This window comes from Microbulbifer maximicatervae (SeqCode), from assembly GCF_052467305.1.
The window spans coordinates 694,557-752,227 of record NZ_CP174306.1 but is presented as its reverse complement, the minus strand read 5'-3'; the positions used below and the strand labels follow the sequence as shown (position 1 = coordinate 752,227).

The 57,671-nt window shown below is 48.9% G+C and carries 53 protein-coding genes and 1 other RNA gene (2 of these 54 cut by a window edge); 23 read left to right on the top strand and 31 right to left on the bottom strand.

Annotated features, from left to right (window positions below; genetic code table 11):
• A protein-coding gene (locus ACJJI4_RS03340) for an SGNH/GDSL hydrolase family protein (RefSeq protein ID WP_444927044.1) crosses the window boundary here: on the bottom strand, nucleotides 1–696 show its 5' portion. It extends 72 nt beyond the left edge of the window; 696 of the gene's 768 nt are visible here — the first part of the coding sequence; its start codon is at nucleotides 694–696; the stop codon falls past the left edge of the window.
• A 381-nt stretch (nucleotides 697–1,077) separates the two neighbouring features.
• Nucleotides 1,078–1,371, bottom strand: a complete 294-nt coding sequence (locus ACJJI4_RS03335) for a hypothetical protein (RefSeq protein ID WP_444927043.1) — start codon at nucleotides 1,369–1,371, stop codon at nucleotides 1,078–1,080.
• Between the two features lie 383 nt (nucleotides 1,372–1,754).
• On the opposite strand from ACJJI4_RS03335, the gene ACJJI4_RS03330 reads away from it, so the two are divergent.
• Nucleotides 1,755–2,270 carry a nuclear transport factor 2 family protein gene (locus ACJJI4_RS03330; RefSeq protein WP_444916403.1) on the top strand — a complete coding sequence of 172 codons (516 nt, stop codon included), beginning with the start codon at nucleotides 1,755–1,757 and terminating at the stop codon, nucleotides 2,268–2,270.
• Between the two features lie 26 nt (nucleotides 2,271–2,296).
• On the opposite strand, the gene ACJJI4_RS03325 is transcribed toward ACJJI4_RS03330, so the two are convergent.
• The 3 genes from ACJJI4_RS03325 to ACJJI4_RS03315 form a co-directional block, all read right to left on the bottom strand.
• Nucleotides 2,297–2,908: a CoA pyrophosphatase gene (locus tag ACJJI4_RS03325; RefSeq protein ID WP_444906063.1), complete on the bottom strand. Its 612-nt coding sequence runs from the start codon at nucleotides 2,906–2,908 to the stop codon at nucleotides 2,297–2,299.
• Between the two features lie 134 nt (nucleotides 2,909–3,042).
• Nucleotides 3,043–6,216 carry an efflux RND transporter permease subunit gene (locus ACJJI4_RS03320; RefSeq protein WP_444927042.1) on the bottom strand — a complete coding sequence of 1,058 codons (3,174 nt, stop codon included), beginning with the start codon at nucleotides 6,214–6,216 and terminating at the stop codon, nucleotides 3,043–3,045.
• Between the two features lie 12 nt (nucleotides 6,217–6,228).
• Complete coding sequence (locus ACJJI4_RS03315; protein ID WP_444927041.1) at nucleotides 6,229–7,551, bottom strand: efflux RND transporter periplasmic adaptor subunit; 1,323 nt, start codon at nucleotides 7,549–7,551, stop codon at nucleotides 6,229–6,231.
• Nucleotides 7,552–7,620: 69 nt separating this feature from the next.
• Between ACJJI4_RS03315 and ACJJI4_RS03310 the strand changes: the two genes are divergently transcribed.
• Nucleotides 7,621–8,160, top strand: a complete 540-nt coding sequence (locus ACJJI4_RS03310; protein WP_413664813.1) for an NUDIX hydrolase — start codon at nucleotides 7,621–7,623, stop codon at nucleotides 8,158–8,160.
• Nucleotides 8,161–8,208: 48 nt separating this feature from the next.
• Nucleotides 8,209–8,748, top strand: a complete 540-nt coding sequence (locus ACJJI4_RS03305; RefSeq protein WP_444915833.1) for a DUF4124 domain-containing protein — start codon at nucleotides 8,209–8,211, stop codon at nucleotides 8,746–8,748.
• Here ACJJI4_RS03305 and ACJJI4_RS03300 read toward each other — a convergent pair.
• The 5 genes from ACJJI4_RS03300 to nhaA all read right to left on the bottom strand — a co-directional run bounded on the left by ACJJI4_RS03300 (nucleotide 8,745) and on the right by nhaA (nucleotide 13,402).
• Nucleotides 8,745–9,092: a YqfO family protein gene (locus tag ACJJI4_RS03300; RefSeq protein WP_444927040.1), complete on the bottom strand. Its 348-nt coding sequence runs from the start codon at nucleotides 9,090–9,092 to the stop codon at nucleotides 8,745–8,747. The two genes, ACJJI4_RS03305 and ACJJI4_RS03300, sit on opposite strands and share 4 nt — an antisense overlap.
• Before the next feature lie 71 nt (nucleotides 9,093–9,163).
• On the bottom strand, nucleotides 9,164–10,018 hold the full coding sequence (gene trxA, locus ACJJI4_RS03295; RefSeq protein WP_282931700.1) for a thioredoxin: 855 nt from the start codon (nucleotides 10,016–10,018) through the stop codon (nucleotides 9,164–9,166).
• A 45-nt stretch (nucleotides 10,019–10,063) separates the two neighbouring features.
• Complete coding sequence (locus ACJJI4_RS03290) at nucleotides 10,064–10,444, bottom strand: MmcQ/YjbR family DNA-binding protein (protein WP_282931699.1); 381 nt, start codon at nucleotides 10,442–10,444, stop codon at nucleotides 10,064–10,066.
• A gap of 2 nt (nucleotides 10,445–10,446) precedes the next feature.
• Nucleotides 10,447–11,823 (bottom strand): hypothetical protein, encoded by a 1,377-nt coding sequence (locus ACJJI4_RS03285; protein ID WP_444927039.1) that lies wholly within the window; start codon nucleotides 11,821–11,823, stop codon nucleotides 10,447–10,449.
• Between the two features lie 103 nt (nucleotides 11,824–11,926).
• Nucleotides 11,927–13,402, bottom strand: a complete 1,476-nt coding sequence (gene nhaA, locus ACJJI4_RS03280) for a Na+/H+ antiporter NhaA (RefSeq protein ID WP_444927038.1) — start codon at nucleotides 13,400–13,402, stop codon at nucleotides 11,927–11,929.
• Nucleotides 13,403–13,528: 126 nt separating this feature from the next.
• Here nhaA and ACJJI4_RS03275 point away from each other — a divergent pair, with 126 nt between their 5' ends.
• Nucleotides 13,529–14,290, top strand: coding sequence for a TlyA family RNA methyltransferase (locus ACJJI4_RS03275; protein ID WP_444927037.1), 762 nt, complete (start codon nucleotides 13,529–13,531; stop codon nucleotides 14,288–14,290).
• Between the two features lie 150 nt (nucleotides 14,291–14,440).
• On the opposite strand, the gene ACJJI4_RS03270 is transcribed toward ACJJI4_RS03275, so the two are convergent.
• Both ACJJI4_RS03270 and ACJJI4_RS03265 read right to left on the bottom strand, forming a co-directional pair.
• A complete protein-coding gene (locus ACJJI4_RS03270; RefSeq protein WP_444927036.1) occupies nucleotides 14,441–15,007 on the bottom strand; it encodes a substrate binding domain-containing protein in 567 nt (188 codons plus the stop codon).
• A gap of 6 nt (nucleotides 15,008–15,013) precedes the next feature.
• Nucleotides 15,014–15,343, bottom strand: a complete 330-nt coding sequence (locus tag ACJJI4_RS03265) for a LysR family transcriptional regulator (RefSeq protein WP_444927035.1) — start codon at nucleotides 15,341–15,343, stop codon at nucleotides 15,014–15,016.
• Between the two features lie 136 nt (nucleotides 15,344–15,479).
• On the opposite strand from ACJJI4_RS03265, the gene ACJJI4_RS03260 reads away from it, so the two are divergent.
• Nucleotides 15,480–16,169: a pirin family protein gene (locus tag ACJJI4_RS03260; RefSeq protein WP_444927034.1), complete on the top strand. Its 690-nt coding sequence runs from the start codon at nucleotides 15,480–15,482 to the stop codon at nucleotides 16,167–16,169.
• Nucleotides 16,170–16,739: 570 nt separating this feature from the next.
• On the opposite strand, the gene ACJJI4_RS03255 is transcribed toward ACJJI4_RS03260, so the two are convergent.
• Nucleotides 16,740–18,431: a DUF885 domain-containing protein gene (locus tag ACJJI4_RS03255; protein ID WP_444927033.1), complete on the bottom strand. Its 1,692-nt coding sequence runs from the start codon at nucleotides 18,429–18,431 to the stop codon at nucleotides 16,740–16,742.
• 257 nt (nucleotides 18,432–18,688) lie between these two features.
• Here ACJJI4_RS03255 and ACJJI4_RS03250 point away from each other — a divergent pair, with 257 nt between their 5' ends.
• The 3 genes from ACJJI4_RS03250 (at nucleotide 18,689) to ACJJI4_RS03240 (ending at nucleotide 20,876) form a co-directional block, all read left to right on the top strand.
• Nucleotides 18,689–18,880: a hypothetical protein gene (locus tag ACJJI4_RS03250; RefSeq protein ID WP_444927032.1), complete on the top strand. Its 192-nt coding sequence runs from the start codon at nucleotides 18,689–18,691 to the stop codon at nucleotides 18,878–18,880.
• A gap of 833 nt (nucleotides 18,881–19,713) precedes the next feature.
• Nucleotides 19,714–20,022, top strand: coding sequence for a transposase (locus ACJJI4_RS03245; protein WP_444927031.1), 309 nt, complete (start codon nucleotides 19,714–19,716; stop codon nucleotides 20,020–20,022).
• A 101-nt stretch (nucleotides 20,023–20,123) separates the two neighbouring features.
• A complete protein-coding gene (locus tag ACJJI4_RS03240; RefSeq protein WP_444927030.1) occupies nucleotides 20,124–20,876 on the top strand; it encodes an IS3 family transposase in 753 nt (250 codons plus the stop codon).
• 568 nt (nucleotides 20,877–21,444) lie between these two features.
• On the opposite strand, the gene ACJJI4_RS03235 is transcribed toward ACJJI4_RS03240, so the two are convergent.
• From ACJJI4_RS03235 to ACJJI4_RS03215, 5 genes are all read right to left on the bottom strand, one after another.
• Nucleotides 21,445–21,669 carry a hypothetical protein gene (locus tag ACJJI4_RS03235; RefSeq protein ID WP_444927029.1) on the bottom strand — a complete coding sequence of 75 codons (225 nt, stop codon included), beginning with the start codon at nucleotides 21,667–21,669 and terminating at the stop codon, nucleotides 21,445–21,447.
• A 207-nt stretch (nucleotides 21,670–21,876) separates the two neighbouring features.
• Nucleotides 21,877–22,617, bottom strand: a complete 741-nt coding sequence (locus ACJJI4_RS03230; protein WP_444927028.1) for an NUDIX domain-containing protein — start codon at nucleotides 22,615–22,617, stop codon at nucleotides 21,877–21,879.
• 120 nt (nucleotides 22,618–22,737) lie between these two features.
• Nucleotides 22,738–22,929, bottom strand: a complete 192-nt coding sequence (locus ACJJI4_RS03225) for a GNAT family N-acetyltransferase (protein WP_444927027.1) — start codon at nucleotides 22,927–22,929, stop codon at nucleotides 22,738–22,740.
• A 287-nt stretch (nucleotides 22,930–23,216) separates the two neighbouring features.
• The gene (locus ACJJI4_RS03220) at nucleotides 23,217–23,690 is read right to left on the bottom strand and encodes an OsmC family protein (protein WP_444927026.1); all 474 of its coding nucleotides are present in this window, start codon (nucleotides 23,688–23,690) and stop codon (nucleotides 23,217–23,219) included.
• A gap of 155 nt (nucleotides 23,691–23,845) precedes the next feature.
• Complete coding sequence (locus ACJJI4_RS03215) at nucleotides 23,846–24,190, bottom strand: 4a-hydroxytetrahydrobiopterin dehydratase (RefSeq protein ID WP_444894652.1); 345 nt, start codon at nucleotides 24,188–24,190, stop codon at nucleotides 23,846–23,848.
• A 208-nt stretch (nucleotides 24,191–24,398) separates the two neighbouring features.
• Between ACJJI4_RS03215 and ACJJI4_RS03210 the strand changes: the two genes are divergently transcribed.
• On the top strand, nucleotides 24,399–26,222 hold the full coding sequence (locus ACJJI4_RS03210) for a DUF885 domain-containing protein (RefSeq protein WP_444927025.1): 1,824 nt from the start codon (nucleotides 24,399–24,401) through the stop codon (nucleotides 26,220–26,222).
• 42 nt (nucleotides 26,223–26,264) lie between these two features.
• Here ACJJI4_RS03210 and ACJJI4_RS03205 read toward each other — a convergent pair whose 3' ends face one another.
• Together ACJJI4_RS03205 and ACJJI4_RS03200 are read right to left on the bottom strand one after the other, a co-directional pair.
• Nucleotides 26,265–27,773 carry a fumarate hydratase gene (locus ACJJI4_RS03205; protein ID WP_413664798.1) on the bottom strand — a complete coding sequence of 503 codons (1,509 nt, stop codon included), beginning with the start codon at nucleotides 27,771–27,773 and terminating at the stop codon, nucleotides 26,265–26,267.
• A gap of 152 nt (nucleotides 27,774–27,925) precedes the next feature.
• Nucleotides 27,926–28,684, bottom strand: coding sequence for a coiled-coil domain-containing protein (locus tag ACJJI4_RS03200; protein ID WP_282931689.1), 759 nt, complete (start codon nucleotides 28,682–28,684; stop codon nucleotides 27,926–27,928).
• 332 nt (nucleotides 28,685–29,016) lie between these two features.
• Between ACJJI4_RS03200 and sodB the strand changes: the two genes are divergently transcribed.
• The 3 genes from sodB to ACJJI4_RS03185 all read left to right on the top strand — a co-directional run bounded on the left by sodB (nucleotide 29,017) and on the right by ACJJI4_RS03185 (nucleotide 34,029).
• On the top strand, nucleotides 29,017–29,598 hold the full coding sequence (sodB, locus tag ACJJI4_RS03195) for a superoxide dismutase [Fe] (protein WP_108732228.1): 582 nt from the start codon (nucleotides 29,017–29,019) through the stop codon (nucleotides 29,596–29,598).
• A 235-nt stretch (nucleotides 29,599–29,833) separates the two neighbouring features.
• Nucleotides 29,834–31,711, top strand: coding sequence for a DUF885 domain-containing protein (locus tag ACJJI4_RS03190; protein WP_444927024.1), 1,878 nt, complete (start codon nucleotides 29,834–29,836; stop codon nucleotides 31,709–31,711).
• Between the two features lie 431 nt (nucleotides 31,712–32,142).
• On the top strand, nucleotides 32,143–34,029 hold the full coding sequence (locus ACJJI4_RS03185; protein ID WP_444927023.1) for a DUF885 domain-containing protein: 1,887 nt from the start codon (nucleotides 32,143–32,145) through the stop codon (nucleotides 34,027–34,029).
• A gap of 117 nt (nucleotides 34,030–34,146) precedes the next feature.
• On the opposite strand, the gene ACJJI4_RS03180 is transcribed toward ACJJI4_RS03185, so the two are convergent.
• The 5 genes from ACJJI4_RS03180 to ACJJI4_RS03160 form a co-directional block, all read right to left on the bottom strand.
• A complete protein-coding gene (locus tag ACJJI4_RS03180) occupies nucleotides 34,147–34,542 on the bottom strand; it encodes a cupin domain-containing protein (protein WP_444927022.1) in 396 nt (131 codons plus the stop codon).
• A gap of 272 nt (nucleotides 34,543–34,814) precedes the next feature.
• Nucleotides 34,815–36,632: a DUF885 domain-containing protein gene (locus ACJJI4_RS03175; RefSeq protein WP_444927021.1), complete on the bottom strand. Its 1,818-nt coding sequence runs from the start codon at nucleotides 36,630–36,632 to the stop codon at nucleotides 34,815–34,817.
• 127 nt (nucleotides 36,633–36,759) lie between these two features.
• Nucleotides 36,760–37,692 (bottom strand): universal stress protein, encoded by a 933-nt coding sequence (locus ACJJI4_RS03170; protein WP_444927020.1) that lies wholly within the window; start codon nucleotides 37,690–37,692, stop codon nucleotides 36,760–36,762.
• Nucleotides 37,693–37,967: 275 nt separating this feature from the next.
• A complete protein-coding gene (gene hda / locus ACJJI4_RS03165; protein WP_282931683.1) occupies nucleotides 37,968–38,681 on the bottom strand; it encodes a DnaA regulatory inactivator Hda in 714 nt (237 codons plus the stop codon).
• A gap of 1 nt (nucleotide 38,682) precedes the next feature.
• Nucleotides 38,683–39,780, bottom strand: a complete 1,098-nt coding sequence (locus tag ACJJI4_RS03160) for a DUF2066 domain-containing protein (protein WP_444927019.1) — start codon at nucleotides 39,778–39,780, stop codon at nucleotides 38,683–38,685.
• A gap of 277 nt (nucleotides 39,781–40,057) precedes the next feature.
• Between ACJJI4_RS03160 and purM the strand changes: the two genes are divergently transcribed.
• The 6 genes from purM to ACJJI4_RS03130 all read left to right on the top strand — a co-directional run bounded on the left by purM (nucleotide 40,058) and on the right by ACJJI4_RS03130 (nucleotide 46,816).
• Nucleotides 40,058–41,119, top strand: coding sequence for a phosphoribosylformylglycinamidine cyclo-ligase (gene purM / locus ACJJI4_RS03155; protein WP_444927018.1), 1,062 nt, complete (start codon nucleotides 40,058–40,060; stop codon nucleotides 41,117–41,119).
• The gene (gene purN / locus ACJJI4_RS03150; RefSeq protein WP_444927017.1) at nucleotides 41,119–41,763 is read left to right on the top strand and encodes a phosphoribosylglycinamide formyltransferase; all 645 of its coding nucleotides are present in this window, start codon (nucleotides 41,119–41,121) and stop codon (nucleotides 41,761–41,763) included. Before purM ends, purN begins: the two co-directional genes overlap by 1 nt.
• Before the next feature lie 101 nt (nucleotides 41,764–41,864).
• Nucleotides 41,865–42,569 carry a DUF3108 domain-containing protein gene (locus ACJJI4_RS03145; protein WP_282931679.1) on the top strand — a complete coding sequence of 235 codons (705 nt, stop codon included), beginning with the start codon at nucleotides 41,865–41,867 and terminating at the stop codon, nucleotides 42,567–42,569.
• Nucleotides 42,570–42,813: 244 nt separating this feature from the next.
• Nucleotides 42,814–44,217 carry an OmpP1/FadL family transporter gene (locus ACJJI4_RS03140; RefSeq protein ID WP_444927016.1) on the top strand — a complete coding sequence of 468 codons (1,404 nt, stop codon included), beginning with the start codon at nucleotides 42,814–42,816 and terminating at the stop codon, nucleotides 44,215–44,217.
• A 506-nt stretch (nucleotides 44,218–44,723) separates the two neighbouring features.
• Nucleotides 44,724–45,497, top strand: a complete 774-nt coding sequence (locus ACJJI4_RS03135; protein ID WP_444927015.1) for a type IV pili methyl-accepting chemotaxis transducer N-terminal domain-containing protein — start codon at nucleotides 44,724–44,726, stop codon at nucleotides 45,495–45,497.
• A gap of 2 nt (nucleotides 45,498–45,499) precedes the next feature.
• Entirely contained in the window at nucleotides 45,500–46,816 is a 1,317-nt protein-coding gene (locus tag ACJJI4_RS03130) for a YlbE family protein (protein WP_444927014.1), read from the top strand.
• 106 nt (nucleotides 46,817–46,922) lie between these two features.
• Here ACJJI4_RS03130 and ACJJI4_RS03125 read toward each other — a convergent pair whose 3' ends face one another.
• Together ACJJI4_RS03125 and ffs are read right to left on the bottom strand one after the other, a co-directional pair.
• Complete coding sequence (locus ACJJI4_RS03125) at nucleotides 46,923–48,782, bottom strand: M2 family metallopeptidase (RefSeq protein ID WP_444927013.1); 1,860 nt, start codon at nucleotides 48,780–48,782, stop codon at nucleotides 46,923–46,925.
• Nucleotides 48,783–49,033: 251 nt separating this feature from the next.
• An RNA gene (gene ffs / locus ACJJI4_RS03120) (signal recognition particle sRNA small type) lies at nucleotides 49,034–49,131 on the bottom strand.
• A gap of 134 nt (nucleotides 49,132–49,265) precedes the next feature.
• Here ffs and ACJJI4_RS03115 point away from each other — a divergent pair.
• The 3 genes from ACJJI4_RS03115 (at nucleotide 49,266) to ACJJI4_RS03105 (ending at nucleotide 52,500) form a co-directional block, all read left to right on the top strand.
• Nucleotides 49,266–50,126 (top strand): 6-carboxytetrahydropterin synthase, encoded by an 861-nt coding sequence (locus tag ACJJI4_RS03115; RefSeq protein WP_444927012.1) that lies wholly within the window; start codon nucleotides 49,266–49,268, stop codon nucleotides 50,124–50,126.
• A 54-nt stretch (nucleotides 50,127–50,180) separates the two neighbouring features.
• The gene (locus ACJJI4_RS03110) at nucleotides 50,181–50,897 is read left to right on the top strand and encodes a 16S rRNA (uracil(1498)-N(3))-methyltransferase (RefSeq protein WP_444894666.1); all 717 of its coding nucleotides are present in this window, start codon (nucleotides 50,181–50,183) and stop codon (nucleotides 50,895–50,897) included.
• 247 nt (nucleotides 50,898–51,144) lie between these two features.
• Entirely contained in the window at nucleotides 51,145–52,500 is a 1,356-nt protein-coding gene (locus ACJJI4_RS03105; protein ID WP_444927011.1) for a substrate-binding domain-containing protein, read from the top strand.
• A 292-nt stretch (nucleotides 52,501–52,792) separates the two neighbouring features.
• Here ACJJI4_RS03105 and ald read toward each other — a convergent pair whose 3' ends face one another.
• Complete coding sequence (ald, locus tag ACJJI4_RS03100; RefSeq protein WP_413664782.1) at nucleotides 52,793–53,938, bottom strand: alanine dehydrogenase; 1,146 nt, start codon at nucleotides 53,936–53,938, stop codon at nucleotides 52,793–52,795.
• A 195-nt stretch (nucleotides 53,939–54,133) separates the two neighbouring features.
• On the opposite strand from ald, the gene ACJJI4_RS03095 reads away from it, so the two are divergent.
• On the top strand, nucleotides 54,134–54,619 hold the full coding sequence (locus ACJJI4_RS03095; protein WP_108732211.1) for an Lrp/AsnC ligand binding domain-containing protein: 486 nt from the start codon (nucleotides 54,134–54,136) through the stop codon (nucleotides 54,617–54,619).
• A gap of 50 nt (nucleotides 54,620–54,669) precedes the next feature.
• Here the strand turns inward: ACJJI4_RS03095 and ACJJI4_RS03090 are convergent, their stop codons facing one another.
• From ACJJI4_RS03090 to putP, 3 genes are all read right to left on the bottom strand, one after another.
• Entirely contained in the window at nucleotides 54,670–55,134 is a 465-nt protein-coding gene (locus ACJJI4_RS03090) for an Mpo1 family 2-hydroxy fatty acid dioxygenase (RefSeq protein ID WP_108732210.1), read from the bottom strand.
• Between the two features lie 107 nt (nucleotides 55,135–55,241).
• On the bottom strand, nucleotides 55,242–55,754 hold the full coding sequence (locus ACJJI4_RS03085) for an O-acetyl-ADP-ribose deacetylase (RefSeq protein WP_444906091.1): 513 nt from the start codon (nucleotides 55,752–55,754) through the stop codon (nucleotides 55,242–55,244).
• Between the two features lie 152 nt (nucleotides 55,755–55,906).
• Nucleotides 55,907–57,373, bottom strand: coding sequence for a sodium/proline symporter PutP (putP, locus tag ACJJI4_RS03080; protein WP_282931667.1), 1,467 nt, complete (start codon nucleotides 57,371–57,373; stop codon nucleotides 55,907–55,909).
• Nucleotides 57,374–57,487: 114 nt separating this feature from the next.
• On the opposite strand from putP, the gene ACJJI4_RS03075 reads away from it, so the two are divergent.
• A protein-coding gene (locus ACJJI4_RS03075) for a hypothetical protein (RefSeq protein ID WP_282931666.1) crosses the window boundary here: on the top strand, nucleotides 57,488–57,671 show its start. It continues 518 nt past the right edge of the window; only the first 184 of its 702 coding nucleotides appear in the window; the start codon lies at nucleotides 57,488–57,490; its stop codon lies off the right edge, out of view.

The following is a 57,671-nucleotide window of genomic DNA, read 5'->3' as shown; positions in this document are numbered from 1 at the left end:
GTTTTCAAAGTCACCCTCAACCTTCAGGGAATCTCCACTAAAATAACGAGTAAATAGAAGGGACGCTAGCAAAATTCCCGCAGTATTTGGATGGCTGCCATCACTTGCATACAAGTTAATAGCGCCCGTTGATGAGCTTATCTGCTCCCATATTGTGCCGACAGGCACTATTGTTGCTTCACAAATATCAGCCATCTCCTGATACCCCTCTATGAGGCGCTTCTGCATTTCACTTCTGGTATCATTTGGTAGGTTTCTAATATCACCTTTTTTCCGTCCCCAGGTTAGGTACAGAACTGGTTTGGCCCCTGCCTCATAAATTTCATCACATAGCTTTTCTACGTAGGGAACAATCTGCTTCTGGCGCTGCTGCACAGAAAAAGATGGAAGTTGACTCTGCTCCTGGAGCACAATGAAATCCCAATCTCTTTGACGTATAGCAGATAAGGTATTTTCTGAGCTGGCATGTTTTTGCAAAGTCCACCCACCAGGTGCTATAGCCTTAAAGTGGAAATCCACCCCATTCATTCTAGAAATTTCTTGAATATTTACAGGGAGGGGGACAGTATAACTATTACCAATAAAGAGAACTTTTACTTGCTTCTTATAATTACGTTCAGCTTGGCAAGCAGCCAGAGAAATTAGAGCTAAGGAAATAAAGAAAAATAATGGTTTTCCAAACTTCATTACATTCATATCTTTATATCCTTACAATTAAACATTTATATATGCAACATCAAACTACTATTGCAAACACGTTCAATTATAACACTATCTCCAAATAGAGATTCACCTATAGCCACAAAAGCAACAAGCACGTATAGGGAGCAATGCCGAACTTATAATAAACTCAATTACTACAGGAGCTAATAAGGAAAACAACTCAAGGCTTTATCCAACAATCTCACACCAAAGTGGCTAGAGCAGCAAAAGCCGGTAATTTTTAAGGCCTAATTTCTTGCCTCATCCCTAATACAGGATCAATCTCCACATCCTCAAGCACCCTCGTATCTTTTGGAGCTTGAATAGTGGAGATTTCTGTAATTTTTAATGATTTATCAGTGAATTCAACAGAAATCACTTACAGCGGAAATACTTAAACGTAGAATCCTGGGTATAACGCACCAGTACCTTTCCGCCGGATGTCAGAGAGTACACCTCCTCTGACTTCCAAGCTTCTCCTTCACCCTGCATATTGAAAACCAGATGAAGATTGCCATCACTCTGGCTAGCTGACATTAACTCGCCTGAAGACTCACTAAATTGAATGCCATTGTCCGCCAGAGTCATTGAGTCGACCGCTGAAGAAGTATTACAGGACTCCTCGGTTCCAGCCCATTGGCCCTGGTACTTAGGGGGTACAGTAGACATTGCACAAGCCTGGATTAATCCGATTCCCAGAAACACACAGAAAAAAGAAAGAGATCTCATTCAAGTAATCCAATAGCATTTATAATAAGAGGGATTAAGAATATAAGAACTCTAAACTATATCCAGTACTTCCGTCTAAAATAAGCCCTGTCATTGGCTAAAATCGTGAAGCAGTCATCAAACAACAAAGACTTAAGGCAAGCAACATTGCTCCGTTTTACACACAAACGCCTTCCCATTCCGAAAATTCTTTCTAACTTATTCATAGGATTTGGGGTTAGATAACAAGTTTTGATTAATACACCTTGGTGAATCCCCCCAAAAACCATCACTAGAAACTATCCTCTTCAATAGCTACTGGCGATAAAGGTCAAGGTGAAGAAATGGATGAGATTCAACAGCTAAAAGATCGACTAGCGATTAGTGATCTACTCGCCCGTTATACATTAACTATCGACAGTAATGATGCCCGAGGCTGGGCTTCATTATTTACACCCAATGGCCGATTTGAGCACGGCAATATTATGATTCGAGGAAGAGAAAAACTGGAGCGCTACGCAGCGGTTCACAGCAAGTTGGGAAGCCGGCATATTACAAGCTCCCCCCTACATTTTATTTCTGAAGATGGGCAATCCGCCTCAGGAAAAGCAACGACCGTAGAAATCATAGCAACACGATCCGGCTATCGCATTTCTGCTGTTGGAGAGTACCGGGACAAACTCGTTAAGGTCGATGACAACTGGTTAATCGAATGTCGACGAGGAGAAGAAGTTAAACTTCCTGAAGCCCCTGATTTCCCAATCCTCAGCGCCGATCCCGATGCCGGAAAAATAATGAAAATATTAATCGATGCTTGGGATGACTTAGGTGAGCCGATACCTGAGCCTCCCCAAAAATAAAAACAAATCCTATTTAGTAAGCCAAGCTAATTGAGTGCACGCAGCGGCACATCATCGCGGCGCCCTATTGATGCCCCTAATATTTTTACTAAAAATTCGGTTAGTACCCCTGCAGTAAAGCCCCAGATTTCATAGTTTTCATACATATACGCCGGAAGATATATTTCCTGGTTATCAATAATAATACGATCAGTGCGAATACGCGGGTCTGCAAGAAAGAAAGACAGGGGGACTCGAAATACCGCATCCAATTCTCCTGGGTTTGGGAATAATTGGATATCCGGTGAAATTATCCCAACCCAAGGGGTCACATGCACTTGCCAGCGAGTGGTCCGCGGCCAAAGGGGGCCGAGTACGCGCACGTCATCCATAGGTAAGCTGACTTCTTCTTCAGCTTCACGCAAGGCGGTAAATTGAAGCGATGGGTCTGTGGCATCCCAGCGCCCACCAGGGAGAGAAACTTCACCGGAATGTGTGGAGAGATTTGCAGAGCGCTTAGTTAGAATTACTTGAGGGTCCGGCTCTTCTGTCAGGGCAATCAGTACTGCGGCATGGCCTTGCAGGTCAGGTCCTGCCGGAACCCTTGCTTCCAAGTCCTCAATTTGCCCTACGATTTTCTGTTCAATAATCTCTAGCATAAATCTGTGCCCTGCCCCGATCGCTGCGGGGGCTCCATAACATTCATCATACCGTTTTTCAGCGGTAACACTGAGCGATATGCCACAATATCCATTTGTGACTTACCACCCTACCACACAATCAACAGCTTGGCTCAGGTGGATTCAGACCCACCATTCACGGTCTTATCCTCATCAATTTTGGGGGTATAGCCCCCTTTCAGCTTTTCCCGCACCGTTTGCACCAAGGCGTAATACACAGGCACTAGCAAAGTGGCGAAGAGACTCGCAGCCAACATACCGCCAAAGACCACCAGCCCCAGGGAAACCCGGCTCACTGCGCCAGCACCGGTGGCGACCAGTAGTGGAATTACCCCTAAAATAAAGGACATGGCCGTCATTAATACCGCGCGGAATCGCAGGCGCGTGGCCGAAAGAGCCGCATCCGCAATAGACCGCCCCTTATCGCGTTCCACGCAGGCAAACTCTACTATCAGAATCGCACTCTTTGCTGCCATCCCAATCAGTAATACCAAGCCGATCTGCGTATAGAGATTGTTGATGGACCCCGCGATAAATACCGTAAACATAGCGCCACCAATCGCAATGGGGACGCACAACATCACTGCAAAGGGGATAGTCCAGCTCTCATATTGGGCGACCAAAAACAAGTAGACAAATATAACGGCCAAAGAGAACAGGATTGGGGCCAGATTACCTGCGGTCACCTCCTGTAAGCTGATGCCCGTCCACTCGTATCCATAACCTTCTGGCAACTTTGATGCCAAGTCTTCCATAGCATCCATTGCCTGGCCACTGGAATACCCCGGTGCCGGTGATCCATTGATAGTGACGCTGTTATATAAGTTGTAACGGGTTATTGTTTGTGGCGCGACCACCGGGGTAATAGTTGAGATAGAAGTCAGCGGTACCAAACCGCCACTATTGGCACGAACATAAAAGCCAGCCAGATTTTCCTCTTTATCGCGAAATTGTGCATCGGCTTGAGCGATTACCCGAAAGACCTTTCCATATAGGTTAAAGTCATTGATGTAATAGCCCCCCAAAAAGGTTTGCAACGTTAAATACACATCCGGCAGGGGGACCCCAAGCACATGCGATTTTTCTTTATCTACTTTTAATTCAAGCTGCGGTGTAGCGGCCTGAAAACTGGTAAAGGCCTGAGAGATTTCACTGCGCTGATTGGCATTGCCCAGCAGGTCAAACAAGACCTGTGACAATTCAGTAATACTACGCCCCTGTAGATCTTCGAGTACAAATTCAAATCCACCAACAGTGCCAATACCCGGAAGTGGTGGAATGACAAACGGCAGCACTTGCGCATCGGGAATTGCAGATAGTTTTTTCTGTACCCGATCCATAATGGCAAACTGGCTATCTTCTCTATTCGTGCGGTCATCCCAGGGTTTTAACACAGCAAACATCATTGCCGTATTGGAAGAAACACTGCTGGTAAGCAGGTTGTAACCGGGCACTCCTACCACATGAGCCATACCTGGCTCTTCCATTAGAACATCGGTCACTTGATTGACAATGGGTCCGGTTCGCTCCAGGGAAGATCCATCTGGCAACTGCACGTGCAACATAAACGTGCCCTGATCTTCATCGGGAATAAAACCGGTGGGGATTCGGGTAAAGAGCAAATAACAGAATAATAAAATCAGAATAATTGAGGCGATACCGATAAGCGGTATTTTGATACAAGCCCTCACCATTCCCACATAAAAACCTGTAGAGATATGCAGAGCTTTATTAAAGAAACCAAAAATACCGGTCTCCTTAATGCCGGCTACTTCCCCGTCTTTACTCGGCTTTAACAAACTGGCACAAAGAGCCGGACTTAGTGTAAGTGCATTCAGGGAGGAAATGGCCACCGCCATTGAAATGGTGACTGCAAACTGCTGATACATTTTTCCCGTAATTCCCGGCATCAACATTACCGGGACAAAAACTGCAAACAAAACAAGGGTAGTAGCAATAACGGGGCCGGTAACTTCACGCATCGATTCCAGCGCAGCTTCCTTTGGCGGGAGGCCATCAGCCATTAACCGCTGGGTATTTTCCACCACGATAATCGCATCATCTACCACTATGCCTATCGCCAGGATTAAGGCAAACAATGTGATGGTGTTAATCGTCATCCCAAATGCCAGCATTAAGGCAAAGGTGCCTATCAGGGATACGGGAATGGCAATGGCTGGTACCAGCGTAGAGCGCCAATCCTGCAGAAACAAAAAAACCACCAGTATTACCAGTATCAACGCAATAATCAGGGTTTCCACGACTTCTTTAATTGAGGCCTCTACAAACAAGGTGGTGTCGTAGAGAATCTCCGCTTCCAGCCCATCGGGGAAGCGCTTCGACAACTCAGCAACCTTGGCCTTAATGCCATCGGCCACTTCGATCGCATTCGCCTCGGGCAGCTGGTACACCCCTATCACTGCTGAAGCCTGGTTATCCAATTGCCCATAGGAAGAGTAAGATTCACTTCCCAGCTCCACCCTCGCCACATCCTTGACTTTTACCATGGCGCCATCGGGCTTGGCGCGGATGGTTATGTCCTCAAATTCGCTGGGAGATACCAAGCGCCCTTGCACCAAAATATTGTATTGGAACTGCTGATCCTGGCGGATCGGTGGCGCCCCGATCTGACCGGCAGCTACCTCTACGTTCTGTGCCTGCACAGCAGAGATAACATCCTGGGCGGTGACATCTAACGAGGCCATTCGGTTGGGGTCGAGCCAAAGGCGCATGGCGTAATTGCGCGAGCCAAAAATAACAACACTGCTCACCCCCAGCACCCGCGCCAATTCATCTTTTAAATAAATCTCGGCGTAATTCGCCAGAAATAATTCATCAAACTTTTCATCTGGAGAAAACAAATTGACCACTAACAACAGCGTGGTGCTCTGCTTGGAAACTACCACCCCATCCCTTTTCACATCCTCAGGTAGCTGGGGAGTGGCCTGCTCCACCCGGTTCTGAACATTAACCTGGGCGATGTCATCGTCGTAGCCAGGCTTGAATGTCACTGTGAGACTGTAGGAGCCATCATTGCCACTAGTGGAAGACATATAATCCATGCCCTCCACACCATTAACTTGCGACTCAATCGGCACAGCCACACTATCGCGTACTACTTCGGCGCTGGCACCGGCAAACGTGGCGGCGACATTGATGGTCGGTGGCGTTATTTCAGGGAATTGCGACACTGGCAATTGTGGCAAGGAGAGTATCCCAGCGAGGGTGATCAGTATGGAAATAACAAAGGCGAATCGTGGCCGCCGGATACAAAAGGCGCTAATCATGGGCAGCGACAGCTATTTGTAGTCATCGTCATGCCCCTCAGATTCAGGGCTTGCTGGTGCCGCTTCCCCATCAGTTACCGGTAGCTCTCTCTCCCCTTGACTGTCTGTAGAGCCAGATTTCGCCGCAGAACTACTACTTTGCTCGGCGGGAGGGGCTGGTGGTGCTTCAACATCGTAGGGGTTTCTAGGGGTGTTTTGCGGCGTCACCGGCTTTCCTGCGACAACCCTCTGCAAACCATTAACGATTACAGATTCACCGGCGACAAGCCCGCGATCTACAGCCCACAACTCCCCTTCCCTCTGCCCCAAGGTCAGGTAGCGCTTCTCCGCAATATTATCTTTGCCCAAAACAAAGACATAACGGCCCTGCATATCCTCCATGACCGCTGACTGGGGTACCAACGGCCTCAGCGCGTCATTGCCGGTGTAGACGCTTATGGAAACTCGGGCAAACTGGCCCTGCACTAATAGTTGGCCTGGATTGGGAAACAGGGAGCGCACCGCTACCGATCCGGTATTGGGATCGATCTGATTATCGATAAATACGATTTTGCCCTTATGGGGGTAGTAATTGCCGTCGGGTAACTCAATGCGAACATCCAGGCGAGTGGGATTTAAACCCTCTCGCTGTCGCCGCTGGGAATCCACCTGCACCGCATAAAGTTGCTCTTCTGGCACTTCAAAGAGCACATAAATGGGATCCATTTTTACGATAGTGGCCAGGGGATCGGTGCTTGGCCCTACCAGGGAACCCACTGGAAATTCTGTACGCCCGATTCTTCCAGTGAGTGGCGCGTAAACTTTGGTATAAGAAAGGTCCAGCTCAGCGCTTTGCACTTTGGCGCGATTGGCATCGACTTGGGATTCCGCTTCCTCAAAATTACCTTCAAGCTCATCCATCTGTACCTGGCTGATAGCCCCAGTGGCCACCAAACGGCGGCCACGGTGGAAGTTCCGCTCAGCAACTCTCAGGGAGGCTTGGGATTGTTCCAGAGTAGCGCGCTGATTCGCCAGTTCGGCAATAAAAGGGCGCGGGTCAATTTCAAACAGTAACTGCCCTTTCTGGACGGTTTCCCCCTCGGTAAAATTGCGGCTCTGGATATACCCTTGTACTCGTGGGCGGACTTGATACTCATCAGTTGCCTCTACCCGCCCGACAAATTCAAAGCGGGGGATAACAGGCTCTTCCCTAACAACCAGTACTTCTACTGGCGGGGGAGGTGGCGCCTTTTCCTCTTCGCCTTTACCGCCACAGGCGCAAAGGGCAAGGAGCACTAGTCCGAGCAGAAAAAAATGCGCCATCGCAGGGTAGATACCGCCTTTATACTTCAACATCACTAACAACTATAGGCGTCAACCGGTCCGGAAGCTGGCGCTCAAATCTCGCATGGGTATACTGACGCCATGAAATTTTGCAGCCAATGCGGCAGTAACGCCGTAACACTTTCCATTCCCAAGGGCGATGATCGCCCCCGCCACATCTGTGGCAGTTGCGGCGCCATTTACTACATCAACCCCCGTGTTATTGTCGGAGTTGTCCCTTACGTTGGCGACAAGGTGATGCTGTGCAAGCGCGCCATACAGCCGCGCCTGGGGCTCTGGACTCTGCCTGCCGGGTTTATGGAGAGTGGCGAAACTAGCGAAGAGGGCGCCTTGCGAGAGTCCTGGGAGGAAGCCCGGGCCAGTATCCGCGTGGACGAGCTCTACTCCGTCTACGATATTCCCCATATCAATCAGGTCTACATGATGTACCGGGGTGAATTGACCGATATGAATTTCGGACCCGGGCCTGAATCGCTCGAAGTTGAGCTATTTCGCGAAGACGAAATTCCCTGGAGGGAGATTGCATTTCCCATTATGCACCGCACTTTGGAGCACTATTTCGAAGATACCCGTATCGGGCAATACCAGTTACACCGCGGTGTCATCAATCGAAAGCTGTAAACCACTTTACTTAATGAGTTAATGACCCTGCATTAAAAGGATGTTTGCATGAAATACTTTCCAATGCTCGGTGCCTTGTTACTGGTAGGCATTGTCCTGCCTATGATCTTACCGGGCCCAGATGGCAAACCCATCATGTCACCCTCCGACTGGCTGCCACAAAAACCGGATATTTCAGCGATTCGCGAAACCGGTGAGCGAGCTATGCAAAGTGTGCGCGAAACCACCCAGGGATCAGTGTCAAAAATTGAAGAGTTGGCAACTTCCAGTGGGCTCGTATCTCAAGGGGATTCTGACAAGCAAACATCTGAGGTTTTTACCTGGAAAGATAAAGATGGGAACTGGCACTTCTCAGACACCGTGCCGGAGGGGTTGGATTCACACGTGCGTATTCACCGCGTCAAGCCTCTAAATACAGTCACTGCCAATGACCCAATTGACTTGAGATCCGACTCGATCGTTGAAGACAGTAGCCCCGCCGAAAATAAACTGCCGACCCATCACACCAGCGTTTCAAAATTACTGGAAGATGCGAAAGCGATCGAGCAAAAAAGCCACGAACGACAAAAGGTACTCGATAGCCTTTAAGAGACCTCTGCTTTATTTAAGCCGGCACTACTGCAGCGATCATCCAATCGCCAGAGGTCAAACGCCGGTTCTTCATAGGGGTGGGCTGCTCGCATTGCATCGAGAGCAGCATCCACCAGCTCATCGGCACAGACCATCTCCACACGGTATTCCATCACAGTCTCGACCTGGCCCGACCGACCAATAAATGGCTGACTCCCATCCAGCGGCCTGAACTGTCCCTCTCCCAGAACTTGCCAACAACAACTATCGTAGTCGCCAATACGTCCTGCACCCACGGAAAATAGCGCTTGCTTTACCGCTTCCAAGTGAGACTCGGGAATATAAACACAGAGCTTATACATTAATAATCGTCCTTCTCTCCCCCAAAAACAAAGAGGCCTCTTGGGCCCCTTTGTTTACCGGCAGAGTATTTTTAAAACATCATAGTCATTAACTTGCGCTGGTACTGAGTGGCAACAGGGTCGCCAGCACCCAAACTTTTTACAATATCCAGGAACGTCTGCTTGGCAGCACCATCGGCAAAGCCCATGTCTTTACGCAAAATATCCAGCAATAATTGCAGTGCTTCTTCATGGCGGTTGGCTTGGCTGTACTGCACGGCCAATTGATAAGCAGAATCGCTATCCGCAGGGTTTTCTTCCAGCGCCTTTTGCAGAGCCTGAATTTCTGGAGTTTCTGCTGCCTGTTGCTTCAGCTCCAATTGAGCCATCAGCTGCTGGTATTCCGCATCCTGATCTGCCAGCAGAATTTTACTGAGCACAGTCTCCGCTTCCTGGGCACGGTTTTGGTCGAGCAAGATAGCAGCCAGTTGTTTGGCGATATCAGTGCGTTCAGACGATTCCGTATAAGCCTGACGCAACAAAGGCAGGGCTTCCGCCACTTTATCTTCACCGATTAACGCCTGTGCCTGCTGCAACTTTATGTCCCAGGGTTTTGGCAGATACTTATCCAGCATCTCACGAATCTGTGTCTCTGGCTGCACACCGGCAAAGCCATCTACCGGCTGGCCATCTTTTAAAACCATTACCGTGGGCAAGCTGCGTACACCCAGCTGACCCGCCAGCATTTGCTCGGTATCTGCATTGACCTTCGCCAATAAAAACTGACCGCTATACTCATTGGCCAGTTTTTCCAACACCGGCATCAACTGCTTGCACGGCTCACACCAATCGGCCCAAAAGTCCACCACTACCGGGCGCTTCATGGACTCTTCAATCAGAATTTGCTGGGCGTTCTCTGCCGTTACATCGACAATAAATTCGTTCACATCCTCTCCTAGACTAAATCTGGGTATTTCTATTCTCAGGGGCCTCTAGCGGTAGAGCAGCTCCGCTCCATAGGCCAGTTCCAGGGACTCCCGCTCAAGCTTGCGAAGCCCCTTAACCACCAGGCCATATGAGCGATCTACCATTCGCTCAATCTCATAATCGGGCACTGTGCCATCCAACAACACCGTATTCCAGTGTTTCTTGTTCATATGGTAACCCGGGATAACACCGGAAAAGATGTCCCTTAACGCCTGGGCTTCATCGGGATCGCACTTGAGATTACTGGCGTCCACCCCGCGGTAACAGCTTAAGGTAGCAAACATACGCCCCTTAATCTTAAATACCGCTACATCCGGGCCAAAAGGAAAATCCTCGATAGCTTCCGGTCGCGATAGTAAATACTCTCTCAAAGTGCCTTTTTGCATGATTACCAATCCAGGGATGACGGCAGGCGCGGCGAGGATAATAAACGGGTAAAGCGCTGCCAGCGCTCTTCATTATTTTGACTGCCCTGCTCTACATAATCAGCAACCAGTGTCTTACCCCAATTGTAATTAATTACGTAGGCGCCGTAGGCATCTACAAAATCCTTCCGCTGTGCCGCCTTGGCGGGGCTCATCAAGGTATATTTCTCAAACAACGCAGGTACCTGCGCGCCCTCAATTTCCCCGTCGATATACTGGCGGGCAATCTCATTGCCGGCAAAACCCAACTTATCTACCAGGGCCATTACCTGCTCATACTTTTCCGCCGTTTTCGGATCCAGGCCAGCTAAGGGGTAGAGAACCTCCATTTCAAAACGGGTTTTCTCCTCACCTGGGAAAGTCAGCTCTATCCCGTAGTTTGCACTTCCTTCGGCAATCAGTGACTGTGGACTGAAAAGCGGGTAAACGCTGTACTCTGCCCAACCCCGTTCCTTGACCAGAGTTTGCTCCAACAGCGCGTTATAGGTGTGATGCCCCGGATACCCTTCGTGACAGCCCAGGTCAATAGCCCTATCTATCGTAATTGGCAGGCCATTGTTCACCTGTATAAGACTGTGCGAACGCCCCTTATACCAGTTGTAGCCACTCCAGGGTTTGTCGCTGACATACTCCAGAACAAAACTCTCATCCGCTGGGAGTGAAACATACTGCTTGGTGCGCGCGCGGCATTCTTTAATGGCGGCATCAAATACGGCCTGAAGGCGATCGGCAGGAATTTCATAAGCTTTGCGGAAGCTGGCTACCTTCTCACTCAAGGGCTGCTCACCAGGGAGTAATGCTTCCAACTCCTCCAGCATAGGTTCAAAACTTTCCAAATCCTGCTGCGGGGGCTCGGTGTCGTAGAGGGTTCGAGCTTCATTGGCGAAGCTTCTCGGGCTCTCTCCTGCCAGACTACGAGCATGGAACACCAGGGCCCGCAACTGTGTCTTCAGGTAATGCATACGCAGGTTTTCGATAGACCCATCGCCGTCGATTACCGCTGGCAGCTCTGCCAGTAAAGACTCACCGCGCCGGGCGATATCTGCAGCGCTCGCATTACTCTTGGTGGCAGTTTCACGCAATTCAGCCGGGCCGTAATAGGCATCGACATAGCTGTCGTCGTGATTTCCCAGTTCAAGTACTAGAAGGACATAAGCCTGGGCCAGACTATCCATCGCACTACCTCCACTATCGGATTTGGGAATTGTTGTAGTCGATTGATCATCAACCCCGACTTCAGAATCGGCTTTTTTATTAGCTGTAGTTTGGCCATCACAAGCCCCAAGCAGTAGGGAAATAGCCAGCACTGGTAGCGCCTGTGCCAGTGTTCTCAAATGCATAATTCTTATTTCTCTCACGTACATTAACAATGGGAACTGGAGACTAATGGAATCAGGCCCCTCCAGGACCGAGGGGCAGTGACATCAGGAACGCTAAAACAAATTAACCTTGGCGGCTGGGCTGCTGTTCTACGTCCTCCCCTTCCCTAAGGCTATCGCTGCCACCTTCATCCAGGGGCTCCCCCTCCCCATGAACTTCAAACTCATCGGCCACCGGAGCTTTGCGCAATACCAGGAACCCAGCCACTCCAGCAATTACTGATGCCAGTAGGATACCCGCTTTAGCTTGGATCAACAGCTCATATTCAGAGCTAAAGGCCAGCTCAGCAATGAAGATCGACATAGTGAAGCCAATCCCGCCAAGGAGTGCAACACCGACAATATGTTGGAAATTGGCGGACTTAGGCAACTTGCCCCAACCAAGCTTCCAGCCAATCCAGGTGGCGCCAACGATACCCACCAGCTTGCCCACAACCAAGCCGGAAATGACCCCAAGGGTGACAGGATTTATCACTGCCGAAGAACTGGTAAAACTACTAAAGGGAATACCGGCGTTAGCCAATGCAAAAATAGGGATTATTACGAAACCCACCGGTGTGTGCAGGCGGGTTTCCATGCGCTGTAGCGGCGATTGCGCCAGGTTGACGCCATTTCCCAGCGCCATCACTCGGGCGCGCAACGCATCGTTAGCAATAATCTTATCGCCTGGACGGAAACAGCGGTCAAAGCTGCGAATAATATCCTTTACAAAGGTACTAAAGGCCACCGGGTCATATTTGGGTTTGGCCGGCAGTGCCATTGCCGTAATCACCCCCGCAATAGTCGCATGTACCCCCGCCAGGTAGAACTCATACCAGAGCAGCACACCGACAAATACATAGGCCGGAGAACTGCGAACCCCCGCCGCTTTAAGCAGCCACATAATCACTACCAGGCAACCCGCCGCAATCAGCGCGGTGATATTCACCTGTTCGGTATACCAGATTGCAATCACTAAAATTGCGCCCAAATCATCCACAATGGCTAGCGCAACCAGGAAAGTAACTACCGCACGAGGCACCCGATTCCCCAAGAGGGCAATACAGCCGACAGCAAATGCTATATCCGTGGCCATGGGAATGCCCCAGCCGCGTTCTGCACCACTATCCGCATTAAAAGAAGCGTAAATAAGTGCCGGCACCACCATTCCGCCAATTGCCGCCATCACCGGAAGTACAGCCTGGCGAAGGTCGGACAGCTCTCCCACCATAAATTCGCGCTTTAATTCCAATCCCACCAGAAAGAAAAAGATCGCCATCAAGCCATCGTTGATCCAGTGATGTAAGGAGAGAGAGAATTCCCAGTTTCCCGCGCTGAGGCTGATGGGCATGTGCAACAGGTGTTTGTAAGCCTCCTGCAAAGGAGAGTTGGCAATAACCAACGCCGCCAGAGCTGATAGCATCAGCAAAATACCACTGCTGCTTTGGCGATGGATAAACTCTTCAAAGGGAGTTACCAAGCGCCCAAAGGCACCCTCAAGTGGCGCCTCAAAGACCTTTCCCTTGCGAATTTTGAACTTATCCAGAACGCTTTTTGCCATCAGCTAACCTCCTCCTTACTAAAGATTAGTCCCACAATTTGCGGAGCCGCACTTCTACCTGCTGGAGCCAGAGGTTAGCATGGACCCTGTATTCTCAATTATGTAAACAGGATTGCACCGCGAAACATGACCCGATTGGATCAACTGCTTGTACAGAGAGAGCTGGCAAACTCCCGCACCCATGCAAAGAAACTGATTGATGCCGGAAGGGTCATGGTATCCGATGGCGGTACCCTCCAGCCCGCGCGCAAGGCCGGGCAGAGCATTCCAGAAGATTGCGCCCTTGAAGTCACCCCCCTACCGGAAGACCAGTATGTTTCCCGAGCGGGCCTGAAATTGGCCGCCATCCTCGACCAGACAGGACTAAACCCCTCTGGCTGGCACGCACTGGATGTTGGCTGCTCTACTGGCGGTTTTAGCGACTGCCTACTCCAACGGGGAGCAGCATCAGTTGTCGGTGTTGATGTTGGGCGAGATCAGTTGGCGCAGAAGTTACTGGATGACCCCCGTATGCACCTATTTGAAGGGGTAAATGCACGCCACCTGGAAGCCTCCCAAATCTCCCCCCACGGAGACGCAGGTTTTGATGCCATCGTTATGGATGTCTCTTTTATTTCCCAAGCACTCATTCTGCCGCAGTTACCCGCCTTGCTTAAACCTTCGGGGCAACTCCTAAGTCTGGTTAAACCGCAATTTGAAGTGGGCCCGGAGGGGATCGGCAAGGGTGGTCTGGTGCGTGATGCCAAATACTACCCGGAGGTGCGCGAGCGCATCACCGCCTTATGCGAAGATCTGGGACTTGAAGTGAAAGACTATATTGACAGTCCAATAAAGGGCGGCAATGGCAACCGGGAGTTTTTACTTTGGGCCACACGGCATCCACGCTAACCTGAATTTCTTCAGTTGAATTAAACCTTACAGAAAAAACCTTTGCTAAAGTTTCGATAGCCCTAACGAATAAGGGCTATCTACCGAGTTAATATTTAAATACATCTTTACTTAGCTTGATATGCATCTTGAAAAGGTTTTTTAACGCGTTCAGCCCAGTCGATTCATACACACTTGCTGAACAAAGGCCAAAAAAGAGCTCACCTTTGGCAATTTTTGTCGATGTTGTGGGTAGAGCGCATAAAGACCCACCGGTGGCATCTCCCACTCAGGAAATACTGGCACCAATAAATCCGCAGCTACTTCTTGTTGGCACATATAGTCTGGGAGAATTGCGATTCCACAACCATCAACCAGCATCTGCTTTAGCATCAAGAAGTCATCGACTCTCACTCTCGGCTCGATCATTATCTCTCGAACATCAGTTCCATTCGTTAAATTCAACCTGCCGCCATACTGTGCACTGCTCATAATTAGAAACTCGCAATCGGCCAAAGATTCTAACTCGGCATTCAGATTCTGCCGCTCTATGTAATTTGGGCTAGTGTATAAACGGCGCCTAATTCTCCCTAATTTCTTGGCTATCAACCGAGAATCAACCAACTCTCCCACGCGGATAACCAGATCGTAGCCCTCCTCGATCAAATCCACTCTTTTGTTAGATAGAGTTAACTCCAATTCAATATCAGGATGGGCCTGTAGAAACTCACCCAGCACATCTTTCTATATCGCATGGCCTACACCAACAGAGACACGCACCCGCAGCTTACCGCACGCCTTGCTCACTAAACTGCCGACTTTGCTTTCTGCTAGATCGACTTCATGCTGTATTCGACGGCAGTGTTGCAAGTAGGTACTGCCGGCTTCGGTCAAGCTTTGTGTGCGGGTGGTTCGCTCTAGCAGAGTGACTCCTAGAGCATGTTCCAGCTTGGCAATTTTCCGGCTGAGATTTGCCTTAGGCAAATTAAGCCGTTCCGCAGCTGAGGTAAAACTACCTGCATCCACTACTGCCATGAAAAGCAACATGTCGTTCAAATCAACGTTACGGCCCATCCTATGAAACCTGCAGAATCTTATTGTTGTTGAAAATGGGATAATGACTACGAAAAACAACTATATATCAAACAAAAAGGGATATCTAGAATGACTCCATCGACTACAGCAACAAACAAATCACCCGGAGAAAAAAATGGAAATTTTAGCCCGAGATACACTAGAGTTAGGCGGCTTCGCAGGTATTACTGAACATCGACTGGTGACTGATAGCCGCGTATTTGGTGCTCGCAAAAAAGCAGAGGCTTTTGAAGGACTGGGCAACATGGTGTATTTAGCTGATGCACGCTATTTACCCCAGGGCTCATCGGGTATGCATCCGCACAGTGAAATCGATGTTATCTCTATCATTGTCGAGGGTCGGGTCAGCCATGAGGGATCTTTAGAACACGGCAAGGATTTAGCCGCAGGTGAAGTTCAGGTACAACGTGCAGGGGGAGAGGGTTTCTCTCACAATGAAATTAATCCAGACAAACAGCAAAACAGAATGCTGCAAGTCTGGGCGCTACCAGAGAAAGCTGGCCAGCCTGCGGGGTATAAAACCTACAAACCAGCATTAAATGGCGCCACTCGTATTTATGGAGGTATTGACGAGAAAGGCAGTACTTTTGATAGCAGCACTTTAATGGACATTGCACACTTAAAAACAGATGAACAATTATCTTTAAATGAAACTCACTTAATCTATGTAATTAGTGGAAGTGCAAAAGTAACCTCAGGGCACATCACAGAGCAGGTGAAGGAGGGCGACTTAATCCGAGGGGATAACTTAACTCTTACCAGTACAGCAGCGCTGCACTTGCTTCTTGTGAGCCATAACAATTAGATCCTCAGTTACAAAAATATCATTCATAACTAGACAACTTACTGAGAGTAACCTTTCTACCGTTAGTTAGGATTTGAGTTCTACCCGTTTTGATGAAGGCGCCTAATTCAAAACCAAGTAAAGCTCTATTTCAAATAGTACCAACTCACATACAAAGTAAAAATCTGGCTGGCTAAATTTACGGGGAACAAGGTAAGTAAATCAAAACAGATATAAACTCACAAAAATCACCAATTTTTATATAGCTCCCCCAGAGAAACGCACCTACCCCCCAGATCAACAATTCCAAATAACAATCTGAGTATCAATGAAGCTTTGCCTCCTTAGACAAAGGAGCCCCCGTTAAACAATACAGGCCACCTAGCACTTCCTGTAAAAGCTGGAAAATTAAAATACAGACATTATCTCTCAATATAATGAGTCAAATTGGATTTCAATTTTACTCTATAGAGTTTTAACATTAACTTCAATTTCAACTCTAAAAAATATCAACCAACATTCAACCAACTTAAGAAAATAAATGAAAGACCCTTTACAAGGGTCTCCCAAATCAATATAGGCTAACAGCAGTTACTGTGAGCTACCAAACTGCTCCGTGAGCACACCAAAAGGCACCACACCATATTGTAAAACTTTCCCATGAAATTCTTTGATGTCAAAGCTCCCTTTATCTTTTTCTGCCTCACGAAGTTGAAGTAAAAATTCATAACCTAGATAATATGAACTTGGTTGTGCCGGTGTATAAACAGAACGTCCAATTTCTATATCAATGTCTCGGCCTGATATTCCCGTAGCATTAGATAAGTACTCTCCAGCTTCTGCAATAGTCCACTCCTTTACATTTATTCCAGTATCAACTACGACCCTAGCTGCCCTAAGTGCTTCTAACTGCAATCTACCTAGGTTTCCATACGAATTATCATCATGCCAACCCTGCTCAAAAGCTAAGCGCTCTGCATACAACCCCCACCCCTCCTGATATCCATCGATATTAGTAACACTACGAAAAAGGGGGAGGTCTAAATTGCCAGTTACTGTAAATTGAGTATGATGCCCTGGAGCTCCTTCGTGATAAACAATCCCTGGCAGCTCTAACAAATTAGTATCCTCAGATGTATCTACTGTAAAGTGGGCAATTTTGTTTTTATTAGCCGGAAAATATGACCAACCGTAACCCTCCACAAACTCTACTGGGGAATACTCAACGGCAGGGAATAAATTTACACTCTTTACAAGTGCCTCATCTAAGAGGACCTTAAATTCACTGATAATATTTTCTTTCTGAACAACAGGAGCATCATTACGCGCCATCGCATACAGAGTAGATAAATCATTAGAAGTATCGTAGCCAAGCAACTCAAACTCAGAATATATTTCTTCATGAATGGCCTCCAAAGAATTCAAACTATCTTGATGCGCCACAAAGGCATCTTGTCGTAAACTAACATAACGACTTAGTAAGTTATTGTAATACTCAACACCTCCTGGATATTGGGCATAACCAGGATTTTCAGGAGCTCGATCCAGTAAGGCTAAGAGTTGACTGGAGACCACTGACCTAGCTGATGCGACTTGATTTTCTAAAATAGATTTGCACCGCAGTAGCCACTCGTTACGCTTCTCATCTGAAATATTCATTTTTTTTATTGCAGCATCCAAGATAACATAAGCTACATCTTGATTAGGATTTTCACCCCAATATTCAAATAGCTCTGCCAAACCCAGGATAATCTCTCGGTGATCCACTATCCCCAATTTCGCCCTAAAATCAACCCAATTTGAAATCGACGCATAATAAGCAGGCAAATACTCTACTTGGCTCAAATAACCCTCAACATCAGAATGATTATTAAGAGGTAAACTATAAAATATATTCGTCACACGCAAAGCACTATGTGCATTTACACTAAACTGCAAATGACTTTCAACTGCAATATAATTACTTAAGAACCAGTGATAATAATCGTAATCTATTTTTTGCTTCTCACTTAACTCACGCCGATCGTATGTGTTAAGTTTCTTTAGAGTTCTTGCATACATAGCAAGTGTTTTAAGTTTGTAGGACAACGAAATTGGAGTAATCCCAGGATAAGAAAGTCCCACTTCATCCTGCACCTGACGAATCACAACCCATTCGGGATCTCGCCTAAGTAGTTCGGTATAAGAGGACTCCACAAAGGAATCAAAACTGGAATCGCTTGCAGTAATTGGCAAGCTAATAATGAGGCATAAATAAATCCATATATATCTTAGAGCTTTCATAGAGCTACCCTTATCAGTTCACTTTATACAACCAAAATAATAATGCCTATAAATGGGCAAAAAGTGAACCGACTTGTATTACATCAATATAAATTCACATTTTGCAAGCACGTATTATAGAATGAACTCTCCGTCCCACTTTCAATAAATTTTTTGAGCAACCCTAGTGCCAATAAAGACAAAAATACAACGTTATCTGCCAAAAATACTTTCTCCCGATTGAGTGGACGCCTACCATCTGAATAGGGGAAGAGAAAATGCCGAAAATACTGAGCAAAGTACGTATTGATGAATATTCAAAAGAGCTCAAAGTTAGAATGGCAGCGTTCATTAGTCAACTGAAAGTAGATACGGCTTCTATCACCAAGATTATAAGCCTATATCCAGCAATGGTGTATAGATTGTGGCAGAGAAACTGGCTGAGTAGTCCAACCGTAGAACAAGCATGACAAAGACAACAAAATCTTGGTCTCTAACTGATGATAAAGAGATAAAATATTTAAGAAAGCAAGTTAAGAATTTTCAAAAATAAAATGACTTCCTAGTACGGTGGGAAGTATACCTAAAAGATCCAAGACTGAAAGATTCACGTTAATAGCTCATAACCGGCGGGGCTTTTTATCTTACACTTATGTAGATATTTGAATGTTTCACCCCAAGGATTTTTCTAAATGGCTAAACCGTGATGAGAATACTCGTGACATAGAAAATTGGCGAATTCTAGTGTGTATAGAGACTTTCTATATGGAACATGATGGCAATTATGGATGCATCAAGAATTAGTTCAGAGCTGAAAGCTAAATGAGTGCGAATGAATCAAAACGTGCTAAACACCTTATAAAAGAAGCTGAAACCGAGGGGAAAACTGGCTAGTTTTATTACTGACGTCCTTTGTCTGCAAGTTCTTGTATTAAATTTGAAAAATTGCCAATAGAAATTGGCATGTAGACTAAACCAAACTTTCAACAGGCGGGGGATGTGACCCTCCTGAAAATAAATGGGCAATGGCAATATTTATCTATGATTATTGCCCCTTACTCCCCATAAATAGTGGGTTGGGAGTTGTCGGACACAAGAACTGTTGAATTTATACTATCAACTTTAAATAAAGCCGTTCGCCGCAGCAATATAGAGCCTGATTCAATATCACAGTGACAGGGGGCTGAGCCCGGTGCTTATGAATATAGAAACCGACTCAAAGTATAGGCGTTAAACCGAAGACTTACCCACATTTAGTAGACACCCTGTATAGTTAGGTTTAGGCCTAACACGGAGGTGTATCATGGGTAAGAAAAGAACTCAGGCGTATACGGAGGAGTTCCGTAGAGAAGCAGTTAAGAGAGCGGAAAAGCCTAGAGTAACAACGGCTTCTGTGGCGCGAGAGCTAGGCGTCAGCGTACAGCAGATCTACAACTGGCGTCGTCAATTTAATCGACTGTCTGATAAGCAGTTCAATAGTTTAGACGGTGTCGACTATTCCAAACAGGAAAGCGCTGAAGTTCGCAAGTTCAAGAAGGAGCTGCATGAAGCTCGTCAGGAGGTTGAGTTTCTAAAAAAGGCAGCTGCGTACTTTGCGAACCACCAAGAGTAAAGTACGCGCTGATACAAGAGCATTTAGGGTCATTCCCGGTTAGCTTGATGTGTCGGTGTTTAGAAGTCTCAAGATCGGGTTATTATCGATGACGGGGGCGGTTGCCATCTGCTCGCATGATTAGAAAGATACGAACAACCGAGAACATCCGAGAAACGTTTTCTGAATTTAAAGGTCGTTATGAAGCGCCTAGAATCGCTTGCGAGCTTCAAGAATTAGGCGAGTCATGCTCACGGAACTACGTCGCTAAGCTTATGCAACAGGAGCATATTAAAGCGAGAAACGGCAAAGGCTTTCGATATAGTCAGCCCGTAGAGAGGAATATCAATGTCGCCGCCAACCTACTTAAGCGTTGCTTCGATGTGGATCGACCAAATTGCCGCTGGACCAGTGACATTACGTATATCTGGGTTCTGGAGCGGTGGTTGTACCTCGCGGTAGTTATGGATCTGTACTCTCGACGTATTGTAGGTTGGGCATTTGACTCCCAGATGACCGATGAGTTGACACATCGAGCGTTGAAAATGGCCCTAGAGCGACGACAAATAAAGCCTGGACTAATAGTTCACTCTGACAGGGGTGTGCAATATCGATCGCAGAAATACCAGGATCTCTTGTCTGAAAGTAAGTGCAAGCCGAGTATGAGTCGCCAGGCTAACTGTTGGGACAATGCGGCAATGGAATCATTCTTTAGCAGGCTAAAAGTCGAGATGGTCTATGCCAGAGCATTCGAAAGCGAAGAGCAAGCAAAATCTGCGGTGTTTGAATACATTGAGATTTTCTACAATAGGGTTCGTAGGCACTCTGCATTGGGCTATGTAAGTCCAGCAGAGTATGAGCGAAAATACGCATAGTTAGAGTGTCTACTTTTTGTGGGCAAGACCAACCGAGCATGAACCGTCCTGGATTTATGAATAGTAATGTGTAGGTAGAATTATTTTTCAGACATTAAAAACTGGGAGTTTTAAAAGGTTGATTTTGAGTCAGTCAAGCATCTGAGAAGCAGTTTATTTTAGTATCATGATAGATATTATAACCATATAAGAAGGAATTATTCGCTTAGGCTCAAAAGCCATGACGAACATGAAAGGATGGCCAAAAATACGAATATAAGGTGTCAGCTACTTTAAAGGGGAGCTACCCTCAAAACAACCCATCTGAAATTTAGTCTATATAACCAAACACATACACGCACGACTTAACTCAACAAGATATCTACATACCTGACGTTCAGATACCCCAATCAAAATAGTAGCAACCGAAACCAAGAAATAGAATTGTGACAATTCCCATAAAATGTAGATACTACCATACGAATGAAGTTAAAACTAAGTAGACACTACATGGTATGACAAAGAAGTCCAGCCTGTCACGAATGTAAAACTATCTCATTGCTCCAACAAGTTAATCAGATGGGTTAGTTCAGACCAAATCTGAAACATTTTCTGAAAATAGGGGTTTACCAATTTTCATGGAGGCGTCATATCCACCTTCTTTAAAGGATGTGGGAAGAGAAATCCAGTACTCCCTTTTCTCTTTAAGAGTTTGCGAGATAATAACCTTGCGCTCACCGATAGTTATCTCTTTGGATTGAGCAGTTAAGCTCCAAACTGCAGTAATTAAAATAGCTATAAATTTGCTTTTCATAGGAACACTCCATCTTTCCACCAGCTAACCATTTAACCCACTAATAATTTAATAATCAGAAGAGAAAGAAAATCACACGCCATGTTCTGGACTCAATGAGAATGAAGAATTCACAATGTGTTTAGAATGCAGCTTAGTCTCTCCCCCCCCTGCCTCAAAAGTAAGTGGTTAAACTGCGATATATACTCAACCAATCATTTGGACCTTTTAAGCATTAGTCCAAAATATTTCCTGCTTTGCGAAGGGATCCTTGTAAGAGTCCTGGCTGACCTGGGTTAAACCAAGCCTTTGCATGGACATTTCAGCTACATGTCTATTAAATGCTGAGATATGCCCTCCATTTAAGTAGTGGTCAATATCTACCCAGGAAGCATGCTTAATTTCTTCCGTATCTGTTATTGAAATATCCCGATTTAAGGCACTCAATTCACATACGAAGTAGATATCCGTATAGCCTAAATTCGTAGGAAATCGGGTAGCAAATCCGAGTACTGAGGAAAACTCGCAGGACACACCGGTCTCCTCATAAACCTCACGAATCACCGCATCGGCTATCTTTTCACCCAGATCAACGGTTCCTCCAGGCAGCTTCGGGCTCAATGCTGCGCTGTGGCCCTGGACACAGAGTAGTTGCCCATCAAGAAGTACGAATCCCCCAACTCCCACCGTATGGGTTGGGTAGAAGGGAACATATGCATCTTCCTGAAGCTTAAGAACCAGCCTTGTAGCAGAATCCCGACAGCTATGAAATGTAAAACCATGCTTTAGGCATATCGGGATAAACCGGGTAAGTGCATCTCGGAGATCTATCCATATCAACTTTCGGCTGTTAACTCTGGATACTTCTATAATGGCTACCAGTTCAACCAAGAACTGATCTTCCGTACCAGAAAAATTCTCGAGATCCAAAGTAACGCAATTAAAGGAATCAACTATATGATGAAACACAAGCAACCTATTCAACACCTAAATGATTTCAATACCATAAACGATATAGCCAACACTGAATCAATCATTCGTTCATTGATGTAAAGCCAACTTCGAATCCACAATAATAGCTCTGTGCCATTATTTGATAAGATACATCCCTTCAGTGTCTGGACGGCTCAATTCAAATCCAAATTTTTTATAAAGCTCGGGAACATCTGCCATCAACGTAATATATGCTGAAGGAAGGGCTTCTCGATCCAGGTAAGCCATAATGTGCTCCATGATCTGACGCCCCAGGCCAACACCTTGGTTTGGGATCGACAGCAACATCCACTATCTCAAAATTAAGTGCGCCATCCCCCACTACCCGGCCCATAGCGACAGTTTCAGATTGTCTTTTTATATGGATACCGTACAAGCTATTTGGAAGGCCTTTTTCCGCTGCTTCACGGCTTCTGGGGGTTAAGCCTGTTATCTCTCGCAGTTTGAGGAAATCCTCGGTAGAAGCTACTTTCTCAGTAATTGTGTACATACCTTGCCGAATAAAATAAACAAATTAATAGTACCGCTAAGCCTACCTAGTACCCAGCGACAACCCAATCGTTATAGGAAGGTACTTAAACTGGAATTTCCTGGATCTCTGTCACCACTTCAGCTTTCACGGAGTTCGCAATAAAACACTGTTTGTGGGAAAGGTGATGTATTTTTTCTAACTGCTCGCGACTGGGTTGTTTTTCACCGGAGAAGCGCACTGAAGGACGCAGGGTAACTTTAGTCATAGCAATTCGGCCATCCTTATCGGCCCCCATAATTCCTATAGCTTCATCGCAATATTCATCAACCACAAATCCTCGCTTGGCTGCAATCGATAGAAAAAACAACATGTGGCAGCTGGACAGAGCCGCTACAAAAGCTTCTTCTGGATCAACGTTTTCAACCACTGAATAGGGAATGGGTACAACATGGGGGGAAGAGGAGGCTGGGATAGATGCCCCACCATCAAATTGCCAGGTGTGGGCTCGACTGTATTGATTATCGGTGAAAATCTGCTCGTCGCGTTTCCAGGTCACCGTTGAAGTATACTCTGACAAGACTTATCTCCCTTTAGACGACCCCCCTAGTCTTGGGGGAAAAGGGGCTAAATTGGGATGCTCACCAGCCCTAAGATTACCAAGAACCGGTGAGTGCTATTTCAAATGGTCCATCGCCTCCCAAAGCCGGATATAGGCGCCACAAGAAATACTAGTTAAGCGGCATCCACCTGCTCATCGGTGCGAGCAGCCATGATAAAGTCATTTTTGTGCAGGCCCTTAGCCTCGTGACTCCACCAGGTAACCGTAACCTTACCCCATTCAGTCAGCAGTGCGGGGTGATGCCCCACCTCTTCGGCAATCGCGCCGACACGGTTGGTAAACGCCAGAGCCTGCTTGAAGTTACGAAACTTAAACACGCGTTCCAGCTGCATAATTCCGTCACGGGTCATCGGCATCCAGTCAGGGATCTGCCGCAGCAGTCCTGGTAGTTCGTCATCACTCACCAGCGGCGCATCGGCACGACAGGCTTCACATTGTTGTTGAGCTAGTTCGGTCATGAATCGGTCCTCAAAACCTTGTTTATTATCGGCTCAATTGGGCCGGCCTCACTCTACCCGCCCCCCTTTAACGAAACAAGTACAGGGCTCAAAAACGCATTTTATCCGGTTTTACCATCACAAAATGGAACCGCATGCTAAAAATATTGGACGATCTATAGCCACCGCAGCCTTGGGTCGACATCGGCAGATTAACGTGAGGATTGTCATGAAAGCACACCTCAGTCTATTACTACTTCTAGCATCTCTAGGAGCCTGTGAGCGCCAGCAAGTGGATAGAGAGCGCCTTCCTCCACCAGAGAAGGTTATCCTGGAGGAAATGCGCTCCGAGACAAACCTGGCATTCGAGCAGCTCTGTCAGCAATTTATACACGGCCTATGGAATTTATTCCCATCCTGGGCGCTCAGTGAAGGCTACTATGAAGTAGCCAAAGAGCTTCAGGTGCCCGATAAGAGTTATCGTGAATTTGTATTGGATTTTGCTCAAATCTATGAACGCAAATTTGCAGCCTTGGATAAAAGCCAGCTCAATATCAATTCACGCAGTAATCTCGCTCTTATAGAAAATTTTCTGCAGCGACTGCAATGGCAATATACCCGCTTTAAGTCATACCAATGGGACCCATCCATCTATAATGTTTCCCATTCTTTTGCCCTGATCCTAAACACCGACTATGCGCCACTTCTAAAGCGCCTACATACCGTTAGCACTCGTATGCTGCAAGTGCCTGAGTACTATCAGGCCGCTAAGGCAGCTATCTATCGTCCGGCAGCGCCACAGCTTGAATTAGCAATTCAACAGAGTACAGGCTCACTGGAAGTCTTTGGTGAAGAGCTGGAAAAAACGGTTAAAGAAAGTCAGATGCCTGCGGACGCAAAGGAGATTTTCCTACGGCGAATGCACGATTCTCGCTTAGCGATACAAAGCTATATCCACTTCCTACAAAACCTACAAAAGAAATTGACTAAATCCGGAAAATTCCGTGATTTTCGTATCGGTGAAAAACTCTACGAAGAAAAATTCCAGTTTGATATCAATATTGGAATGAGCGCTGCTGAACTATACCAGCGCGCCATCATAGAGAAGCAGCTAACCCACGATAAAATGACCAAGCTTGCCGATCAACTCTGGCCAAAATACTTTCCTTCTGATTCCCCACCCAACGAGCCACTGGTAAAAATTGAAAAGCTGCTGAACAAGCTTTCCCAATATCATGCCACCAAAGACACTTTCAAGAAAAAAGTAGAGCAACAGATCCCGGAGCTGGCAGAGTTTGTGGCCGAAAAAAACCTGTTAAGCCTGGACAAGGAAAAGCCACTGGTAGTTCGAACAACTCCAGCCTATATGCAAGGCTTTGCTGTAGCTTCCATTAATGCGCCTGGCCCCTACCATAAAAATGCAAATACCTATTACAACGTGATGCCCATAGAGACCTACTCCGATCAACGGGCGGAGAGCTTACTGCGAGAATACAACGACTATATCCTGCAGATACTCAATATCCATGAAGCGATTCCCGGGCACTACACTCAACTGGTTTACGCCAACCAGTCCCCCAGTATCCTGAAAACTATTCTCGGCAATACTGCCATGATCGAAGGCTGGGCCGTCTATGCGGAACGCATGATGCTGGATGCGGGTTACGGTAATTTTTCCCCTGAGCTGTGGCTGATGTACTACAAGTGGAACTTGCGCACTATCACTAATACCATTTTGGATTATGAGGTACAGGTAAAGGGTATCAGCCAAGCAGAGGCGATGAAGTTAATGGTCAGGGATGCCTTTCAGCAACAGGCTGAAGCAGAGGGTAAATGGCGCAGGGCGACCTTAAGCCAAGTGCAGCTCACCAGCTATTTTGCTGGCTTTACAGATATTTTGGCCCTGCGCGAGGAAATCAAAAAGAAAATGGGCAACAACTTTAACCTCAAGGGGTTCCATGAGATGTTCCTGAGCTATGGCAGTGCACCAATACCAATTATTCGCGAACTGATGCTGGCGGACTTAGCCAAGCAAGGCAATAAATTCCAATAAAAAAGGCCCCTGTTGGGGCCTTTTCTTTAAATGGCGGAAGCGTTACACCTCACCTTCGGCAATCTTGGCTTTCCAGATCAGCGGGCCAGTAGTGTGTACTGACTCACCCTGACTGTCGACAGCCACAGTTACCGGCATATCTTCTACTTCGAACTCGTAAATCGCTTCCATTCCCAGCTCGGGGAAGGCGATAACTTCGGAGCCCTTAATCGCCTGGGCAACCAGATAAGCAGCGCCACCGACGGCCATCAGGTATACCGCTTTATTATCGCGGATTGCCTCAATTGCCATGGGGCCGCGCTCCGCCTTACCGATCATCCCCGCCAAGCCAGTTTCTTCCAGCATAGTGCGAGTGAATTTATCCATACGGGTAGCGGTGGTTGGACCAGCGGGACCAACAACCTCATCGCGCACCGGATCTACCGGGCCTACGTAGTAGATAAAGCGGCCGGTGAGATCCACAGGCAACTTCTCGCCTTTGGCGAGGATATCTACCATTTTCTTGTGCGCCGCATCGCGACCAGTCAGCATCTTGCCGTTCAGCAGCAGGGTCTCACCGGGCTGCCAGCTTTGGATATCTTCTGCAGTAATGGTATTCAGGTTTACCCGACGGGTATTGCTGCCCGCTTCGCGGGTAATTTCCGGCCAGTCTTCCAACTTAGGCGGAGTCTGGCGAGCGGGCCCGGAGCCATCCAGGGTAAAGTGGGTGTGACGGGTAGCCGCGCAGTTGGGGATGATCGCCACAGCCTTGTTGGCAGCGTGGGTAGGATAATCCTTGATCTTCACATCCAACACAGTGGTCAGTCCGCCCAGGCCCTGGGCGCCGATGCCCAGTTTGTTGACGGAATCATAGAGTTCCAGACGCAGCTCTTCAGCACGGTTAGAGGCTCCGCGCTCTTGCAGTTCCTGAATGTCGATGGGGTCTAGCAGGGATTCTTTGGCCAACAGCATCGCTTTCTCAGCGGTACCGCCAATACCAATACCCAGCATGCCGGGCGGACACCAGCCGGCACCCATCTGTGGAACCATCTTCAGCACCCAGTCAACCACCGAGTCTGATGGATTCAGCATGGCAAACTTGGTTTTGGCTTCACTGCCGCCGCCCTTAGCTGCCACATAAACTTCTACGGTATCACCGGGAACGATTTCATAGTGAATCACCGCCGGAGTATTGTCTCCGGTATTCTTACGAGCACCATCTGGATCTTCCAGAATAGAGGCACGCAGCACGTTGCTGGCATTTTGATAGGCCCGGCGAACACCTTCGTTAACCATATCGGTAACGCTCATATCCGCTTCCCAACGCACATTCATACCCACTTTCAACTTCACGGTGACAATGCCGGTATCCTGACAGATTGGGCGGTGACCCTCGGCACACATGCGTGAATTGATCAGGATCTGGGCCATGGCGTCTTTGGCCGCCGGGTTGACCTCTTTCTCATAAGCCTTGTTCAGGGCCTGAATGAAGTCCTGTGGGTGGTAGTAAGAAATAAATTGCAGCGCATCGGCCACGCTGCCGATCAGATCATCCTGGCGGATAGTGGTCATTGCCAACTCCGATTAACGTCTCGAGGCCGGCGATTCTACACGAAATGTAGGGTTATTGACCCAGATATTCCCATAAATCCCATTCACCTAAAGGGAAAACGGAATAAAAAAAGGCGGACACCAGGTCCGCCTTTTTTAACTCAACCGGAAAACTACATGGATGAAGCTGTGGAATCACCGCTGGACTGCAGGGAGCGAATCGCATCGCGAAGCTGCACCAGATCCTTATTCACCGAACGGCGGTAAGCATCGATAGACTCTACAGCCTCTTCATTCGCACCGACACGCATAGTCAGGTCACTGCGCACTGAAGCCAGCTGGCGTTCCAGGCGAGCAAGCTTATCGGTCATCTCACGCTGGGAATCAGTATTGCCCTTGCGCAACTCTGCCAGCGAAGCCTCTACAGCAGCGATTTTCTTCACGCTGGACTCGAGGCCGCTGAGCTTGGTGCTGAGAGCGGCAACTTGCTTTTTGTTAGCTGCGACTGCTGTTTTATTTGCCGAGATACTCTTGCGGTTGGTGTCATAGGCAACACCCCACAATTTGCGGATCTCCGAGGAGTTTTCCTTGGCTTTTGCATTTAGTACTTCAACCGATGCCGTAGATTCCTCATCGGAGAGACTAAAGCGCTTCTCCAGTTCAGCAATACGGTTTTCCGCATCGGCAATACGAGTCTCTGCATCACTCAACAGGGTCCGGCTGTCCTGCCATTGCTGGTACAGGAAACCCGAGGCACCCAGGCCACCCATCGCCATAATCAGGGCACATAGACCCAAGAAAGAGAAACCACCTCGGCGCTCCTCCACGATCACCTGGGGCTCTGGTGAATCACTCCTTTCTTCGCTGGTAGTGAGATCCAGTGACGGTTCAAGAGCGGCGCTGCCGCCCAGTGTGGGCTCTTTGCGTTGCATGGTTCGATACACCCGATAACTGTGCTGATGAGTCCGGTACCCGCCAGTTCTATGCTGCTCTTTCCGGTACCGTATTTTCAGAAATATATGACAATAGAATCCATTCAGATTCGTCGAATTCTGCGGCAGTTATACCAAAAATTGACGAAAAAGTAAGCGGTCGTCAGTAATAATAGACGACAGTCGAATAGAGCTGACAGCAAAAGCTTCCCCCCTTGTGTTTGAGGAAATCGTCCCAAACTTCCCTAATCCATCGCGCCGGCTTAATTCTGAGATGCGGCACGTGTAGAATGCCCTCACCAATAACCCTCAGACAAAGGAAGGAAAACACCATGGCTTTCGAATTGCCTGAACTCCCCTACGCTAAGAACGCCCTGGCACCGCATATCTCCGAAGAGACTTTGGAGTACCACTACGGCAAACATCATAAAACCTACGTAGACAAGCTGAACGGCCTGCTGGAAGGCACTGCTGACGCTGACAAATCTCTGGAAGACGTGATCAAGTCCTCTTCCGGTGGTGTGTTCAACAACGCAGCCCAGGTTTGGAACCACACTTTCTACTGGAACTGCCTGAGCCCTAACGGTGGCGGCGAAGCCACTGGCGCGATTGCCGAGGCTATCAACGCAGCCTTCGGTAGCTTCGACCAGTTCAAAGAAGCATTTACCACCAGTGCTGTAAACAACTTCGGCTCCGGCTGGACTTGGCTGGTAAAAAATGCTGACGGCTCAGTCGCCATTGTAAACACTTCCAACGCAGCAACCCCGCTGACTGAAGAAGGCGTTACTCCCCTGCTGACCTGCGATGTTTGGGAGCACGCTTACTACATCGACTACCGCAACCTGCGCCCGAAGTACATGGAAGCTTTCTGGGCCCTGGTGAACTGGGAGTTTGTAAACCAGAACTTCGCTTAATCCCGAAGTCACCAGAAAAAGCGGGCCATGTGCCCGCTTTTTTTATTTCTTTAATGCCCTCCTCCCAATCAAATTCTCCCCACTACTGGCCAAATGCTGCTCCAGTCAGCACAATACCTGCTGATCTGCACTACACATCCCGCATAAAGCGTGGGGGATTTAGGCAGGCAACCTAAAGAATGCCACTGGAGTGGCACAAATTAGCAACGAAGAACCGAACACTGGGAATATGCTCATGAAGTTGAAACCAACCCTGATCGCAGCCGCCATAAGCGCGCTGGTAATCAGCGGCTGTGACCGCGGCGCCCCGAACACAGCCGAGCAGAGTGCAACCGCCACAGCCACGGAAAGCACGGCGACTCAAGAAGTCGCAGGAAAAGTGGACCCAGCCGCAGTCAAGCGCGTAAACCAGATGTTCGAGGACTTCTTCCAGGAGCACCTCGCCCGCAGCCCCGAGTACAAAACTTTCCTGGGCAAAAAAGAAGACTACGATAAGTGGAACGACCTCTCCCCAGAGTTTGCCAAGGAAACCCTGGAGATCGACAAGCGCCAGCTGGCGGAACTGAATAAAATTGATCCTTCCACTCTGGATGACGCTACCCGCTTGAGCTTGCGCCTGGCAAAGCGCAACTGGCAACAGGATATCGATGGCTACAAGTGGCGCAATCACGGCTACCCCGTCAACCAGATGTATGCCACCCACACCAGCGCAGCATCGCTACTGATCAGCCAGCACCGTATCGATGATGTCAGCGATGCAGAAGCCTATATCGCTCGTCTGAATGGTATGCCCAAGTATTTCTCCCAGCTGGAAGAACAACTGAAAGCCAATGCTGCAGTCGGCACCATCGTACCCAAATTTGTATTCCCTTACGTTATTAGCGATTCCCGCAACCTGATCACCGGTGCACCTTTTAACGGTGAAAAAGACAGCCCACTGTTTGCAGACTTTAAAGACAAAGTAGAAAAGCTGGAAATCAGTGAAGATCAAAAGAAATCACTGGTCGATAAAGCCAGCCAGGCCCTGACTGAAAGCGCCGGCCCCGCTTACGAAAAATTGATCAGCTACCTGCAAGAGCTTGAGAAAAAAGCCAACACTGACGACGGCGCCTGGAAACTGGCAGACGGCGAAGAGTTCTATAAATTCCGCCTCGGTGTTTACACCACTACGGATATGACTGCCGATGAGATCCACCAAACCGGTCTTAAGGAAGTTGCCCGTATTCACGACGAAATGCGCGAGATTATGCGCAAGGTGAAGTTCGAAGGTAACTTGCAGGAATTCTTCGAATTCATGCGCACCGACAAGCAGTTCTACTACCCCACCACTGAGGAAGGTAAAGCGGAATACCTGGAAAAGGCCACCGCAATTATCGACACCATGAAGGGCCGTTTGGATGAACTGTTTATCACCAAGCCCAAAGCCGATCTCGATGTAAGAGCCGTAGAAGCCTTCCGCGAAAAGTCTGCGGGTAAGGCCTTCTACCAGCGCCCGGCTCCCGATGGTTCGCGCCCCGGCATCTACTATGCCAACTTGTACAATATGGAAGATATGCCGTCTTACCAGATGGAAGCATTGGCTTACCACGAAGGTATCCCCGGCCACCATATGCAGCTTTCTATCGCTCAGGAATTACAGGATATTCCCAAGTTCCGTAAATACGGTGGTTACACTGCTTATACCGAAGGCTGGGGTCTCTACTCCGAGCTGGTACCCAAGGAATTGGGCTTCTATGAAGACCCCTACTCTGACTTTGGACGCCTGGCTATGGAACTGTGGCGCGCTGGCCGATTGGTGGTAGACACCGGCCTTCACGCCAAGAAATGGACCCGCGAGCAAGCGATCGACTACCTCGTAGAGAACACCCCGAACCCGAAAGGCGACGTGGTTAAAGCGATCGAGCGCTATATCGTGATGCCTGGCCAAGCAACCGCATACAAAATCGGTATGCTGAAAATTGTCGAGCTGCGTGAAAAAGCCAAAACAGAACTGGGTGATCAGTTTGATGTTCGCGGCTTCCACGACACTATCCTGGCCAGTGGCCCAGTCCCCTTGGATGTACTGGAAGAACTGGTTAATGAGTGGGTTGCAAAAGTAAAAACCCAACAATAAATGATAGAAGCGACAGATAAGTACCTGATAACTACTTGTCTGTCTTTTTCTTATCGTCAGTAGAGCATTGCAGAAGTAATAATTCTGTATAGTTTTTACAATACGGCATTTATTGTTTTACAGGGAAGTCCGGAATGACACTCCGGACTTCTTATTAAACAATCACCAGCTCCCAGCATGATTGGCACTGGGGTCTGATTTCAACTCCCCCACCTATTTTCAGCTCACCTTACCCGCCACTGTCGTATAAAAGCACCAAAATAAAACATACCCAGTATTCCCCATACCAAAAAAGTGCACCGCTCTTAGTTTCTGCTGAATTTATATCCACAAAACCAAATAATGGGATGCTTTTACATAAAAAAGTCCATTAACTGCAAAAATAATGATAAAAAAGTAAGAGCTACTCTTTGAACGCAAGGATTGTACTCATGAAGTTAAAAGTAACTCTGATTGCAGCGGCAGTAAGCTCACTCATTCTCACAGGCTGCAACGATAGTACCAACAATGCGGATGCACATAAGATTGCCCCCTTAGAGGAAAGTGCACTTAATCAGTCACCTCCCCCGAAAGTCAGCAAAGAAATGAGTGAGGCCAGCAAGAAGGTCAATTTGCTATTCGATAAGTTCTTCCAGGAGCATCTAGACCGCAGCCCTGAATTCAAAACATTCTTGGGTCTGAAAGAGGAGTACGGCAAATGGAATGATCTAACTCCTGAATTTGCACAAGAAACCCATGAAATTAATAAGCGTCAATTATCCGAGCTGAATAAAATTGATCCCGCTATACTGGATCGACCTACCCAACTTAATCTTCGGCTGGCAAAACGCACGTTGCAACAAGAGATCGAAGCCTATAAGTGGCGAAATCATAATTATCCAGTCAACCAAATGTTCGCCACCCATACCGGCGCCGCTTCAACACTTATCAGCCAGCACCGTATCGATAACATCAGGGATGCCGAAGCTTATATTTCCCGCTTAAATAGAATTCCCCAGTATTTCGCACAGCTGCAAGACCAACTAGAGGAAAACGCCAAAGCTGGCACCACTATTCCAAAATTTGTTTTCCCCTACGTTATTGGAGATGCACAAAACCTAATTACTGGTGCTCCTTTTGACAGAAAAAAGGACAGTCCCCTATTTGCTGACTTTAAGGGAAAAGTAGAAAACCTCGATATCAGTAAAGAGCAGAAAAAGTCCTTAATAGATAAAGCTAAAACAGCACTAAAAGACAACACTGGCCCCGCCTATAAAACCCTAATCGACTACCTGCAAGAGCTTGAGATACGCGCAACTACTGATGATGGCGCCTGGAAACTGGCAGATGGCAGTGACTTTTATAATTTTCGTCTCGGCTTTTACACATCTACCGATATGACAGCCGAAGAAATTCATAAGATTGGCCTTGAAGAAGTGACTCGCATCCATGATGAGATGCGAGAAATTATGCGTAAAGTAAAATTCGAAGGTAAATTGAAAAATTTCTTCGAATTTATGCGCACCGACCAGCAATTTTATTACCCGACCACTGAACAGGGGAAAGCTGCATATCTTGAGAAGGCTACTACCATTATCGATACCATGAAGGGTAGGCTGGACGAGTTATTTATCACCAAACCTAGAGCGGACCTCGATGTGAGAGCGGTAGAACCATTCCGGGAGAAATCTGCCGGTAAAGCTTTTTACCTGCAACCTGCTGCCGACGGATCACGCCCAGGCATCTACTACGCCAACCTCTACAATATGGATGATATGCCCAGTTACCAGATGGAAGCACTGGCATACCACGAGGGTATCCCCGGCCACCATATGCAGCTCTCTATCACCCAGGAATTACAGGATATCCCTAAATTCCGCAAATATGGTCACTATACCGCCTATACCGAGGGTTGGGGCCTTTACTCTGAAATGGTGCCAAAAGAGATGGGACTCTACCAAGACCCCTACTCAGATTTTGGGCGCCTCGCCATGGAGTTGTGGCGAGCAGGGCGCCTTGTAGTCGATACCGGGATCCACACCAAGAAGTGGACCCGAGAACAAGCCATACAATACCTGATGGAAAACACCCCTAACCCTGAGGGGGATGTTATTAAAGCAGTCGAGCGCTATATCGTATTACCCGGCCAGGCAACAGCCTACAAAATTGGCATGCTCAAAATTTTACAGCTTCGTGAGAAAGCCAAAAAAGAACTGGGAGAGAAGTTTGATATTCGTCAATTCCACAATGCAGTTCTGGCCAACGGCCCAGTACCACTGGATGCCCTGGAGGAAATTATTGACGAGTGGATAGCAAACACCAGAACTCCAAAAGTATAACTAAAAGGTTAAAACAGAATTAAAAAAGGCCACTATCTGTGGCCTTTTTTAATTTAAGCTAACAGCGTTCACTCTTATACTGCAAACCGCTGCCAGCATGTAGAATGATCCTATTTTTTAAGTGTCGTATGGCTTAGCGATACTGTGCTCAGTTGGCTGCGGGGTGATAGTCATAACTTTTACTTCGCTAGGCGTTTCAAATCGGTGCCAGACACCTTTTGGTACAACCAATATTTGCCCAGCTGATAACTCGTTCCGCTTCTCTTCACCATTTACGAGAAGAATTAGAGTTGTTTCTCCATCTACAACTTGAACAAACTCATCTCCATTGGTGTGCCTTTCCCTCTCGCTATTCCCTGAATAGTGGGCTACGTATATTCCACCATCCCTATACTCGGACAATAAGGCAAATGCATCTTTAGCTTCCTCATCCGTTGTTTCGGGAGTTCTTCCTTTTAGAAATTTAACTCTAGAAAACCCATCATCTACCGTAATAGCTTTTGACTTCGGCATTTACCAACCCCTTACAAGTACTATTCTTACTACTGGGGTGGAAGGAAAGAATACACCGCTCTCGAGACACGCTGTGAATACATCCCTGTAAGCTCCTAATCGGCATCCATGCCTCATAGGGTCCCAAGCGCGGTGTATTCTTCCCTTCTCCCTTTTTAGTAACTAAAACCACATGATCCGAGCACCTTCACCCTTTCTAGCGGTAAAGATGCTCAAACTTTTAAGTTACTCTTTTGACGATCCTATAGCCGAATACTCTGCAAAAGTGAATCCTAACTCTTGTTGGTTGCTATCCACTGATCTACCTGCTGCTCCAGCACTGCCAATGGCAAAGCGCCATTGGTGAGAACTACATTGTGGAACTGGCGGATATCAAACTGGCTACCAAGCGCTTCTTTAGCGCGTTCACGCAACTCAAGAATCTTCAGCATACCGGTTTTGTAGGCCAGTGCCTGACCGGGCCAAACCATATATCGTTCGATTTCGGTGATGACTTCAGACTCAGTCATACCGGTCTTTTCCAGCATATACTCAATCGCTTGCTCGCGACTCCAGCGCTTATAGTGCATTCCAGTATCCACGACCAACCGCACAGCCCGGAACATTTCCGCCTGCAACCGACCCAAATCATCATAGGGGTTTTCCTGGAAACCGGCTTCTTTAGCAAGCTTCTCGGAGTACAGTGCCCACCCTTCCGAGTAAGCATTAAACAACCCCATTTTACGGAAAGTCGGCACACCTTTTAGCTCTTGTGCAATTGCCAACTGGAAGTGATGCCCAGGTACCGCTTCATGGTAAGCCAAGGTACGCATTCCAAACTTTTTGGTTTCATGAACATCCCGCAAGTTTGCATAAAATACCCCGGGGCGAGACCCGTCCATTGCTGGAGGATTGTAGTAGGCTCCCGCCGAACCTTGCTCTTTAAACTCTGGGACTCGGCGCACCTCAACACCCATTTTGGGTTTTAAATCAAAATAGTCACCCAGGCCCGCATCAATTTCATCAATCATTACCTGGTAATCGGCAATAATTTTCTCTCGCCCTAAATCTGAATCCTCATAAAGAAACTGGGGATCATTATTCAGTGCTGAAAAACGTTCGCTAATAGTGCCACTGGTTCTACCAACGGATGAAAAAATTTCATTCATTTCCGTTTCAATTCTTGCAACCTCTTCCAATCCAATACGATGGAGTTCCTCCGGTGCAATATCTGTACTGGTAAAGTTGCGTACTTGATAGGCATAGTAGGCATCCCCATCCGGCAATGCCCAAACACCATTGTTCTCTCCAACTTTTAACCGGAGAGTACTGAAATAATCGATTAGCCCTTGATACGCGGCGTAAACTTCTGTACCAATCAGCAACTCAGCTTGGCTGAGAATACCTTCCCGCTCATGTTTATCCAGCTTTTCAATTTTGTTAAGTCGCTCCAGTAATGAGGTATAAAGTATATTTTCTTTTACCGGCGCGGCGATAAAACCCTGCATTTCCTCTAAAACACTATCGACAACAAAGCGCGGGGGCAGGATATCTTTCCCTTCCCTTATCTTCAGACCATCCAGCAATTGATCAAACTTACGTCCGACCTCTCCCAGACGAGACAAGTAATAATCAGCTTCTTTTACATTGTTGATCTGATGTACTTCAGCGAGAAACTCTGGCAACCTATTCTGCTCACCCGACATTTGGTTAAGCGGGTAATCATGGTGCCTCCAGCGTTCAACTTCCGCCTTTATACTGAGAAGATGCTCTAACACATCATAGGAAATGGCCTGCTGCCCTTCCAAACTTTCGCGATCGTAGCTGCGCAATACCGCCAGCTCGCTCTTCATCATTTCAATAACACGCAACTGCTCTTCTTCAGACAAATCATCGAGATGCGCATTGTGTCCATCAATTCCAAATTGTTCCAAAATTCTAATTTGTGAAAGGATTTCCGGACTGCTACTGCCGATTTTTATAAAGACACGTTCAAAAAATACATCTATAGACCAAGGCTTGAAATAAACTGCATTAATAGCAAAAGCAGAAACTGCCAAAACCCCCACAAAAAATAAGCCGCCAAACCATTTGGCAATAGTCTTAATCATTATATTTCTCCCGAATTCTTAGCTGTAATTTTGTCCCGGTATCAGGATCACCTCAACTCCCGCAGCAGAGAATTCCGATAGAGCGATCAGCGCAGGGGCCAAGCTGAATTAGACCCATAATCCACAACTATTTTATCGGCGATACAAAGTCACTGGGCTTCAGAGCCAGCAGGGAGCAACTGACCTTCTGCAATATATTCTCTGCTGTATTCCCCATAATGAAACCGGGAATACCCGCCCGTCCAACAGTGCCCATTACCAGCAAGTCGAGACCTTCTTCATCAATCAGCAATGGAATAAAGTTATCTGGATGGGCAACCACATGGTGAATACGTATTTCCCCCTCAATTCCGGATGCACGTATCAATACATCGAGCTTTGATCGGTGTTGGGCCCGCGCTGATTCAGTGGCCTCATCCAACTCTTCCTCAGAAGCGCTCAAGGGAAAATGGCGCCGCAAGTATTCGTCGATATCGAAGTCCCAACAGGAAATAACGTTCAACACCCCACTGCAACTGTCAGCGAGTACTCGCGACCAGCGCAGCAACCGGATCGCCAAGTCATAACTGCTGCCATCCTCGCATTCAGGGTCGAGAGCTACAGCCACCTGAATTTTGTTGCGATGTTCCTTGATTGGGCGGCACAGCCATACCGGGCAGGGACACTTTCGCAGCAGATCCATATCCATTGCCTTGAAGCCCTTAAGCTGGCTGCGACCCTCAACATTCTTGATCACCAGGTCATAGCCCTCAGACAATACCCGGCGGATCACCCGCTCGGCAGGTCGGGCACCACAATCTGACTCAATCTCCAAATTGGTCCTTTCCGCGGATAACTCCATATGTACGCGGGCCGACTCAATTTCACTCCTGACCCTATCAAGCATTGTCCTCACACAGAGCCGACTAAACTCCTCAAACCCTTCCGGCACCTTCGGACAGACCAGTAAAACCTTTATCTCCGCCTGATGATTGCGCGCCACTGCAAAAGCCTGCATGAGTCCACTGCTTTCATCTTCAGCAGCATGGCTGACATACAGGATTTTATGAATGTTTGGCATAACGCTGCCCTCAACCAGAGACATTTGGGAGCAAACAGGGGCAAGACTCACCATAAACCCATTCGCTGCCTCAAATTGGTATCGTGGGCAGAGCAGATTTCACACGGAAATACACAGGTGAAGAAGATGGAGCTGGAGTAGATAGGGAAAGGCGAAGTGAGTAAACACCAACCTTAATAGACGGAAAAAGCGTCTAGTGTCGCTAAAACACAAGGCAGAGGAGCCCAAATGAGCTCAGGAGACTAAAGCAGGTCGGCCAGAGCCCGGTGCTGGGGTCAGATATCCAAAACCTGCTTAACAAAAGGAATGGTGATTTTACGCTTAGCCATAAGTGAAGCCCGGTCCAACTCCTCCAGACACAGAAAGAGTGCTCGAGTATCCCTCGGGGCGCGGTGCAATATGTACTGGGCCACATCTTCCGGCAGGTCGAAACCGCGCAGACGGCTGCGACGGCGCAGGGCGGCAACTTTATCGCTGTCATTCAGGGTTTTGAGCTGGAACACCAGGGACCAGTGCAGGCGTGACTGCAAATCAGCCAGGGCAATATCCATACCGCGGGGAGACTTGCGAGCCCCCATCAATAACTGCCTGCCGCCATCCTTAACTCGGTTATAGAGATGGAAAATAGCGGTCTGCCACTCGGGCTGCCCTTCCAACAAATGAACATCATCTATACAGACAAGGTCCAGGCGTTCGAGTCCGTCGAGAATAACAGCCGGGTCCATGTTCATTAGGTCTGCGAGAGGGAGATAATGGAAAGAGCGACCATTGGCCTCTGCGCACTGACAAGCAGACTGAAGCAAGTGGCTAATACCACTACCCGCCTCACCCCAAATGTAAATTACAGACTCGGGATTCTCGCCACTGGCAAAAGACTGCAGCAGGGCAACTACCTGTCGATTTGGATCTGAATCCGACAGGTAGAAGTTATCAAAAGTGGCGTCATCCCGCAGGGATACCCCCAGCGGCAATTGTTGCGGAATACTCATCTCAATCCCAGTGATAGCGCAACGGATTCTCAGCGCTGCCCAAGGGTGAACGGTATCCATTCAGGTTAATGGCGTCTCCGTCCGCTTGTGCTCGCAATTTATGGTTTAGAGCCAGGGTATCACGCAAATTGCTCAACCCTGCCGAAGTGACCAGTGCCAGGCGCATTCGGTCCCCTTCAACAGAGAGCAGGTTAGCACTGCTGACCTGTGCCAACCCCTGTAGATAACCAGATGCCTTGGCATAATCAGCAAAACTGTCGATACCAGATAACTCAACAATCACCGCGCCCAACTGATTGTCCTGGCCATTTGGGGACACCGCATAGCGCTGCGCGAGAACATTGGCCAGCTGGTTAACGCCGCGCAGAGCGACCTCTTCCAGCGAACCTCCGGCAGTATCAAAGGCATAACTGCGACCGCCGTGAATTAGCAACCAATCTGCCTGCCAGCGATGGCCCGAAGCTTGAAGCACCCGCCCCATCAAAGTGGCATCGGGACTATAGCGAAAACCCGCCTTCTCAGCTGCCTGCTCATCCTGGGCCCAGAGAGCTCCCAGGGGCATATTGCGCTGATCATTAAGATCCATTACCGGGAAATCCAGGGGGACACCGCGCTCGATAGCCATTGCCTCGAGTACAGAGAAGAGCTCCGGGGTCGCCTCTTCACTCAAAGCACTGCGTCCCTCTTGCAGGGTATCTACTGCAAGCCACACCAAAGTACCGGGGCGATTGTTAGGCCACACGGGCAAGTTCAATTGATTAACTTGCCGGGAGATCGCTTGGGGATCAAAGGAAAGGTGCAAGTAGAGCTGATTGTCCTCGCGGGTATAGCGATACCCTTGAACAAACTGCTGTGCATTCTTTAATATCGGCTGCACATTTGGGTTACTACCGACAGCGGCATCTCCCGTAACACGTACGAACACACGTTCCAGGCCGCGACTTCCGGCTGCTGTACGATCCGTGGCTCCGCGACTCGACACAGCCTCGACAACTTCGTACAAATCCGAGATGACTCGAGCTTGAACCGGTAGGGCTAGAACACTGATGATCAGAGCCAGCAACTGCAACACCAATCCCTGCCGGAGCAGCTTGTGCATAGGACTTCTCTCCAAACCTCTTATTTTCCGCCCCTGAGCTTGCAGAAATTATTATCGATGTGCAAGACGCCAGATTTTAGGGCGGACTAAAAATTGCGGCTATTGTATCAGCGTCAGACGTTTCTCTCAGCCCCGAGTTCTCACTATCGGAGTGATTTCACAGTTCAAATGGTGAGAAAATGCCGAAATCCCCCTTCGAGATGCCGTCTGGGCGTGGCTCCCGAGGCAAGACCCAGATAGAATACGCGCCCTTCGAATACCCACCGCAGGAAGAATCATGAGCGATTCCAAGCCGCAATCTACGCAAACATCCCTCTCTTATAAAGATGCCGGTGTCGATATCGACGCAGGTAATGCACTGGTAGAGCGCATCAAAAATGTCGCCAAACGCACATCCCGCCCCGAGGTAATGGGCGGACTGGGCGGATTCGGCGCCCTGTGTGAACTTCCAAGCGGCTATAAAGAGCCGGTTTTGGTTTCCGGCACCGACGGTGTAGGTACCAAGTTACGCCTGGCAATGGACTTGGGCATTCACGACAGCATCGGTATCGATCTTGTCGCCATGTGTGTAAATGACTTGATCGTAGCAGGAGCTGAACCCCTCTTCTTCCTCGACTATTACGCAACCGGCAAACTCAATGTCGATATTGCTGCAGAAGTAGTTACCGGCATTGGCAAAGGCTGTGAGCTGTCAGGCTGCGCACTGGTCGGCGGCGAGACCGCCGAAATGCCCGGCATGTACGAAGGCGACGATTATGACCTGGCAGGCTTCTGCACCGGTGTCGTAGAAAAATCTGAAATCATCGACGGCAGCAAAGTTAAAGCTGGCGACGTATTGATCGGCCTGGCCTCCAGTGGCCCCCACTCCAATGGCTACTCCCTGATCCGCAAGGTTCTAGAAGTCAGCGGTGCCGATCTCCAGCAGGACATCGGCGGTGAAATACTGGCCAAAGCGTTGATGGCCCCGACCCGTATTTACGTTAAAAACCTGCTGCAATTAATGAAGACCTTCCAGGTGAATGCGCTAAGCCATATCACTGGCGGCGGCTTACTGGAAAACCTGCCCCGCGTACTGCCCGAAGGCTGCAGCGCGCGTATTGATGTCACCAGCTGGGAAATGCCTCCTGTATTTAATTGGCTGCGTGATGCAGGCAATATCGATAGCCGCGAAATGTACCGCACGTTTAACTGCGGTGTTGGCATGGTTATTTGCGTGCCTGCAGAGCAATCCGAGTCGGCACTATCCGCTCTCAAGCAAATGGGCGAAGACGCCTTTGTCGTTGGCACTATCGAAGATGCCAAAGAAGGGGCGGAAGCAGTAGAGCTGGCGGGGCTGTAATGTCTTGTAGAGTTGCCGTATTAATCTCCGGTAGTGGCAGCAACCTGCAGGCTCTGCTGGATGCCGCCGCACAAGAGGACGCGCCTTTTTCCGTGACTGCAGTTGTCAGCAATAAGGCAGATGCCTATGGTCTGACTCGCGCAGAACAGGCAGGCGTTCCCACCTCTGTGGTGGATCACCGGGATTTCTCCAGCAGAGAAACCTTCGATCACGCCTTGATCGAAGAGATCGACAAGTGCAAACCAGATTTGGTTGTACTGGCTGGGTTTATGCGTATTTTGACACCCGACTTTGTGCGCCACTACAACGGCCGCCTGATCAACATTCACCCCTCCTTACTGCCGAAATACCAGGGCCTGCATACCCATAAGCGGGCACTGGAAGCCGGGGACAAAGAACACGGAGTAACCGTGCATTTTGTCACCGAGGAACTCGATGGCGGGCCACCTATCGTCCAAGCCATTGTTCCTGTAAAGGAGGGAGACACTCCAGAGCTATTGGCAAAGCGAGTGCAGGTTCAAGAACACATCATTTACCCCATGGCAGTTACCTGGTTTGCTCAGCAGCGCCTGCAAATGGCAGATGATCGAGTTCAGCTGGATGGTGAATTACTACCTCACCACGGGGTTCAGGTTTCCGCATAAAACCAGACCTTGATAGCTGGCGGGGTAAAAGTCCTTCAATGTACTTTGCGCGCCTCGCCAGCTAGTATTCAAAAGGGTTCAGTTTTTTGTGGGATATCACAGTGCGCCTTTTTGCTACCTCTCTGTTTCTTTTTTTAATTACCGGCCAGGCAATTGCTGCTGAGCTGGAACCTTTCAAAGCCACCTACGCCGCCCGATTTAATGGGATCAGCATTACCGCCACTCGGGAATTGTCCGGACAGGACGGCAACTGGCGCCTGGACTTCGATAGCAGCGCCCTTTTTGCCAGCATTAAAGAGTACTCTCGCTTTACCAGCCAGGATGGCCATATCACCCCCCAACATTACGAATATCGCCGCAAAGGCCTTGGTCGAAATCGCGCCACGGTGCTTAATTTCGAACCGTCAAAAGGTATGATCTTTAACGTTCATAATCCGGAGCGGGATCTCAAAGACGCCCCTCCCAATATCCTTGACAAGGTGAGCTATCAAATCCAACTGGCACTCGATGTCGCCGCAGGAAAAACAGACCTTCAATACAAAGTTGCCGACGGCAAAAAAATTCGCGATTACAAATTCAGTCAAGTTGGCACTGAAACCCTAAAAACACCTCTGGGTCCGGTGGAGACAATTAAAGTCGCTCGAGTGAGAGATAAAGACTCTGGAAGAGAGACAACTGTCTGGATCGCACCGCAATGGAACTACGCTTTGGTGAAACTTATCCAAAGAGAAGAAAATGGCAAAAGGTATCAAATCAACCTGACAAATTTATCCATCAACGGCGAAAAAGTCGCTGCCAGCCAATAAATGGCCACATTTTCGACTGATGAAAAAAAATCCGTCGACTTGGATAGATTTTTGTCCCCATTGTCTTTATAAAGTCACTCCTCTCCCTCACTAGGGCAATGACGTATTGCTAGACTTTTTAGTAAGGGATTTGCTACGGAAGTGGAAGGTACTTATATAAGTCTAAAGGCCTTCCTGCCATGGCAGAGTTTATTCCAACCTGTTTATGGCTTTCAGTAATCAGCAGACTTAGAGATGGGTTCTCATGAATAAAAAATACCTGCGACACGCAGTTCTGGCCGCAGCTATCAGCTCCGTTTCCCAAGGCGCTATGGCTGCAGGTTTCTACTTGCAGGAAACCAGTGCAACAGGCCTTGGCCGCGCATTTGCTGCCGAAAACACTATCGGCGACAACGCTGCGATTCTGGCGCGCAACCCAGCCGGTTCAGCACTATTCAATACTTACACCATTTCTCTTGGTGCGACTTACGTTGATCCCGAAATCGATGTTGATGGTGATGTCACCTACTACGTCGGCAGTGAGGAAACTGGCTACCTGGGATTCGAAACTCCCGCGAGCGCCAAAGACTACGCCACCAGCGCAGTAATCCCCAACGGCTACCTGGCCGCCCCCATCAATGATGAGTGGTCCTGGGGCCTGGCCATGTACACCGACTTTGGCCTGGAAACTGATTTCCCGGATAACTTCCCCGCAACTACGATCGCTAACAAAACCTCTCTGCTGACTGTAAACATCCAGCCATCTGTTGCTTACGATTTTAACGATCAATTCAGCATTGGCCTGGCAGCGAATATTTTCTACGTTGATGCAGAACTGAACACCACCTTCCCCGATGACTTCCTGATCGGTGACGTTGTAGCACCCGCCTTTGGATTTAACCCCTCCGGCGCCACCGTGTTGGACGTAAAAGGGGATGCCTGGGACCTGAGCTGGACCATCGGCGGCCTGTGGCGCATCAGCGACAACACTCGCGCAGGTATTTCTTACCACGCTAAGTACGACCCCAAAATTAAGGGTGAAGTAAGCTCCGACATCGCTCCGAGCCCGCTGGATTCATTTGACGATACTTCCGGCAACCTGACCCTGAACCTGCCTGACACCCTGGAGCTGGGCTTCTACCACCGCTTCAACAATAACTGGGGTGTGGCGGTAGGCTACATGTGGACCAACTGGGACCGTTTCGAGCGCCTCGAAGCCTTTATCCCCTCCGCTGGTGAAGACTACAACCCGCTTCTGCTGAAAGAAGAAAACTTCCAAAGCGGCTCTCGTTTCAGTATCGGTGGTGAATACTACCGCAATGACGAGTGGACCTTCCGCTTTGGTTACGCTTACGATCAAGGCGCTGCCCGCGACGGCTTGAACCGCCATGAAACCGAAGAACTCTCAGAACTGGTAGACGAAGACCTTCCGATTACCTGGCGTACCCTGTCTATTCCCGACACTGATCGCCAGTGGCTGACTGTTGGCGGCACCTACTCACTAACTGACAAACTCACTGTTGATGGCGCTTTCGCCTACATCTGGGGTGATGACGAAGTTATCCAGGAAGCTAACAACATTAACGACTCCCTGATTACCTACTTCGATGGTGGCACCACCAAAACCGAAGCTTACCTGTTCAGCTTGGCTCTGAATTACCAGTTCTAAGTCACCTTAGATCTGATGAAAAGAAGGCTCTACCCCTAGTAGGGCCTTTTTTATTTCCGGCTATTATCAAGCCCCATCTAAACTTCCACAAACCCCACAACAATCCACTCCCCAGAAAGCCCCCCTCACCCCCAATCCAAATACCACCAAAGCGTTAACAGCGAAAAAAAGGGTTAGATATCTCCATCCTTAAATTTGATATAAGGAACGTCAAATCCTAAAACCAGATGAGTTTGCAAAATCATATTTCCTAACAACGTATTTAAATTATTTATTTTTGCTCAATCAATGGAATTCGGAGCTTATTTGTTTAACTTATCAATATTGTTCAAAATCGCCTTATTCAGAAAGCAGCCCCTATAAGCTCACATCACTGTTACTCAAGGACCTCTGGATAACTCCGTAATACCTCTGCGACCTTTCATTAACCGGGAGGGCCCACGCATGCATTGCAAACATCAAACCCACTTAAATTGTGAAGTAAGTCAAACTACAAGAGTAAAATCATGAAGTTGTCAGCAGTATTTATCTTGTTAATTTTAAGCCTGGATGTCGCAGCCTTCTCTATGGGAGACGCCATCAATACGGCTGGTAAACAGAGAATGCTATCCCAGCGCATTACCCAGACTTACATCTTGCGCGGCATTCAACCGGATGCAGAGCGCCACGAAAAGGTATTTGCCCGATCAATTCACGAATTTAAAAAGAATCACGAGAAACTAAATAATTTTCATGGCGCAGAAAAGATCAGAGATCAACTTGTTGAAGTTGAAAAAGAATGGAAAGCGTTTGAGTCTGTCGCCTCACAACCAGTCAATAAACAAAGCGCCAGCGAATTATTTCAGCGCAGCAACTCCCTTCTTTCTGCCGCCCACACCTATGTGGTCCAACTCCAACAAGTCGCCAATCACAACAGCGCCGAGCTCATTAATATCGCCGGTCGCCAGCGTATGCTCTCCCAGAGAATCGCCAAGAACTACGCTGCTAAACTATGGGAAGTATCCTTGGATGATGCCGAAACCGGATTGCAGGAAGATCTCTCCGAATACTCCAACCGACTGAACCAGCTATTGGAGAGCCCCCTCAATACTCCAGAGATCAATGACAATCTACGCAAAGCAAAAGACCACCTGAGTTACGCCAGCCGGGGGTTTGAGGGAAATATGAAAATATCTGAAAAGCGCCAAATTCAGGTAATTACCGGCACCACGGATCTAATGCTACGCAATATGAACATCATTACTGAACAATATGCTGAATTGCTAAATTCAGGGGAGTAGGGATGAGAACGGATATTGAATTCAGGCCCAGTACCGAAGAAATCCTCCATAAACTGGCAACGCCTGAGTTCCAGGCACTCAATCAGCAAGCTAATGACGAATCCATTAAGCGCATGAAGCAGGCTGTGCCGATTTTGATCGGGATAGGTAAAGCTGGCGACAACATTCCCGGAATGCGAAAAAATTTAGTCCTGCATGCCGGTCCCCCAATAACCTGGCAGCGGGCATCTGGACCGTTAAAAGGCGCAATCATTGCCGGTCTGATTTATGAAGGCCTGGCTAAAAATAAAGCTGAAGCGGAGCAGGTTATGGAGGAAGGCCAGGTTGATCTTGAGCCTTGCCATAACCACAATGCGGTCGGGCCCATGGCTGGCATTATTACCCATTCAATGTCTGTGTATATTGTCGAAGATAAGCTATCCGGCAATCGGGCTTATTCCAACCTTAGTGATGATCGCGCCGATTACCGCGGCAGCTCTATTCGCTTTGGCGTGTATGACAAAGAGGCCATCGATTACCTTCGTTGGATAGAGGACGAAATTGCCCCCGTACTAAATCAAGCAATCCAGGATGAAGGCGGAATTGATTTTGTACCTATAATTGGCCGGAGTCTCCTTATGGGAGACGACTGCCATGTAATGACTAATGCCGCCACACTGATTTTCTCTAGAATTTTAATGCCGGGAGTTATTCGGGCCAGTAAAAAGCGAAAAGATATTGAAAGGATTACCAACCAAATCTACAAGGATGAGACATTCCCATTAAACCCAATCATGGCGACCTGCAAAGTTGTTTCCGATGCTGGCAGCGGTATTCCTCACAGCAGCATTATTACAACTATGGCTCGCAATGGGACGGAATTTGGTATTCAAGTTTCAGGGCTGGATAAGGCCTGGTTTACCGGCTTAGCGGGGGTTGGCCATGGACTGTTAATGCCGGGAATCACTCCTGCAGATGTCAACCGGGACATGGGAGACAGTGCTATCACCGAGACCATGGGTTTTGGCGGCACCCTTAAAATATCCTCAGGAACATACCAAGACAACATCGACAGCATATTGAAGATGTATGATATCTGCCACTCTGAGAGTGACTTTGTCGTTACTCCAGGCATTGAGGGTAGAGGCGCTCCATTTGGTTTTGACCTGCTAAAAATCATAAGAACCGGTACAACACCAACTATCAACTCTGGCCTGGCCCACAAAAGCATGAACCACTATCAAGTCGGTACCGGGTCTCTGCACCCCCCGCTGGAAGCATTTTTAAATGCTGCTGCCAGCTTCCTGGATTCAGAGGAAGAGCAACCCTCAGTCCACTAATAACTGAGCCTCACAACGAATTCCCAAGATTCATATTTCACATGGGCATAAAACAGAAAAAGGGGCAAAGCCCCTTTTTCTAATACCGACAAACTAAAAGCTCAGATTACCAACCGCACTGACGCCCTTGGTTCTGCTCTTCCAGATACGCCATCAGCGGCTGGAAGTAATCGATAATGGCGGAAGCATCCAGGTCGCGCTGACCAGTGAGCGCTTCCATAGCATCCGGCCAGGGCTTGCTTGCACCCATTGCCAACATAGCGCGCAGCTTCTTACCAGCCTCATCATTCTGGTAGATGGAGCAGCGGTGCAACGGTCCGGTTTCACCAGCGGCTTCACACAGCGCACGGTGGAATTGGAACTGCTGGATACGCGCCAGGAAGTAGCGAGCGTAAGGTGTATTACCGGGGATATGGTACTTGGCACCCGGATCGAAGTTCTCTTCGGAGCGCTCTACCGGAGCGGCAATGCCCTGGTAATCTTCACGCAGTTTCCACCAGGCTTTGTTGTAGTCTTCCGGCTTCACCTCACCGTTGAATACCTGCCAGCGCCACTTATCAACGAGCAGACCAAATGGCAGGAAGGCGATCTTATCCAGCGCCTGCTGCATCAGGTAACCGATATCTTTACTCTCATCCGGCACCTCATTCATCAGACCGATTTCCTTCAGGTACTTCGGCGTGATGGAAAGCGCGATAGTGTCGCCAACAGCTTCGTGGAAACCGTCGTTAGCGCCATTTTTATAGAGGAAAGGCTGATCTTTATAGATGCGCTGGTAGAAGTTGTGGCCCAATTCATGGTGGATGGTAACCAGGTCTTCACCCGTTTTATTGATACACATCTTGATGCGGAGATCGTCCTGCCCATCCATATTCCAGGCACTGGCATGACAAACTACATCGCGATCGCGTGGCTGGGTGAACTGAGAGCGCTCCCAGAAAGTTTCCGGTAGAGGCTTAAAGCCCAGGGAGGTGAAGAACTTCTCCCCCACTTTAACCATGTCTTTTTCACTCATGCCGGAATCAACCACCAGCTGAGTCAGATCATAGGGCGCCTGCATGTCATCGTCTTTGACTATGTCATAGACGTTACCCCACTCCTGGGCCCACATATTACCCAGCAAGTGCGCAGGGATTTTACCCTGAGCCGGCACTACGTCATCGCCGTAATGCTCATTCAACTTGGCGCGAACATGGCAGTGCAAAGCTTCGTACAACGGCTTCACTTTACCCCACTGGGTATCCATATCCGCAGCAAAGGCATCCGGAGCCATATCGTATTTGGAGCGCCAAAAAACACTTAGGTTGTCATAACCCAATTCTTTGGTACCGGCATTACCAATCTCCACCTGGCGCTCATACAGAGGCTTCATGGGAGGAGAAACTTTACGCCAACCAACCCACAAATCCTTAAGCAATTCAGGATCGCGATTAGTCGCCATCACCTGCCCCATCTCGGTCAGGGTATAGCACTTTTCTTCACCGGCATCTTCGCGGCAGTATTTACCGGCACCGTACATGCCCTGCATTTTTGAGCCAATTTGCGCCAGCTCAGAAGTTAATGCCGGATCTTTCGGCGCGGGGAAAACCAAACCCTGCTTCAACATGGTCAACTGACGACGGGTATCCGGGTCCAGGTCCAGGTCGTTAAATTTGGCGGCCTCTGAAGCCAGCTCCACTGCCAGGGTGGTGTATCGCTCTGAAGCCAAAGCCTCTACATATTGGGAATCAATATTGATATAGGTAGAAGCAAGCCAAGCCGCATGACTTGCCTCTTGCCCCATTTTTTCCAAGCGAGCCTGGGCATCATTTAGGAAAGCTTGCGCATCTTTGGCTGTCAGCTGGGAATTCTCAGCTGGACTTTCCGCAGTCGCCTGAGCCACACCAACCGGTTTTACCGCTTGCTGCCCACTGTCACAGGCAGACAGTGCAACGGCAACCACTATCGAGAGAGCAACTTTTTTCATTTTCTCCTCAAGAATCATTTTTAGATCTGCTTATAGTTGACGCCGTTTATAGCATAAGCCCCACACAATCAGCGACGGCAAGGCCGAAGATCGAGCCAGATCGACACAAAATCCCCTTTTATATCGTCTTTGCGGGAAAAAATTTGGTGAGGAAAAGAGTAAAAACCCAGGACACGGTCGAGCAAAACACTCTCAACGGGGATTTTTCAGGGGATGATTTTTGAAACAAAGAAGGGAGAGATTGGAGGCAGCCCAACCAGCAACACCCTCGGCACATGATACCACTGCTACCGTTGCTCCCTTCCGGGCCTGGCGGAGTTCACAGCTGCTCATTGCGAGGGGACCGGGAGGGCCGCCACAACGATCTTCGGTGCCAGTGCATCCGAAGAGGGCGCGATTATAGAGGCATAAACGAATAAGATCCAGCCCTATTAACAGGTTATAATAAACGACTACTATCTCACCCCCTGCAAAGAGTTACTCATGCACTTGTTTGTCGATAATTTAACCAACGTTGACTTCAGCTACCTCGACTCAAAACGAGGCATCGTAGGCGAGACCTGGCTGGCAAACGCAGCCCTTGATGGCGCCTTGGATGAACAGGGGATGGTTTGCGACTTTGGCATAGTGAAAAAGACCCTGAGGCATTGGCTGGATGATCAAGTCGACCACCGCCTCCTGGTACCTACCCGCTCACCCCAACTGACCCTGGAGCACAATGGAGACCAGGTTAACCTGACCTGGCTACTGGAAAGCGGGGCCTCTATTAAAGTGTCAGGTCCAGAACAAGCTTTCGCCTTAGTGGACGCCGAGGTAATTACTCCTGAGAGCGTCGCCGTCTGGTGTGTCCAGCAACTGGCCAGCCACTTCCCCGATAGCGTGGAGAAGCTCAAACTCAGCTTCCACTGTGAAGTGATTGAAGATGCTTTCTACCACTACAGCCATGGCCTGAAGAAACACCTTGGCAACTGCCAGCGTATCGCCCATGGACACCGTTCACGAATTCAGGTCATGACGGGTGGCCACCGCGATGCAGAGCTGGAAAAGTACTGGGCTGAGCGCTGGGAAGATATCTACCTGGGCACTCGTGAGGATCTGGTTTCAACAACTGCCGATGATCGCGGTGAGGAAATGCATAACTTTGCTTACAGTGCACAACAGGGAAACTTCACCCTGTCCATCCCTGCCAAAGTTTGTGAAATTCTTGACTGTGATACCACGGTGGAGCAGTTGGCCCAATATATCGCCAACACCCTGGCGGCAAAAGAACCGGGGAAAGCGATTACCGTAAGAGCCTACGAAGGAATTGGCAAAGGCGCGATTGCTTCAGCTCAAACCAGCTAGCCCAGCCCCATAGCACCGACACCGTTATAAATTGAAGTACCAAGGCGCCCGACTTTGAACCTGATTGTTTTACAAAAGCACGACTTTATTAGTCCCAATCGCGTCCGCCTGAGTGGACGCCAGCTGGAGCATATCACCAAGGTTCACAGAGCAGCGCCGGGACAACAACTGCGTGTCGGACTGCTCGACGGGCAAATAGGGAATGGCGAGATTGTTACGCTCGACGAGAAGTGCGTTGAGCTTGAAGTGGCATTCGCAATCGATCCGCCCCAGCCACTACCTCTCACACTTATTTTGGCCCTGCCTCGCCCCAAAATGCTCAAGAGGGTTATCCAGCACCTAACAGCACTCGGGGTCAAAAAACTGGTTTTAATTAATAGTTACCGGGTCGAAAAGTCTTACTGGCAAACCCCTTGGTTGCAGGAAGACAAACTCTTTGAGCAATGCCTGCTCGGACTCGAGCAGGCTGTCGATACGCAAATGCCAGAAATTCTGTTGCGCAAACGCTTCAAACCGTTTGTCGAAGACGAACTCCCTTCCCTCTCCAGTGACTCTCGTAAACTGGTGGCTCATCCAGTAGGGGGAACGGCTTGCCCTGTGGACATAAAGCAACCGACCACTTTAGCCATTGGCCCTGAAGGCGGCTTTATCAGCTATGAAGTCGAGAAGCTCCAGGAAGCAGGCTTTCAATCCGTTCACCTGGGGCCACGTATTTTACGGGTAGAAACTGCACTGCCAGTGCTAATTAGCCGGTTATTTCCCGCGTTTTAAATTATCGGACTTTACGAGGCTCTGCTGCATATCCACAGGAGCCTCTGAGTACTTACCCGACGTATTGCTTTTTAAGCTTTTACGAAAGCTTAACCACCCATACTTCAATTGTTCAAATAAACCCCGCTAAAGTTACCTATCTCTAACGATGAGAGAATTGCGTAATTTAGCAATCAATATTTCATCAATTTGTCACAATTAAGTCATATTTTGCGCCCTCGTTTTACCACCTTACGGTCGAATTACTATGAGCGTATTTTTAAGCCGGCTAAAGCAAACCCTTACCTTCCTTCTTCTTGGGGGGGCACTGGCTGCTGCAACTTCTACAGCCCAAACCCGTTTCCCTCCCGATACAACGGGCCTGCTTTTTACTCTACACGGCTCCAATACTGTCGGTGCAAAGCTGGCACCCAACCTGGTGAGTGATTACCTGGAATCCCGAGGTGGCAGTAATCTGGAGGTTATTCCTCTAGAGAAAGAAAATGAGGTTCGAGTACAGGGGGATCTCGGTGGCAATAAAATTTATGTCGATATTGCGGCACACGGTTCAAGCACTGGATTTAAAGGCCTTGAACGGTCCCAGGCCAATATCGCCATGGCTTCGCGACCAATAAAAGATGCTGAGCACGCAGCCCTGAGTCGCTTTGGAGATATGCGCGGTCAAGGTGCAGAACATGTTATTGCTATCGATGGACTCGCCATTATTGTTCACCCTAAAAACCCCATTACTCAATTAACCCTGCAACAAATAGCAGCAATATTTTCCGGGAAAATTACCGACTGGTCTGAAGTGGGCGGGCGGAAAGGTCGTATCAAAGTTCTGGCGAGAGATAATCAGTCCGGCACCTGGGATACGTTTAAAAGCTTGGTGCTTGGAAAAAAGCACTCCCTTATTGCCAATGCAAAACGCTTCGAATCGAATGATCAATTGTCGGACCGTGTTTCGGCAAACCCCAATAGTATTGGATTTGTCGGCTTGGCATCTATTCGACGGGCCAAGGCAGTGTCAGTATCCGATCAGAACACCCAACCACAAGCTCCAGAACATCTGACAATTGCAACTGAAGACTACCCCCTCTCCCGCCGCCTTTTTCTCTATACCGCTGCTTACGGTTTAAAACCCGCCGCCGAAGAGTTCCTGCACTTTGTACAGAGTGAGCAGGGGCAGGAGCAGGTAAAGGCCACTGGGTTTGTCGCGCAAACGCCGATCGGTGTAAAACCTGAAGCCAATCGGGAAGGCCCCAGCGAGTACCTAAAATTAACGGAAAATGCAGAGCGCCTGAGCATTAACTTCCGTTTCTCTGAAGGCAGCGCCTCTTTAGATAACAAGGCAAAACAGGATATACAGCGACTTGTCCGCTTTATGCAAAAGCCTGAGAACAGCCACAAGCGACTACTATTGATCGGGTTTGGCGATGAAAAAGTCAGTGAGGGGCGCTCAATCGTTTTATCAAAACTACGCGCAGTTACCGTTCGCTCCGCTCTAAGGGATCACCAGATTAATACAGCACCGGTTCAGGGCTTTGGTGCCTATCTGCCGGTAGCCTCCAACAGCTCCAGCTCAAAGATAAAAAATCGCCGGGTAGAAATCTGGGTTATTTAACCCTAGCCCTAAACCCCTCTCCCCCGTGAGGCGACAAGGACGTCCCTCAGCATCCTTTTTTCTCTTCCTCCTCCCCTTCCCCAGTTTTTCCCTAAACAACAAGCCCAGCTTTCTCCAAAACATAAATAACGCGCATAAAAAAGCCGCGTAAATACGCGGCTATCAATTAGTGGCTATGCCACCAGGTCTCACAGAGAGGAACGCAAAGAGCGCTCCGGGGGAAACTTCCCAACAACAAGCGCGTTACCGCTTATTTACAATGCGGCCGCCCTCAGGCGGCCACCGGGGGCAATTAAGCTACAGCGTCTTCCGCTACTGCTTGTTTTTGCAGAGCCAGTTTGGGATCTACAAACTCGTAACCCAATACGTCGGCTACGGCTTGGTAGGTCACCATGCCAGCGTGAACATTCAGGCCTTCCAGCAGGTTGGAATCGTCCAACAGTGCCTGCTTGGCGCCTTTGTTTGCCAGGGCTACCGCGAAAGGCAGGGTGGCATTGTTCAGGGCCATAGTAGAGGTGCGAGCTACACCACCGGGCATGTTGGCAACACAGTAGTGAACCACACCATCAACTACGTAAGTAGGCTCTTGGTGGGTAGTCGCCTTGGAAGTCTCGAAACAACCGCCCTGGTCAATAGCAACGTCAGCTACAACTGCGCCTTTCTTCATACGGCTGATAATGTCGCGGGTCAGCAGTTTGGGGGCTGCCGCGCCAGGAATCAGAACCGCACCAACAACCAGGTCAGCTTCCAGTGCGTGCTTTTCAATAGCATCATTAGTGGAGTACTCAGTGCGAACCGCGCCACCGAAAATATCGTCCAGCTGACGCAGACGCGGCAGGGAGCGGTCGAGGATAGTAACGTCAGCACCCATACCCAGGGCCATCTTCGCTGCGTTAGTACCAACAACACCGCCACCGATAATCAGGACTTTAGCGGGAGCTACACCGGGAACACCGCCGAGCAGTACGCCGAGACCACCCTGGGCTTTTTCCAGGTGGTGGGCACCGCACTGTACAGACATACGGCCAGCAACTTCAGACATAGGCGCCAGCAGAGGCAGGCCACCGAAGCGGTCGGTTACAGTTTCATAAGCGATGCAGGTAGCGCCGGATTTCACCAGCAGCTCAGTTTGTTTGGGGTCTGGAGCCAGGTGCAGATAGGTGTAAAGAACCTGCCCAGGGCGCAGCATTTCGCACTCGTGGGGCTGGGGTTCTTTTACCTTGACGATCATATCGGCAGTGGCAAAAATCTCTTCCGGAGTATCAATAATCTTGGCGCCGGCTTGAACGTACATCTCATCGGGGAAACCAATAGCGGCACCACCATCCTTCTGTACGATCACTTGGTGGCCGTGGCCAACCAGTTCGCGAACACTCGACGGCGTCAGGCCAATACGATACTCGTGGTTCTTAATCTCTTTAGGGACGCCAATCAACATTTTCCTTCTCCTCGCTCTGTGCGCTCGGTACTGCCTTAATCAAATAGGAGTACCTAATTTCTATGTTTTCCCCAGTATAAGAACAGATAAGAAGTGGATATTTAGTAGATTTTTGATAAAACTAGTGGAATCCACTATACAACCTGTCGCCAAGTCTACTTTTTGACCATGTCGACCAATTCGGAGTCAGCAGTTATGCGCAAACGTGCGGGAGAGCTAAGCACTATCGACCGGAACATATTGCGTGTTCTACAAAAGAATGGGAGAACCAGCTATGCCGAGCTGGCCCGACAGGTGGGATTGACCGCGACCCCCTGCGTCGAACGGGTCAAGCGCCTGGAAAATGACAATGTTATTCAGGGTTATACCGCCTTGATTAATCCGGAATACCTCGATGCTGCCCTGGTGGTTTTCGTGCAGATCAGGCTGAACCGCTCCGCACAGGACGCCTTCGAGGAATTTCGCAACGCCGTAGCCGCCCTGCCGGAAGTTCAGGAGTGTTACTTGGTATCGGGGAATTTTGATTACTTGATCAAGGCCCGGGTGGCGGATATGAGTGCCTATCGCAAGTTCTACGGCGAAACGCTTTTAACGCTGCCGGAGGTGCAGGAGTGCACCAGCTATGTGGTGATGGAAGAAGTCAAAGAGACACTGGAAGTACCGGTTCACTACAACCGATAGCGGGATAGATCGATGAGTGGCCGCAGCCACTCATCTGCATAAACCGGCAATCAGTATTGAATGCCCAGTTTCCGGTAAATAAACCCGATCACCCAGGCGGGGCCGATCAACAGGAATTGTAAGTCCTTAAAGAAAGAGGGTTTCTTGCCTTCGATATGGTGGCCAATAAATTGGAACACCCACATGATCACAAATAGGGCCAGTGCCGTCTGCCAGATAGGCACCCCCAGCCGCTCCAATACCGACCAAGCCCACAGGCATAAAACAGTTAACCCCGTCATTCCCAGGGCAATGGGAAACGACATCGCGAAATAAAACAGGAGAATCGGGATTGTCACCACGACAGCCCAGTTCAGCCAGGGAATTGTCGCCATAAATTCCGGCTGCGGAACTGCCCACAAAAGTCCGGCCACAGTTGCGTAAATTACGGGAACAGCAATCCAATGAATGGATTTGTTGATCGGATTCTGATGACTCTCACCATACTCGGAAAACCACTGCTGGGCACTGCGCATGACAATCTCCTCATTCTTATATTGTTATTGTCAGAGCAATAATAATCGCCAAGCCATGGATATCAATCAATGGCCGAAAATACCACGAGGCCTACAAAGCGTGGCTTTTAGCGCCTAACGTAAGCATCCAACTGGGATAGATAGAGATCCGCCATCGATTTATCGAAACAGCAGAATACAACCTGCTGCGGCGCGCCCTCCTTCTCCTGGAATTGCTGTACCTGCTCTACAGCCACCTCTACGGCCAGCTCCGGGGGATAATCGTAGATACCGCAACTGATCGCAGGAAAAGCAATCGAGCGCATGTTTTCGCGCCGAGCCAATGCCAGGCAGTGTCGATAACAGCTGGAGAGCAGCTCGGGCTCACCCAAACTGCCGCCGCGCCAAACCGGCCCAACTGTGTGGTAGATACGTTTTACGGGAATGGAATAAGCGCCAGTGGCGCGCACTTCACCAACAGGACAACCGCCCAGACTGCGGCAGGCCTCCAGTAGATTGGGCCCCGCTGCGCGGTGTATGGCCCCATCGACACCACCGCCTCCCAAGAGACGGCTGTTGGCAGCATTGACGATTACATCGACGTGCAATCGAGTGATATCACCGAGATGAACTTTGATCACTCAGCATCTCCAACCGCTATTTGAATAATTGCTGCGGATGGAAATCCATTTCACTTCACAACAGTCGCACCTTTGCCAGAGATGCGTCCCTAGCGCGGCTGGTCTGTCTCGGCCCGAGCGAGTCGCTCGGGCTCAAGTCCTGCCCTGCCCCCTCAACCAAGCAACTTGCGGTGCTGTGAGGCAACGGCTTCCGGGCACTTCGTCAGCGCGCTCACTAACACGATAGCAGCTGAAGAGAAAACAAAACCCGGCAACAGCTCATAAACATCAAAAATGCCACCGGAGAGTTGCTCCCACACCACAACGGTGAGGCCGCCAACGATAACACCGGCAATAGCGCCACTACCGGTCATACGGGACCAGTAGAGACTGATCAACAACGCCGGGCCAAAGGCAGCGCCCAGGCCAGCCCAGGCGTAACTCACTACATCCAGAACCTTGGAATCCGGGTCCATCGCAATCCACACAGCGACCAGTGATAAAGCAACCACCGCCCAGCGCCCCACTTTCACCATGGCTTCCGGGGTGGTCTCACGCCCAAACCAAACGTGGTAAATATCCTCCGCCAGTGCAGCCGAGGACACCAACAGCTGGGAATCTGCCGTACTCATAATGGCAGATAGAATCGCCGCCAAAAGAACACCGGCAACTAGCGGGTGGAACAGCACCTGTACCATTTCCATAAACACAGTTTCGCCATCTGGCAGGCTCTGCTGGATTTCCAGGTGGGCAAACAGGCCTACCGCCATTGCACCCAAGAAACCGGCCAGGGACCAAACCGCCGCTACTGTCGCCGCAACCGGAATATCGTTAGGGCTGCGCACCGCCATAAATCGCGCCAAGATATGCGGCTGGCCGAAGTAGCCCAGTCCCCAGGCCAGGGAACTGAGTATCGCCACCAGGCTTAAGGTTTGCCCGGTGTTATCGGTCATCCAGTGGGTCAGCTGTGGCATCTCCGTTTGCAGGCGAGTCCAGCTGGCAGAAAAACCACCCTGATCAGAAATAACAACGAGAGGCACCGCAATCAGCGCCGCACTCATCAGCAGTCCCTGGAACACATCGGTCCAGGACACTGCCAAAAACCCGCCAAACAGGGTGTAAGAAATAACGGCAACCGCACCGATAATCACCGCCCAGCGATAATCCCAGCCAAACACCGTTTCAAACAATTTGCCGCCGGCAATCAGGCCGGAAGCCACATAGAAAAGGAAAAATAGAAGGATGAATATCGCGCAGACGGTGCGCAGATAGGGGTGCCCCATCTTAAACCGACGATCCAGATAAGCAGGCACCGTCAGGGAGTCGTCCAGCTCATAGGTGTAGATGCGCAGGCGCCGGCCCATTGTCACCCAGCTCAGAACGATGCCGGAAAAAAGACCAATTGCGATCCAACCGGCAGAGAGCCCCGCCGCATAGGCCGCACCAGGTAGTCCCAGGAGCAGCCAGCCACTCATATCCGAGGCTCCGGCAGACAGGGCCGCCACAGCCGGCGGCAGGGAGCGTCCGCCGAGGAAATAGTCGCTGGCATTTTTCGTACGCATGTAGGCGTAAATACCGATAACAACAATCAACGCCAAATAGGCGACAAAAGTAAGGGCAATCAGCCACTCGGCGGCCATAAGGGATTCCTTCTGATCAAAGTGGGGTGGCACTTGGCGCGGGAATAGTCTGCGTTTTCCTGCTCAATTTTTCAGCGCATTGAGCTATGGAAAGAGCACCACCTAAAAATTGTTATGTTTATTGCGCGTAAATCTACCCATAAGGTGGCGCCGACTCAATCAGCAAACTACATATATGTTGGATACAACTACAGAAAAAAAGACAACACTATGGGCATTTGTCTGGACGAGCTCCGACTCCAGGTTATCCGTCCAACCCTCAAGCACTTGAGAGCCTGGAGCCAGGGCATGGAGAATC

Excerpts from the sequence above, each read along its gene's own strand:
- ACJJI4_RS03245 (WP_444927031.1), top strand. The coding sequence starts at position 19,714 with ATGGGTAAGAAAAGAACTCAGGCGTATACGGAGGAGTTCCGTAGAGAA.
- ACJJI4_RS03265 (WP_444927035.1), bottom strand. The coding sequence starts at position 15,343 with ATGGGCCGTAACGTTGATTTGAACGACATGTTGCTTTTCATGGCAGTA.
- ACJJI4_RS03135 (WP_444927015.1), top strand. The coding sequence starts at position 44,724 with ATGAAGTTGTCAGCAGTATTTATCTTGTTAATTTTAAGCCTGGATGTC.
- sodB (WP_108732228.1), top strand. The coding sequence starts at position 29,017 with ATGGCTTTCGAATTGCCTGAACTCCCCTACGCTAAGAACGCCCTGGCA.
- ACJJI4_RS03250 (WP_444927032.1), top strand. The coding sequence starts at position 18,689 with ATGCCGAAAATACTGAGCAAAGTACGTATTGATGAATATTCAAAAGAG.
- hda (WP_282931683.1), bottom strand. The coding sequence starts at position 38,681 with ATGAGTATTCCGCAACAATTGCCGCTGGGGGTATCCCTGCGGGATGAC.
- ACJJI4_RS03205 (WP_413664798.1), bottom strand. The coding sequence starts at position 27,773 with ATGACCACTATCCGCCAGGATGATCTGATCGGCAGCGTGGCCGATGCG.
- ACJJI4_RS03330 (WP_444916403.1), top strand. The coding sequence starts at position 1,755 with ATGGATGAGATTCAACAGCTAAAAGATCGACTAGCGATTAGTGATCTA.
- ACJJI4_RS03095 (WP_108732211.1), top strand. The coding sequence starts at position 54,134 with ATGCGCAAACGTGCGGGAGAGCTAAGCACTATCGACCGGAACATATTG.
- ACJJI4_RS03130 (WP_444927014.1), top strand. The coding sequence starts at position 45,500 with ATGAGAACGGATATTGAATTCAGGCCCAGTACCGAAGAAATCCTCCAT.
- ACJJI4_RS03285 (WP_444927039.1), bottom strand. The coding sequence starts at position 11,823 with ATGCATTTGAGAACACTGGCACAGGCGCTACCAGTGCTGGCTATTTCC.
- ald (WP_413664782.1), bottom strand. The coding sequence starts at position 53,938 with ATGTTGATTGGCGTCCCTAAAGAGATTAAGAACCACGAGTATCGTATT.
- ACJJI4_RS03170 (WP_444927020.1), bottom strand. The coding sequence starts at position 37,692 with ATGCCAAACATTCATAAAATCCTGTATGTCAGCCATGCTGCTGAAGAT.
- ACJJI4_RS03125 (WP_444927013.1), bottom strand. The coding sequence starts at position 48,782 with ATGAAAAAAGTTGCTCTCTCGATAGTGGTTGCCGTTGCACTGTCTGCC.
- ACJJI4_RS03275 (WP_444927037.1), top strand. The coding sequence starts at position 13,529 with ATGACCCGATTGGATCAACTGCTTGTACAGAGAGAGCTGGCAAACTCC.
- ACJJI4_RS03180 (WP_444927022.1), bottom strand. The coding sequence starts at position 34,542 with ATGCCGAAGTCAAAAGCTATTACGGTAGATGATGGGTTTTCTAGAGTT.
- nhaA (WP_444927038.1), bottom strand. The coding sequence starts at position 13,402 with ATGGCAAAAAGCGTTCTGGATAAGTTCAAAATTCGCAAGGGAAAGGTC.
- ACJJI4_RS03305 (WP_444915833.1), top strand. The coding sequence starts at position 8,209 with ATGAAATACTTTCCAATGCTCGGTGCCTTGTTACTGGTAGGCATTGTC.
- ACJJI4_RS03140 (WP_444927016.1), top strand. The coding sequence starts at position 42,814 with ATGAATAAAAAATACCTGCGACACGCAGTTCTGGCCGCAGCTATCAGC.
- ACJJI4_RS03200 (WP_282931689.1), bottom strand. The coding sequence starts at position 28,684 with ATGCAACGCAAAGAGCCCACACTGGGCGGCAGCGCCGCTCTTGAACCG.
- ACJJI4_RS03255 (WP_444927033.1), bottom strand. The coding sequence starts at position 18,431 with ATGAAAGCTCTAAGATATATATGGATTTATTTATGCCTCATTATTAGC.
- ACJJI4_RS03235 (WP_444927029.1), bottom strand. The coding sequence starts at position 21,669 with ATGAAAAGCAAATTTATAGCTATTTTAATTACTGCAGTTTGGAGCTTA.
- ACJJI4_RS03185 (WP_444927023.1), top strand. The coding sequence starts at position 32,143 with ATGAAGTTAAAAGTAACTCTGATTGCAGCGGCAGTAAGCTCACTCATT.
- ACJJI4_RS03260 (WP_444927034.1), top strand. The coding sequence starts at position 15,480 with ATGGAAATTTTAGCCCGAGATACACTAGAGTTAGGCGGCTTCGCAGGT.
- ACJJI4_RS03310 (WP_413664813.1), top strand. The coding sequence starts at position 7,621 with ATGAAATTTTGCAGCCAATGCGGCAGTAACGCCGTAACACTTTCCATT.
- purN (WP_444927017.1), top strand. The coding sequence starts at position 41,119 with ATGTCTTGTAGAGTTGCCGTATTAATCTCCGGTAGTGGCAGCAACCTG.
- ACJJI4_RS03325 (WP_444906063.1), bottom strand. The coding sequence starts at position 2,908 with ATGCTAGAGATTATTGAACAGAAAATCGTAGGGCAAATTGAGGACTTG.
- ACJJI4_RS03290 (WP_282931699.1), bottom strand. The coding sequence starts at position 10,444 with ATGCAAAAAGGCACTTTGAGAGAGTATTTACTATCGCGACCGGAAGCT.
- ACJJI4_RS03160 (WP_444927019.1), bottom strand. The coding sequence starts at position 39,780 with ATGCACAAGCTGCTCCGGCAGGGATTGGTGTTGCAGTTGCTGGCTCTG.
- ACJJI4_RS03225 (WP_444927027.1), bottom strand. The coding sequence starts at position 22,929 with ATGTTGCTGTCGATCCCAAACCAAGGTGTTGGCCTGGGGCGTCAGATC.
- ACJJI4_RS03335 (WP_444927043.1), bottom strand. The coding sequence starts at position 1,371 with ATGTCTACTGTACCCCCTAAGTACCAGGGCCAATGGGCTGGAACCGAG.
- ACJJI4_RS03215 (WP_444894652.1), bottom strand. The coding sequence starts at position 24,190 with ATGACCGAACTAGCTCAACAACAATGTGAAGCCTGTCGTGCCGATGCG.
- ACJJI4_RS03175 (WP_444927021.1), bottom strand. The coding sequence starts at position 36,632 with ATGATTAAGACTATTGCCAAATGGTTTGGCGGCTTATTTTTTGTGGGG.
- ACJJI4_RS03105 (WP_444927011.1), top strand. The coding sequence starts at position 51,145 with ATGAGCGTATTTTTAAGCCGGCTAAAGCAAACCCTTACCTTCCTTCTT.
- ACJJI4_RS03300 (WP_444927040.1), bottom strand. The coding sequence starts at position 9,092 with ATGTATAAGCTCTGTGTTTATATTCCCGAGTCTCACTTGGAAGCGGTA.
- putP (WP_282931667.1), bottom strand. The coding sequence starts at position 57,373 with ATGGCCGCCGAGTGGCTGATTGCCCTTACTTTTGTCGCCTATTTGGCG.
- ACJJI4_RS03320 (WP_444927042.1), bottom strand. The coding sequence starts at position 6,216 with ATGATTAGCGCCTTTTGTATCCGGCGGCCACGATTCGCCTTTGTTATT.
- ACJJI4_RS03210 (WP_444927025.1), top strand. The coding sequence starts at position 24,399 with ATGAAAGCACACCTCAGTCTATTACTACTTCTAGCATCTCTAGGAGCC.
- ACJJI4_RS03090 (WP_108732210.1), bottom strand. The coding sequence starts at position 55,134 with ATGCGCAGTGCCCAGCAGTGGTTTTCCGAGTATGGTGAGAGTCATCAG.
- ACJJI4_RS03190 (WP_444927024.1), top strand. The coding sequence starts at position 29,834 with ATGAAGTTGAAACCAACCCTGATCGCAGCCGCCATAAGCGCGCTGGTA.
- ACJJI4_RS03115 (WP_444927012.1), top strand. The coding sequence starts at position 49,266 with ATGCACTTGTTTGTCGATAATTTAACCAACGTTGACTTCAGCTACCTC.
- ACJJI4_RS03315 (WP_444927041.1), bottom strand. The coding sequence starts at position 7,551 with ATGTTGAAGTATAAAGGCGGTATCTACCCTGCGATGGCGCATTTTTTT.
- purM (WP_444927018.1), top strand. The coding sequence starts at position 40,058 with ATGAGCGATTCCAAGCCGCAATCTACGCAAACATCCCTCTCTTATAAA.